This window comes from Actinosynnema sp. ALI-1.44 (assembly GCF_001984155.1).
Taxonomy (GTDB): domain Bacteria; phylum Actinomycetota; class Actinomycetes; order Mycobacteriales; family Pseudonocardiaceae; genus Kibdelosporangium.
Window position 1 is genome coordinate 1 of record NZ_MTQO01000025.1, and the last position, 55,149, is coordinate 55,149.

59 protein-coding genes, 1 tRNA gene and 3 pseudogenes (1 of these 63 only partly in view) are annotated in these 55,149 nt (G+C 66.7%); 28 read left to right on the forward strand and 35 right to left on the reverse strand.

The features are described from left to right. Window positions 1–278: hypothetical protein (locus ALI144C_RS57175; RefSeq protein ID WP_237773925.1), on the forward strand; the 278-nt coding region annotated here is incomplete at its 5' end. Here ALI144C_RS57175 and ALI144C_RS02485 read toward each other — a convergent pair. Then, window positions 265–717: a DNA methyltransferase gene (locus ALI144C_RS02485; protein WP_076985350.1), complete on the reverse strand. Its 453-nt coding sequence runs from the start codon at window positions 715–717 to the stop codon at window positions 265–267. The two genes, ALI144C_RS57175 and ALI144C_RS02485, sit on opposite strands and share 14 nt — an antisense overlap. Further along, entirely contained in the window at window positions 714–1,478 is a 765-nt protein-coding gene (locus ALI144C_RS02490; RefSeq protein WP_076985351.1) for an RNA polymerase sigma factor, read from the reverse strand. Before ALI144C_RS02490 ends, ALI144C_RS02485 begins: the two co-directional genes overlap by 4 nt. Window positions 1,479–2,007: 529 nt before the next feature. On the opposite strand from ALI144C_RS02490, the gene ALI144C_RS58850 reads away from it, so the two are divergent. Continuing rightward, complete coding sequence (locus tag ALI144C_RS58850; RefSeq protein ID WP_441297525.1) at window positions 2,008–2,190, forward strand: hypothetical protein; 183 nt, start codon at window positions 2,008–2,010, stop codon at window positions 2,188–2,190. On the opposite strand, the pseudogene ALI144C_RS56555 reads toward ALI144C_RS58850, so the two are convergent. The 4 genes and pseudogenes from ALI144C_RS56555 to ALI144C_RS02505 form a co-directional block, all read right to left on the reverse strand. Then, a pseudogene (locus tag ALI144C_RS56555) lies at window positions 2,148–2,384 on the reverse strand (AbfB domain-containing protein); the annotation flags it as partial. The gene ALI144C_RS58850 and the pseudogene ALI144C_RS56555 sit on opposite strands and share 43 nt — an antisense overlap. Window positions 2,385–2,396: 12 nt before the next feature. Further along, window positions 2,397–2,570, reverse strand: a complete 174-nt coding sequence (locus ALI144C_RS56560; protein ID WP_202818831.1) for a hypothetical protein — start codon at window positions 2,568–2,570, stop codon at window positions 2,397–2,399. Window positions 2,571–2,760: 190 nt separating this feature from the next. Further along, a complete protein-coding gene (locus ALI144C_RS58855; protein ID WP_143230349.1) occupies window positions 2,761–3,462 on the reverse strand; it encodes a DUF3558 domain-containing protein in 702 nt (233 codons plus the stop codon). A 652-nt stretch (window positions 3,463–4,114) separates the two neighbouring features. Beyond that, a complete protein-coding gene (locus tag ALI144C_RS02505; protein WP_076985354.1) occupies window positions 4,115–5,914 on the reverse strand; it encodes a site-specific integrase in 1,800 nt (599 codons plus the stop codon). On the opposite strand from ALI144C_RS02505, the gene ALI144C_RS54010 reads away from it, so the two are divergent. The 4 genes from ALI144C_RS54010 to ALI144C_RS02525 all read left to right on the forward strand — a co-directional run bounded on the left by ALI144C_RS54010 (window position 5,907) and on the right by ALI144C_RS02525 (window position 8,548). Beyond that, a complete protein-coding gene (locus ALI144C_RS54010; RefSeq protein ID WP_143230350.1) occupies window positions 5,907–6,335 on the forward strand; it encodes a hypothetical protein in 429 nt (142 codons plus the stop codon). The genes ALI144C_RS02505 and ALI144C_RS54010 overlap by 8 nt on opposite strands. Continuing rightward, on the forward strand, window positions 6,332–6,871 hold the full coding sequence (locus ALI144C_RS02515; RefSeq protein ID WP_076985356.1) for a hypothetical protein: 540 nt from the start codon (window positions 6,332–6,334) through the stop codon (window positions 6,869–6,871). Before ALI144C_RS54010 ends, ALI144C_RS02515 begins: the two co-directional genes overlap by 4 nt. A gap of 246 nt (window positions 6,872–7,117) precedes the next feature. Continuing rightward, on the forward strand, window positions 7,118–7,879 hold the full coding sequence (locus ALI144C_RS02520) for a hypothetical protein (protein ID WP_202818832.1): 762 nt from the start codon (window positions 7,118–7,120) through the stop codon (window positions 7,877–7,879). A gap of 444 nt (window positions 7,880–8,323) precedes the next feature. Beyond that, window positions 8,324–8,548, forward strand: a complete 225-nt coding sequence (locus tag ALI144C_RS02525) for a DUF397 domain-containing protein (RefSeq protein ID WP_076985357.1) — start codon at window positions 8,324–8,326, stop codon at window positions 8,546–8,548. Window positions 8,549–9,108: 560 nt separating this feature from the next. Here ALI144C_RS02525 and ALI144C_RS02530 read toward each other — a convergent pair. Beyond that, window positions 9,109–9,312 (reverse strand): hypothetical protein, encoded by a 204-nt coding sequence (locus tag ALI144C_RS02530; protein ID WP_076985358.1) that lies wholly within the window; start codon window positions 9,310–9,312, stop codon window positions 9,109–9,111. Window positions 9,313–9,807: 495 nt separating this feature from the next. Between ALI144C_RS02530 and ALI144C_RS02535 the strand changes: the two genes are divergently transcribed. The 6 genes from ALI144C_RS02535 (at window position 9,808) to ALI144C_RS02555 (ending at window position 14,286) form a co-directional block, all read left to right on the forward strand. Continuing rightward, entirely contained in the window at window positions 9,808–10,743 is a 936-nt protein-coding gene (locus ALI144C_RS02535; RefSeq protein WP_076985359.1) for a hypothetical protein, read from the forward strand. Window positions 10,744–10,830: 87 nt separating this feature from the next. After that, on the forward strand, window positions 10,831–11,418 hold the full coding sequence (locus ALI144C_RS57180) for an RGCVC family protein (RefSeq protein WP_237773927.1): 588 nt from the start codon (window positions 10,831–10,833) through the stop codon (window positions 11,416–11,418). A gap of 355 nt (window positions 11,419–11,773) precedes the next feature. Beyond that, on the forward strand, window positions 11,774–12,655 hold the full coding sequence (locus tag ALI144C_RS02545; protein WP_143230353.1) for an acyl-CoA desaturase: 882 nt from the start codon (window positions 11,774–11,776) through the stop codon (window positions 12,653–12,655). Continuing rightward, complete coding sequence (locus ALI144C_RS58315) at window positions 12,652–12,786, forward strand: hypothetical protein (RefSeq protein WP_269086648.1); 135 nt, start codon at window positions 12,652–12,654, stop codon at window positions 12,784–12,786. The genes ALI144C_RS02545 and ALI144C_RS58315 overlap by 4 nt, the downstream gene beginning before the upstream one ends. A gap of 4 nt (window positions 12,787–12,790) precedes the next feature. Next, window positions 12,791–13,495, forward strand: coding sequence for an ANTAR domain-containing protein (locus ALI144C_RS02550; RefSeq protein WP_076985361.1), 705 nt, complete (start codon window positions 12,791–12,793; stop codon window positions 13,493–13,495). A gap of 29 nt (window positions 13,496–13,524) precedes the next feature. After that, on the forward strand, window positions 13,525–14,286 hold the full coding sequence (locus ALI144C_RS02555; protein ID WP_076985362.1) for a GAF and ANTAR domain-containing protein: 762 nt from the start codon (window positions 13,525–13,527) through the stop codon (window positions 14,284–14,286). A gap of 158 nt (window positions 14,287–14,444) precedes the next feature. On the opposite strand, the gene ALI144C_RS02560 is transcribed toward ALI144C_RS02555, so the two are convergent. The 6 genes from ALI144C_RS02560 to ALI144C_RS02585 all read right to left on the reverse strand — a co-directional run bounded on the left by ALI144C_RS02560 (window position 14,445) and on the right by ALI144C_RS02585 (window position 18,183). Beyond that, window positions 14,445–14,669, reverse strand: coding sequence for a hypothetical protein (locus tag ALI144C_RS02560; RefSeq protein WP_143230354.1), 225 nt, complete (start codon window positions 14,667–14,669; stop codon window positions 14,445–14,447). 11 nt (window positions 14,670–14,680) lie between these two features. Continuing rightward, window positions 14,681–15,796 (reverse strand): AI-2E family transporter, encoded by a 1,116-nt coding sequence (locus ALI144C_RS02565; RefSeq protein ID WP_083752645.1) that lies wholly within the window; start codon window positions 15,794–15,796, stop codon window positions 14,681–14,683. A gap of 216 nt (window positions 15,797–16,012) precedes the next feature. Further along, window positions 16,013–16,318: a hypothetical protein gene (locus ALI144C_RS02570; RefSeq protein ID WP_076985364.1), complete on the reverse strand. Its 306-nt coding sequence runs from the start codon at window positions 16,316–16,318 to the stop codon at window positions 16,013–16,015. 389 nt (window positions 16,319–16,707) lie between these two features. Continuing rightward, window positions 16,708–16,914, reverse strand: coding sequence for a hypothetical protein (locus ALI144C_RS55220; RefSeq protein WP_076985365.1), 207 nt, complete (start codon window positions 16,912–16,914; stop codon window positions 16,708–16,710). Next, window positions 16,911–17,276 carry a VOC family protein gene (locus tag ALI144C_RS55225; RefSeq protein ID WP_237773928.1) on the reverse strand — a complete coding sequence of 122 codons (366 nt, stop codon included), beginning with the start codon at window positions 17,274–17,276 and terminating at the stop codon, window positions 16,911–16,913. The genes ALI144C_RS55220 and ALI144C_RS55225 overlap by 4 nt, the downstream gene beginning before the upstream one ends. A 121-nt stretch (window positions 17,277–17,397) precedes the next feature. After that, entirely contained in the window at window positions 17,398–18,183 is a 786-nt protein-coding gene (locus ALI144C_RS02585) for a helix-turn-helix transcriptional regulator (RefSeq protein WP_076985366.1), read from the reverse strand. Between the two features lie 319 nt (window positions 18,184–18,502). Between ALI144C_RS02585 and ALI144C_RS02590 the strand changes: the two genes are divergently transcribed. Further along, window positions 18,503–18,991 (forward strand): nuclear transport factor 2 family protein, encoded by a 489-nt coding sequence (locus ALI144C_RS02590; protein WP_076985367.1) that lies wholly within the window; start codon window positions 18,503–18,505, stop codon window positions 18,989–18,991. A 528-nt stretch (window positions 18,992–19,519) separates the two neighbouring features. On the opposite strand, the gene ALI144C_RS02595 is transcribed toward ALI144C_RS02590, so the two are convergent. Beyond that, window positions 19,520–20,734: an NAD(P)/FAD-dependent oxidoreductase gene (locus tag ALI144C_RS02595; RefSeq protein WP_076985368.1), complete on the reverse strand. Its 1,215-nt coding sequence runs from the start codon at window positions 20,732–20,734 to the stop codon at window positions 19,520–19,522. An 806-nt stretch (window positions 20,735–21,540) separates the two neighbouring features. Here ALI144C_RS02595 and ALI144C_RS55230 point away from each other — a divergent pair. Next, entirely contained in the window at window positions 21,541–22,137 is a 597-nt protein-coding gene (locus ALI144C_RS55230; RefSeq protein ID WP_076985370.1) for a hypothetical protein, read from the forward strand. 321 nt (window positions 22,138–22,458) lie between these two features. On the opposite strand, the gene ALI144C_RS02610 is transcribed toward ALI144C_RS55230, so the two are convergent. Beyond that, a complete protein-coding gene (locus ALI144C_RS02610; RefSeq protein ID WP_143230357.1) occupies window positions 22,459–22,956 on the reverse strand; it encodes a hypothetical protein in 498 nt (165 codons plus the stop codon). 250 nt (window positions 22,957–23,206) lie between these two features. Between ALI144C_RS02610 and ALI144C_RS56570 the strand changes: the two genes are divergently transcribed. Continuing rightward, a complete protein-coding gene (locus ALI144C_RS56570; RefSeq protein WP_202818833.1) occupies window positions 23,207–23,347 on the forward strand; it encodes a hypothetical protein in 141 nt (46 codons plus the stop codon). Window positions 23,348–24,980: 1,633 nt separating this feature from the next. Here ALI144C_RS56570 and ALI144C_RS02615 read toward each other — a convergent pair. Continuing rightward, window positions 24,981–25,053, reverse strand: a tRNA-Arg gene (locus ALI144C_RS02615). Window positions 25,054–25,233: 180 nt separating this feature from the next. Then, window positions 25,234–28,458: a penicillin acylase family protein gene (locus tag ALI144C_RS02620; protein ID WP_076985372.1), complete on the reverse strand. Its 3,225-nt coding sequence runs from the start codon at window positions 28,456–28,458 to the stop codon at window positions 25,234–25,236. 226 nt (window positions 28,459–28,684) lie between these two features. Between ALI144C_RS02620 and ALI144C_RS02625 the strand changes: the two genes are divergently transcribed. Then, complete coding sequence (locus ALI144C_RS02625; protein WP_054288402.1) at window positions 28,685–29,332, forward strand: response regulator; 648 nt, start codon at window positions 28,685–28,687, stop codon at window positions 29,330–29,332. Here ALI144C_RS02625 and ALI144C_RS02630 read toward each other — a convergent pair. From ALI144C_RS02630 to rpmB, 4 genes are all read right to left on the reverse strand, one after another. After that, window positions 29,308–30,792 carry a GGDEF domain-containing protein gene (locus tag ALI144C_RS02630; RefSeq protein WP_076985373.1) on the reverse strand — a complete coding sequence of 495 codons (1,485 nt, stop codon included), beginning with the start codon at window positions 30,790–30,792 and terminating at the stop codon, window positions 29,308–29,310. The genes ALI144C_RS02625 and ALI144C_RS02630 overlap by 25 nt on opposite strands. Window positions 30,793–30,907: 115 nt before the next feature. Next, complete coding sequence (gene rpsR, locus ALI144C_RS02635) at window positions 30,908–31,144, reverse strand: 30S ribosomal protein S18 (protein WP_076985374.1); 237 nt, start codon at window positions 31,142–31,144, stop codon at window positions 30,908–30,910. Window positions 31,145–31,147: 3 nt separating this feature from the next. Further along, window positions 31,148–31,312: a 50S ribosomal protein L33 gene (gene rpmG / locus ALI144C_RS02640; protein ID WP_076985375.1), complete on the reverse strand. Its 165-nt coding sequence runs from the start codon at window positions 31,310–31,312 to the stop codon at window positions 31,148–31,150. After that, window positions 31,312–31,548, reverse strand: coding sequence for a 50S ribosomal protein L28 (gene rpmB, locus ALI144C_RS02645; protein WP_076985376.1), 237 nt, complete (start codon window positions 31,546–31,548; stop codon window positions 31,312–31,314). Before rpmB ends, rpmG begins: the two co-directional genes overlap by 1 nt. Window positions 31,549–31,613: 65 nt before the next feature. On the opposite strand from rpmB, the gene mrf reads away from it, so the two are divergent. Beyond that, window positions 31,614–32,753: a ribosome hibernation factor-recruiting GTPase MRF gene (gene mrf, locus ALI144C_RS02650; protein WP_076985377.1), complete on the forward strand. Its 1,140-nt coding sequence runs from the start codon at window positions 31,614–31,616 to the stop codon at window positions 32,751–32,753. Here mrf and ALI144C_RS02655 read toward each other — a convergent pair. Together ALI144C_RS02655 and ALI144C_RS02660 are read right to left on the reverse strand one after the other, a co-directional pair. Then, window positions 32,743–33,387, reverse strand: a complete 645-nt coding sequence (locus tag ALI144C_RS02655; RefSeq protein ID WP_076985378.1) for a histidine phosphatase family protein — start codon at window positions 33,385–33,387, stop codon at window positions 32,743–32,745. The two genes, mrf and ALI144C_RS02655, sit on opposite strands and share 11 nt — an antisense overlap. A 15-nt stretch (window positions 33,388–33,402) precedes the next feature. Further along, window positions 33,403–34,374, reverse strand: coding sequence for an SGNH/GDSL hydrolase family protein (locus ALI144C_RS02660; RefSeq protein ID WP_237773929.1), 972 nt, complete (start codon window positions 34,372–34,374; stop codon window positions 33,403–33,405). Window positions 34,375–34,449: 75 nt separating this feature from the next. On the opposite strand from ALI144C_RS02660, the gene ALI144C_RS02665 reads away from it, so the two are divergent. The 4 genes from ALI144C_RS02665 to ALI144C_RS02680 are packed head-to-tail and all read left to right on the forward strand — an operon-like array spanning window position 34,450 to window position 38,848. After that, a complete protein-coding gene (locus tag ALI144C_RS02665; RefSeq protein ID WP_076985380.1) occupies window positions 34,450–35,061 on the forward strand; it encodes a trimeric intracellular cation channel family protein in 612 nt (203 codons plus the stop codon). A gap of 49 nt (window positions 35,062–35,110) precedes the next feature. After that, window positions 35,111–35,809: a response regulator transcription factor gene (locus tag ALI144C_RS02670; protein WP_076985381.1), complete on the forward strand. Its 699-nt coding sequence runs from the start codon at window positions 35,111–35,113 to the stop codon at window positions 35,807–35,809. After that, complete coding sequence (locus ALI144C_RS02675) at window positions 35,809–37,215, forward strand: ATP-binding protein (protein ID WP_441297526.1); 1,407 nt, start codon at window positions 35,809–35,811, stop codon at window positions 37,213–37,215. Before ALI144C_RS02670 ends, ALI144C_RS02675 begins: the two co-directional genes overlap by 1 nt. A 19-nt stretch (window positions 37,216–37,234) precedes the next feature. Beyond that, window positions 37,235–38,848: a hypothetical protein gene (locus tag ALI144C_RS02680; protein WP_076985383.1), complete on the forward strand. Its 1,614-nt coding sequence runs from the start codon at window positions 37,235–37,237 to the stop codon at window positions 38,846–38,848. A 64-nt stretch (window positions 38,849–38,912) separates the two neighbouring features. On the opposite strand, the gene ALI144C_RS02685 is transcribed toward ALI144C_RS02680, so the two are convergent. Then, on the reverse strand, window positions 38,913–39,677 hold the full coding sequence (locus tag ALI144C_RS02685; protein ID WP_076985384.1) for a dioxygenase family protein: 765 nt from the start codon (window positions 39,675–39,677) through the stop codon (window positions 38,913–38,915). Between the two features lie 166 nt (window positions 39,678–39,843). Next, window positions 39,844–40,302 carry an Lrp/AsnC family transcriptional regulator gene (locus ALI144C_RS02690; protein ID WP_076985385.1) on the reverse strand — a complete coding sequence of 153 codons (459 nt, stop codon included), beginning with the start codon at window positions 40,300–40,302 and terminating at the stop codon, window positions 39,844–39,846. 63 nt (window positions 40,303–40,365) lie between these two features. On the opposite strand from ALI144C_RS02690, the gene ALI144C_RS02695 reads away from it, so the two are divergent. Further along, window positions 40,366–41,523, forward strand: a complete 1,158-nt coding sequence (locus ALI144C_RS02695; protein WP_076985386.1) for a M20 family metallopeptidase — start codon at window positions 40,366–40,368, stop codon at window positions 41,521–41,523. 130 nt (window positions 41,524–41,653) lie between these two features. After that, window positions 41,654–42,550, forward strand: coding sequence for a hypothetical protein (locus tag ALI144C_RS02700; protein ID WP_143230358.1), 897 nt, complete (start codon window positions 41,654–41,656; stop codon window positions 42,548–42,550). Here ALI144C_RS02700 and ALI144C_RS02705 read toward each other — a convergent pair. From ALI144C_RS02705 to ALI144C_RS02720, 4 genes are read right to left on the reverse strand one after another with little or no spacing between them, the layout of a single operon-like run. Further along, window positions 42,535–43,857 carry a glycoside hydrolase family 36 protein gene (locus tag ALI144C_RS02705; protein ID WP_202818834.1) on the reverse strand — a complete coding sequence of 441 codons (1,323 nt, stop codon included), beginning with the start codon at window positions 43,855–43,857 and terminating at the stop codon, window positions 42,535–42,537. The two genes, ALI144C_RS02700 and ALI144C_RS02705, sit on opposite strands and share 16 nt — an antisense overlap. 5 nt (window positions 43,858–43,862) lie before the next feature. Further along, window positions 43,863–44,786, reverse strand: coding sequence for a carbohydrate ABC transporter permease (locus ALI144C_RS02710; RefSeq protein ID WP_083752647.1), 924 nt, complete (start codon window positions 44,784–44,786; stop codon window positions 43,863–43,865). After that, window positions 44,783–45,736: a carbohydrate ABC transporter permease gene (locus ALI144C_RS02715; RefSeq protein ID WP_076985425.1), complete on the reverse strand. Its 954-nt coding sequence runs from the start codon at window positions 45,734–45,736 to the stop codon at window positions 44,783–44,785. Before ALI144C_RS02715 ends, ALI144C_RS02710 begins: the two co-directional genes overlap by 4 nt. Next, complete coding sequence (locus ALI144C_RS02720) at window positions 45,736–47,037, reverse strand: ABC transporter substrate-binding protein (protein WP_076985388.1); 1,302 nt, start codon at window positions 47,035–47,037, stop codon at window positions 45,736–45,738. The genes ALI144C_RS02715 and ALI144C_RS02720 overlap by 1 nt, the downstream gene beginning before the upstream one ends. A 256-nt stretch (window positions 47,038–47,293) precedes the next feature. Between ALI144C_RS02720 and ALI144C_RS02725 the strand changes: the two genes are divergently transcribed. The 3 genes from ALI144C_RS02725 (at window position 47,294) to ALI144C_RS02735 (ending at window position 50,602) form a co-directional block, all read left to right on the forward strand. Further along, complete coding sequence (locus ALI144C_RS02725) at window positions 47,294–48,106, forward strand: DeoR/GlpR family DNA-binding transcription regulator (protein WP_143230359.1); 813 nt, start codon at window positions 47,294–47,296, stop codon at window positions 48,104–48,106. Continuing rightward, window positions 48,103–49,191, forward strand: a complete 1,089-nt coding sequence (galT, locus tag ALI144C_RS02730; RefSeq protein WP_076985389.1) for a galactose-1-phosphate uridylyltransferase — start codon at window positions 48,103–48,105, stop codon at window positions 49,189–49,191. Before ALI144C_RS02725 ends, galT begins: the two co-directional genes overlap by 4 nt. Before the next feature lie 67 nt (window positions 49,192–49,258). Further along, window positions 49,259–50,602 carry a S1C family serine protease gene (locus ALI144C_RS02735; protein WP_076985390.1) on the forward strand — a complete coding sequence of 448 codons (1,344 nt, stop codon included), beginning with the start codon at window positions 49,259–49,261 and terminating at the stop codon, window positions 50,600–50,602. A 261-nt stretch (window positions 50,603–50,863) separates the two neighbouring features. Here ALI144C_RS02735 and ALI144C_RS02740 read toward each other — a convergent pair whose 3' ends face one another. The 6 genes and pseudogenes from ALI144C_RS02740 to ALI144C_RS02760 form a co-directional block, all read right to left on the reverse strand. After that, complete coding sequence (locus ALI144C_RS02740; RefSeq protein WP_076985391.1) at window positions 50,864–51,256, reverse strand: hypothetical protein; 393 nt, start codon at window positions 51,254–51,256, stop codon at window positions 50,864–50,866. A gap of 13 nt (window positions 51,257–51,269) precedes the next feature. Further along, window positions 51,270–51,776, reverse strand: a pseudogene (locus ALI144C_RS57185) (molybdopterin-dependent oxidoreductase); the annotation flags it as partial. Further along, window positions 51,773–52,147 (reverse strand): hypothetical protein, encoded by a 375-nt coding sequence (locus tag ALI144C_RS58860; protein WP_441297527.1) that lies wholly within the window; start codon window positions 52,145–52,147, stop codon window positions 51,773–51,775. The pseudogene ALI144C_RS57185 and the gene ALI144C_RS58860, both read right to left, overlap by 4 nt. A gap of 31 nt (window positions 52,148–52,178) precedes the next feature. Next, window positions 52,179–52,262, reverse strand: a pseudogene (locus ALI144C_RS58865) (SAM-dependent methyltransferase); the annotation flags it as partial. 110 nt (window positions 52,263–52,372) lie between these two features. Beyond that, entirely contained in the window at window positions 52,373–53,005 is a 633-nt protein-coding gene (locus ALI144C_RS02755; RefSeq protein WP_076985392.1) for a TIGR04282 family arsenosugar biosynthesis glycosyltransferase, read from the reverse strand. Beyond that, complete coding sequence (locus ALI144C_RS02760) at window positions 53,002–53,652, reverse strand: glycosyltransferase family 2 protein (protein ID WP_076985393.1); 651 nt, start codon at window positions 53,650–53,652, stop codon at window positions 53,002–53,004. Before ALI144C_RS02760 ends, ALI144C_RS02755 begins: the two co-directional genes overlap by 4 nt. A gap of 144 nt (window positions 53,653–53,796) precedes the next feature. Between ALI144C_RS02760 and ALI144C_RS02765 the strand changes: the two genes are divergently transcribed. Both ALI144C_RS02765 and ALI144C_RS02770 read left to right on the forward strand, forming a co-directional pair. Next, a complete protein-coding gene (locus tag ALI144C_RS02765; protein WP_237773930.1) occupies window positions 53,797–55,074 on the forward strand; it encodes a hypothetical protein in 1,278 nt (425 codons plus the stop codon). A 5-nt stretch (window positions 55,075–55,079) separates the two neighbouring features. Beyond that, on the forward strand, window positions 55,080–55,149 hold the beginning of the coding sequence (locus ALI144C_RS02770; protein WP_076985429.1) for a response regulator transcription factor. It continues 623 nt past the right edge of the window; only the first 70 of its 693 coding nucleotides appear in the window; its start codon is at window positions 55,080–55,082; the stop codon falls past the right edge of the window.

Below are 55,149 nucleotides of genomic sequence, written 5' to 3' on the forward strand. Positions count from 1 at the left end.
GAGCGGCACTGTACGGCCCACTGCCGTACAGCCCCGTCCCGGTGACATCGAGCAATCCGTCCAACTGCTTGAGTCCCGTCGGGACGCACACCATGAGTGGTCTCGATGCTGGCGTGCTGGAGCACCGCATGGAAGAACATGGCCGCAGCAGTGGCGCTGATGTGCAGAGATGGGCTGTTCTGAAGCGCTCTTTCGTTCGCGGGATTGGCCGGATCGACCGCCCGGATCACAAAGGACTGCATGGTCAGGGCGGCGACCGGGAGACTATCGCCAGTTGAGAACTCCGGTGGAGTGGACAATCTGACAATCTAGACGCGCTAGTGCTTGTGGGACGCTGAGTTCGAGCCAGAGGGCCGCCTTGCAGACCTCGATCGCGACAGTGTCCTCGTCCTCGCCGTAGATCATTTGAGAGAGTACGTCCGGCATGACCCTTGCGACGTTCTCCTTGGTGGCCTCGCCGAAACGGCGCCGTGCGTACCAGACGGTGATGTGGCGCGCCGCCGCTATGAGGAACTCACCCGTCCCGCAAGCGGGATCGACGACTCGGAGCTCAAGTATCTTGTCGGGCTCCGGGTCGCTGAATGCCTCTGAGAGCAGTGGATCAAGAGCTCCCTGCACCACGATCTCCGCCAGCTCGCTGGGTGTGGCGTGGGCCGGGGTGTGGTCACGCAGACGCCGATACACGGATGCGACGTTGACCGTGCTCCAGAGGCTCATTCTGACGTCCGCCAGGCATTGGTGCGCGGCGTCCAAATGTGCCGACGGCGGCAAGTCGGGTAGGTCCGACCACGTGGACCTGGGAACCTGTGGAACACGGCCAGTCGATGTATCACCATCCGCATGATGACCTGGCTGGCATGGGGATGGTTGGCGAGCATGGCCCGGGCTCGGAGAATCGCCTCGACGGGATCCTGAACATCGATGCGGTAGAACGCCAGCCGCGGGCTGTCGCGCAGAGTCAGAATGGCTGTGTTGATCAGCTGGTAGATGCCAGAGCGGCTCCTGGCCAGCAGGCGTGCGACCTCCACGACGGACAAGCCTGCGACATAGTGCAGGAGAAGCACTTTGCGTTGGACCGGGCTCAACTCGGACAACGCCCGATCCAGGTCGATGGCCGCTGCGCTGTTGGACTCCGGATCCCGTCCGGCGCGTTGTATCAACACCGTCTGCTCTCGCTCCGCGATCAGATCACCGTCGGCGCAGACCTCTACCGCATTGCGACGAGCTATCCAGTCCTTGAGCCGCCGATCAGCGATGACGAGCAAGATCGCCACCGGCGTATTGGCGGCTCGGTTTCTGGCCCACCGCTGCAAAAACCCTATCCAAGCTTGGGAGCAGATGTCGTCCACGACCGTCATCGACGGGTCAAGCTGGTAGACCCTGCGCTGCACGAAACGCCGCAACTCGGTCCGGTGCGCTAGGTAAAACGCCTCGGGTGACAGAGAATTCGGTTCCGAGTGTGCTCGAGAATAATTCATGGCTGCCCAGCCTCCGCGCTGCCGACGCGGATCGTCCACTCAGTGCCGTCTGGCTCACGCGCTGACACGCTGGCTGCTCGCCCACCCGCTACCAGCGTGGCGGCCAGCGTAGTCATGATCGACGTCCGTTCTCTGGCCGCGGTTACCTGGGCATGAGACTGCACCATCATCCCGACCAGCCCGGTCAACGATCCAGGCGGGGCGTAACCCACACGGCGGGTGGGCGCGGTGACAACGACAGGCCGTGTCGTCATGGTCCTCTCTCACTGTGACGTGCTGTCACCTACTACGTCTCCACGGCCGCTCGATCTGTCCAAGCGGCTTGTCACAGCGGATTCGGCGGTCGCCCTGCAACACGATCGGGTGAATGATCCTGTCCTGCTGGGTGATGGGGCCGGATTCTGTCGGTGGCCGTCTTGAGCTTGTCTGGCGTGACAGCGATTGGATACCGTTTGGGTACCGCGAGCGTGGCACAGCTGAACGGGACTCGGAGGTCTTGTTGGCGTTGGTCGCGTCTGCGCTGGTGCGTATGCAGGCGTGGAAGGGTGTGATCGATCGCGCTCGCCCGTATCACCGTGATCTACAACTGGCGATGGACCGGTTGATTGAGGCGTGTGCGAGAGCCGGACGCACTGATGGGCCAGGGCACGTCGGTGAACTGGTGTGGGACTGGTTGGCCAGCCGCAGCTCCGCGTTGGTGTGCCGGAGGTAGCGGCCGGGCACGTTCTTGGACTCCAACGACACGCCCGTACCCGCCAAACCTGGCTTGGCACACCAGGTCGCGTCGTTGTTGAACACCTCGCTGCCGTTGCTGGCGTGCAACCGCACGCGGTAATCCTGATGGGGCAAGTAGCTGCCGACGTGCGTGGTGGACTCGGACGAGAAACAGTTCTGGTCGGCCAGGCCCGGGACGACCTTTCAGGTCGCATCGCCCAGCGGAGCGTCCGAGACAGTGCCGCTCTGAGTGCCTGGGGTGATCCAGGCGTCCCCGCCACCGGACCGCACGTACCAGCCCTTGGCCGCCGTCTCCGGCGTCGTGGCCATCAGCGACTGGGTCAGCGTTGCGTACTGCGTCTCGACCAGGAAGCGCACGATGTCGGCATACGTGCCGGGGGTGACTGGGAAGATCTCATGCCAGTGCGGACGATGTATCAGCCTAGATAGCGCTACGAACCAGAGTCGGTCTGCACCAGGAGGTGTTGTTCTTCGGCTGGGTGGCGGCCGGTAGGTGCGTCGGCGAAGCTGGGCCTTGCGGCACAATCGCGGGCGTGCCGCAGGGGTCCTATCTTTCCAGGTTGTGGAGGAGATACTCAGCAGCTCTGGTCGCTTTATCGCACCAGTCGACAGTTTCTGAACCTGCTCCTATGATCTCGAAGCCTTGCTCGTTCCCGGTCGCGACTGTGATCCAGCATGTGGTCGACGGCGCGGCGCTCCGCCTCTTCAGCGCAGGGAACCCGCTCATTTGGAAAGGCTCGAACACCTTCGCTAGACCGTTGTTGGCCTGCTTGTAGGGTTCATGCAGGGGATTGACGTTCGTGTACGTCCCAACGTCGAAGATCATGTGCCCCTGGGACCAACGGCACAGGTAGTGACGGGGCTGGCTTTGGAATGACGACAGGCCCAGGAACGCGAGTTGCTCCTGGGTAAGCGATTCACACATACGCCCGGTGTATCTAGCAACGTCAAGCGTTCGTGCGGGCGGTGGCGGCGCGATGGTCGGCCTCAGCGAACCGCTAGCGGTAGGCGTCCCGCCTGATCCCGCGGTCGAGGGCGCCGTGGTGATTGGCGGAGGGGTAGGCGCGGGTTGCCCGGGTGCACTACAAGCAGTGGCCAGAAGGGCCAGTGCGGCCACGGATTTGCGGGTCACGTCCACTCCAGGGGGCTGGATCCGGTCATGGCGTCGGCCTGGTCGGTCCGGGGCGGTACTGTGTTGCGCTCGAGGGTGGTGGCTGGCGTTGTCGCACGTTTCGGTGGTCAGTTTCATGACGATATCGGGTATCGGTATCTCCGTCACGTCGGTACTTGCGACTGATCGATGCCTGTGTAAGGCGAGTACTTGATGTCATGAACGCTTGCGGTGGCTGCGTGAGTTTGTTCGTATCCGTTCCCCGTGCGAACACGGCGACCGGTGGACCTTGCCGCGCACCTGCTGCACCCAGATTGGTGACTGCGGCGATCGATCGGTTTGGCTATGTCGTGGTCTGCCTGACATGTCGAAGCAGTCGCAGTGCACCATGGCGTGCTCGGCAGCCGTGGAGGCTCACTGCGATTGCTCGTGCATGGGCGCTCTCCGCAGGACGAACTCTCACAGCCGGTTTGAGCACGTCGAGGCGGTGATGGCGCCGGTCGCGGCGAGTTCAAGCGGCTGCCTTGGGTCAGGTGGACGCCCGCAGCAGCCGCGCCATGCGCAGTACCGAGAACCGCTTGTCCGTTGACGAAGTGGTGGTCGGGGCCGGTGTCGGGCTGATCGTTGCCCGAGCTCGCTGAAAGCAGCGAGCACATCGGCGTCATCTATCGTCGAGTGTCCTATTCAGACGCGGCTTAATAGCAACAGCAACGACATCGCCAACGCCGGCTCTGTTGACGAACCGTCCATTAGCGGGACTGTAACGCGAAGGTGTTTCCGGCCGTTGTTGTCAGTAGGCTTCAGCGGCTGGCCTGTGGTAGCTGAAGGTGATCGAGGACGCGGTCAAAGCTGGCTTCCGCCGTCTCGTCCGCCTCGCCTGCTCGGCCTTGTTCCCTTTCAGGTTCGGACTTCTGGTAGCCAGGTACGGAATCAGCTTGCCGAGGTCATCGGCATGTGGCTTGCGCGGCTCGCGCATGGCGATGTCGTCGGGGATCAGCAAGAGCGGGCGTCGCCTTGCAGGCGACGTGTGCGAGGCGTGGTCGGGGTGTGAGTGACTGGGCGACCGTACCCGGAGTGGTCTGTGTGCGAGCGTAGCGTCGACGTTGAGGAAGTTCTCGCTGATTGATTCGCGATCAGATAACGGGATGTTAGATAGTCCATAATAGATCATCTGTGTCGTTTCTGTTTTCGGGTGTGTCCTTTGTGGGGGTGGCCGGCGATGTGGCGAGGTGGTCGGCGTGAGGGTGGTGTGTGGCGGGGGAGTGGTTGGCGGGTAGGTGTTTGGGTGGGTGTGTGGGTTGGTGTGAGTTGGGGGATGGGTGTTGGTGGTGGTGGGTGGGTTGTTGGTGATGGTGGTGGGGTGTCCGGGTGTGGTGTGGATGAGGTTGTCGTGGGTGAGTTGGGTGATGGCGCGGTGGGCGGTGCTGGGGGCGACGTGGTAGTGGGCGGCGAGGGTGTGGAGGTTGGGTAGATGGGTTCCGGGTGGGTAGGTGCCGTTGGTGATGGCGGTGCGTAGGTCGTGGGCGATTGCCTGGTATGGGCTGGTGGGTGGGGGTGGTTGTGGCGCGACGGTGAGGCGCAGTGGCAGGCGGTTGGCGAGAAGGGCGCTGGCGCGTTGGTCGGCTTCGTTGATCCAGGCGGTGTAGGAGTTGAGGGTCATGGCGGCGTCGGAGTGGCCGAGTCGTCCGGCGACGGTGCGGAGGTTGACGCCGGCGAGGATGAGTTCGGTGGCGTTGTAGTGGCGGAGTTTGTGCAGTGTGGTGCGGATTCCCAGGCGGGTGGTGAGTCGGCGGAAGCGTTGGCTGAGAGTGTTCGGCGCGATGCAGGTTGATCCGTCAGGTGCGGAGGAGAACAGAAAAGCGTTGGGGACGAGGGTGATCCCGTGGGCTGCGGCGTGGTGACGGCGGTGGTTGAGGTAGGCCGCGATGAGGGTGGTAGTGTCGGGGTCGAGGCTGACGCGGCGGTGTTGGTGCAGCTTGGTGTCTTTTTCGATGAGGTTGGGGCCGTCGTGGGCGATGCTGGTGTGGATGTGCAGGACCTGGCGGTGGGTGTCGAAGTCGTTCTCGCGTAGGGCGGAGAGTTCGCCGCGGCGGGGGCCGGTGGTGATGGCGGTCCAGGTGAGGACGCCGAGGAGTGGGTCGGGTTCGGTCCAGAGGTGAGTGAGGATGCGGGTGAGCTCGGTGGGGCGGGGTGGTTGTGGGTGGGGGCGTGGTTTGGAGGGTGGGTTGGCCAGGGCTGTGGGGTTGGTGGTGATCCACTGCCAGCGTCGGGCGGTTCGGTAGGCGCCGCTGATGAGGTAGTGGACTTTGCGGATGCTCGCGGCGGCCAGTGGTCGGCAGGTGTGTCTTGGATCGTGAGGTTTCTGCGGGCTATGTGCTGTGGCGTGGGGTGAGTGTGGGGTGCAGTGATGGCGGCAGCGGGCGAGGGTGGCGTAGAGCGCGTCGAGTGTCTCTGGGGTGATCGCGTCGATGGTGCGGTCACCGATTAGCGGCCCGATTTGGAGTCTTGGGTATCGATCATCTGGGTGGATGGGGTTACGTTGATTGTTGTAACCCCAGACCTCGGTGCGTGATGTGCCCGCGATGATCACGGACGCGGATCATGAGCCGAGGTCTTTTGCGTTGATGCATCGTACGCGGCCGCCCGCGTTGATCGGTTTGGCATGCGCGGCCATCGTGTTGTCCCTTCTGTCGGGGTGCCGCGCCGAGTCGGTCCATCGCTATTGTGTTTCAGGAAATGAAGGCGTTATGCGACGCATCCACGCCATTGTCCAAGGCCTGTTCGCGACCACCATCGCCGCCGGAGGGCTGATCGCTCTCGCTCCGGCGGCCCAGGCCATCACGATTCCGGTGGCGTGTGGTGAGAACGCGTTGGTCGCGGCGGTGAATCTGGCCAACTCCACTCCCATCTCCGACACCCTCGTTCTGGCCGGGGGATGTACGTACGGCATGACCACCGCTCATGGTGGCACCGCGAGCGCGTTGCAGGGATCACGACTCCGATTGAGATGATCGGCCCGGCGACCGTCGCCAATGCCTCACTGCTGGGTTTGGGACTGTTCCGGATCGCTGAGGTCAGCCCGACTGGCAACCTCACGCTCACCACCGGGGTGGCGTTCACCCGCGTCAACGTCCTCGGTCATGGCGGCGGCATCCTCAACCGCGGTGCGGTCACTCTCACCGGGAGCACCCTGACCGCGAACACCGCCTCGGGCAACGGTGGCGGTCTGGCCAATCTGGACACCCCGTCGGGCACCGCGCCCGCGGCGACGTTCACCAACAGCCCGCTGTCGGGCAACCTCACCTTGCTCGGTGACGGTGACGCTGTCTACAACGGACTGCGCGGCACGCTCACGGTCACCGGGGTGACCGGTAGTCCGTTGTTCATCACCGGTAACAGCGCGGGCCGGGGTGGCGGGATCTCCGCGGTGAACTCCACCGCGACGACCATCACCCAGACCGTGCTCCTGCTGACCACACCGATCCGGTGTCTGCGCTATGGAGTGGGTTGTTGCGTCGAAGATGTGACCTCGACGCAACAACCGTAACCGGCGGACCAGAACGACCAAGGTCAATCGGGGATCAGCCATGCTGGAAATAAACCTAAAGACGGGGTTTATATCTCACAGGCCGAGGTTCATGCGATAGTCATGGGTGAAAGGTGTTGGCCTGGCTATTCCCAGAGCGCTGGTGTAGCGTTCTAGTTGGTTGTTCCTGACCGCCGGTGACCGCTCCTGCGGGACGTTTGAGTTTCTCTCTCAACCACCATCGGTCTTAGCTCCATGAAAGTCATCATGCGACACAATCGCACCATTCTTGCCCTTACCGGGGTCGCCATTCTGACCACCGGCACGGCTCTCCTTCTCCCCACGACAGCCCACGCCCAGAACGCGTCCGTCCCGTGCGACGAGACAGCACTGGTCACCGCGGTCACCTCGGCCAACGCGGCCGGTGGCGGAACAGTGACCCTGACCCCAGGCTGCACGTACACCCTCACCGCCAGCCACGGCGACGACGGTGTCAACGGCCCCGCCGGGCTGCCGATCATCACCACCCCCATCACCCTTGAGGGCAACGCCAACACCATCGCCCGCGCCGCTACAGCGCCCGCGTTCCGCATCGTGCAAGTTGACCCCACCGGCGGAATCACCCTCAAGGCGGTCACCTTCAGCGGCGGCCAGGCCGTCACGACCGGCCACGACGACGGCGGCGGCATCCTGAACTTCGGCGCGGTCACATTGACCGGCAGTGAGCTGTCCGGCAACACTGCGGGCGGCCGCGGTGGCGCCCTCCACAGCACGGGCACCCCGGCCGCGGCGACGTTCACCAGCAGCACCGTCAAGGGCAACACCGCCAACCAAGGCGCCGGTATCGCCAGCGTCAACGGCACACTCACCCTCACCAGCAGCGTGGTCAACACCAACACCGCGACCGTGAACCCAGGTGGGATCTACTACGTGGCCGGCTCGGCATCACTCAACACCACCACGGTGACAGCGAACACGCCGACCAACTGCGTCAACAGCCCTTCCCCCATTCCGGGATGCATCGGATAACAAAACCGCTCCACCACAACAAACATGCCGGGCCACCCTGCACGAGGTGGCCCGGCTACCGTCCTGTGCGCCTTATCCCAATCGGCGTTATCCACAGAGATGGGCTTCCGCGTCGGCAAGAGATAACTGTCGCGCAGTGAGGTTTCCCTCGATGGTGGACAGGTCGTTAAGCAGCTTTCGCGCCAGTGTGCGGAACCGGCCAGGCCGCGACCCAGTGAACGGCACGAACCACTCCAGCCCGGGACGCCGAGACCACCTGCAACCGAATATGATCAACCACACTCACCACAGCGGATCCTCGGATCATCCGCCATCCCTTTGGGGTGAACTCAGGTCGATGGCGGTATGCCGGATCGGGTCCGCGTGCGTAGGCTTTAGGTACTTTGCTGCCCCGGCCCCTGGCAGGCGTTGTGTTCGCACCATCGGGGTGGAGGTAGAGCGACCATGAGGACCTGGCATAGCGTGCTGAGTGGTTGGCGCACCAGCAGTTACAGCCATTACGAGGAGAACGCCTGCGTCGATGTCGGCGCTGGTTACGGTCTGGTCGGTGTCCGTGACACGAAACAGACCGCGCTCGAGGTGCGCGCTCGGCCTGTGCTGGTGTTCGTCCGGCCTGCGTTCACCGTGTTCCTCGACCGGCTCAAAGTTGGCGACACTGGTGTCCGCTGATCGCACGAGCGCGTGTACATGGCACTGTCGTGAACCTCATGGAGGTGGACGGTGTCGGGTCATTGTGACCGCCCGGCGTTGTGGTGCAGGAGAATTAGCGAACTTACTGATGCGGCCGCGATCTCGCCCGCATGGTTTCGGCATGATTCGTAGCCAACGGGTGCTCGGCCAGTAGACCGCGAGTTCGGTCACTCCGTGTGGTGAACGTTGGCCCAAGCGGTCCGGAGACGGGTGATGCGGCAGATCAGCTGTCAGGCGGCAGGGCCAAACCTACGCAGTCGGCCGCCCTTCCATCGGGTGCAGTGTCACAAACCTGTACTTATTGAACGCGTGGATCACCTCTCGCACTTAGCCGTCGGTGGTGGCGAACATGACCGCAGTGTCACCCGCGCTGTGGCACTGTATCGAAGCCAGCGCAGTTCAAGCGTGCTTCGTCGGTGGACCGAAAAGGTCCACAGCAGACCTGGCGTTGTGTCGGTTAGACACCTGGACCGTCAACCGCCAACGTTCATGTTGTGTCGAGATTGTGGGGACCCATGGTGCGGTGCGGGTCGGCGCTCTCATCCCGCGTGCGCGGGGCCCGACGGCTTTGCCCTGTCCGTCATCCTGGTGCTCAGCGCGCGGACCCTGTCGATCAGGAGACCGGCCTCGGCCTCGGTGAACAGGCCCTGCTCGGCGGCGCGCGTGATAGTCGCGACGCAGCTCTGGTGGGCTTCGGCGATATCCTCGAACGGCCCTGACGAGGTCAACTTGAGGTGTGCCACGGGAATCCCTTGATCGGCTGAGGATGATCCCGCCAGGGTCCGGGGCAGTGGCGTTGACACTACGCCATCACGACGGGGCTGAGCAGCGGTACCGTATCGGTCCGGTCGGCGGTACCGTCGCGTATACGTTCTCGTTCGCGCCCGGTCCTCGCGCGGTCACAACGCGGATCCCCTGCGGTCGTTCTGGTGCATCAAGGTGAACCTGACGGCGTCCGGTCGTCGGCTCGGCACGGAAGGAACATGAGCATGGTCCAGAACCTGCGGGTCGTCCGGCTCGTGACCCTCGACGCGGCCTGAAAGCTCTTGTTGGCCGGCGACACCGAGAAGCCGAGTTCGGACAACGATGCCCCATCCCGCTCCGGTCCCTGGCGGGCCCCTCCATCTTTATTGTTGCCAAGGAGGTCGGCCATGGCCCTACGCCACCATGATGACGATCCAGCGCCATCGGTGCCCGAGGTCCCGATGTCAGTTCCCGAGCGTGTCGGGGCATCAGATGTGGCACGGATCGAGGCAGCGACGCGGGTCTTGCGGGCCTGGGACTACCAGTGCGGCGGAGGTGCGTGCTACGACGCCGTTGTCACCTACGTGACCTGGGCACAGCGCCTGCTCGGCGCCGCCACAACAGAGCCGGTCGGCGACCGGCTTCGCACCAGTGTGGCGGATCTGCACTGTCTGGCCGGATGGACCGCCTTCGACATCGACCGGGTCGACCAGGCTCGTCGCCACTTCGACGACGCCGCCAGGCTGGCCCAGTTCGCTCGCAACGACGCACTGGTGGCCGGTATCAGGTATCGCAGAGGCCGGGTCCATCTGCACCACAACGCGTTGGACGCGGCGCGGGTGGATTTCCAACTCGGTCAGCACGCGGCTCAAGCCTGCGCGTCAGCACTGCCTGCCGCGATTCTGCACGCGAACCAAGCTTGGGTGGCCGCGAAGATGGGCCTCGCCGACGACGCACTCGCGTCGCTGGGCAAGGGCCTGGACGACTTCACTCGATCAGATCCGGCCGACGCGCCGGGGTGGGCGGCTTTCTTCGACATCAACGATTTGCTGGCCATGTCTGGTGTCATCTACGCGGATCTCGCGCGGTCCGTGGATCCGTTCTACGCACGTGCGGCGATACCCGCCCTGACCAACGCGGCAGACGGGTACAGCCAGATGGCCCGTAGCAGGTCGTTCAGCCTGGTCGCGCTGGCGGCGAGTCATCTCATCGAACACGACGCGGACCGCGCGGCCGCGGTGGGTGCCGAGGCCATCGCCGTAGCTTTGACGGTGAGGTCGTCGCGGGTCCGGGATCGGCTGCTGTCTCTGAAGAACATGGCGGATCAGCACCGTGACAACGCCGATGCCCGCGAATTGTCCGAACGGATCGCCGTGTTCGCCGCAGTGTCACCAGCCCACAGCCGGGTCGCCAGCCAACGAAGTCGCTGAAGACCCGCACACTGAGTTCGGGCAGTGCCCGGGGGTGCCAAGGGCGAGGTTTGTTGCGGGGTCTCAGCGTAGCCCTCAGCGGGCAGCATGTCTCACCCAGACAGTTCATTCCCCTGCCGCAGGCACGGGCAGTCACTCCGGTTGCGCCTCAAGCCCAGCGAATCGACCGTCGGGTACGTCGACGGCGCCTGGTGGCCACGGTCACGGGATCTGGCAGCGGAATTACCAGCGCTGGTCAAGGTGCTCGCCGTCCGGCTCGGCCCGGTGTGGCGAGTAGTGTTCGCCTACACCTCGTGGGGCGACGCGCCGCGCAGGATCCAACTCGACGGTCACTCCGTCCGGCTGGATGGATTCCGGTCGCAGGACGAGAACGTCATCAGCGTCGTCTCGATGGACCGCCAACGCATCCACCTGCTTGTCATCCCACCGGATGCCGACAAAGCAGCCAGCCACGAGGCGATGATGACGGCCGCTGGACGCGCCCAACAACTGCTGAGAACCACTCGTCCAGCTTCCGAACCAAAGCCGGACGCCGACGAACAGAGCGCCGCGACCTGCGCGTCATGCCCGCACCCTTGGGACAGCCACGATCAGATCGCGGTCCGCTACTGCACCGCGAAAGCCGTCGGCGGGAACAGCCCGGGTTGCGTCTGCACAAACAAGAAGACTTCATGACCACCACCGGCCAACACACATGACCGCCTGCGGCCCCATGGGCCGAGCTCGTCAAGGAGACCCGGGAAGTGCGCTGATCGATTTCCGAAGGTGCTGTCAGCGGGCGACATGCCCCCGGCAAGTACGGGGGGTTGTGCCTGGTCACTGTTCGATTGGAATCGGTGTGCGAACGGCTACAATTGAAAGAGCGCGTGACCGATGACGTGGACAGCGCGCTGATCGTGTTGATCGCCCCAGACTCCGGCGGTTGAGTTCCCTTGCCGACGCCTGGAGGCGATTTCCTGTGACTATCGCGGTTCGAACTTCTCCCCACCTGCCCGTGGCGGCGGACATCCTGGCGGGTGAGAAGACTCCGATGCAGATGATGTTGGTCAAGCTGTTCGCGGTTGTCCCGTTACTCGCGTTGACCGCGGCTGTCCCGGTCGCGTGGGGGTGGGGCCTGGACTGGGTCGATATCGGCCTTGTCGCGTTCTTCTACACCCTGACCTGCCTGGGCGTGACCGTCGGATTCCACCGGTACTTCACCCACGGTGCGTTCACCGCCACTCGTGGCCTGCGGATCGCGCTCGCGACGGTCGGCAGCATGGCGATGCAAGGACCGATCATCGGCTGGGTCGCCGACCACCGCCGCCACCACGCCTTCGCCGACCGGGAAGGTGACCCGCATTCGCCGTGGCTGTTCGGGACTTCGGCGACCGCACTGGCTCGGGGGTTCTGGCACGCTCACATGGGATGGATGTTCCAGCGCGAGCAGACCAATGCCGCGAGGTTCGCTCCCGACCTGCTCGCCGACCGCGACATCCTGCGGGTGAATCGGATGTTCCCGCTGCTGACGGTGGTCACGTTGCTGGCACCGGCACTGGCCGGTGGGGTGATCACCTGGAGTTGGTGGGGCGCGGTGACCGCGTTCTTCTGGGCCAGTCTGGTGCGTGTCGCCGTGCTGCACCACGTGACCTGGTCGGTGAACTCGATCTGCCACATGATCGGCGCCCGTCCCTACACCGCGAGGGACAAGTCGGCGAACTTCTGGCCGCTGGCCATCGCTTCGATGGGTGAGTCCTGGCACAACTCGCACCATGCTGATCCCACCTGTGCGCGCCACGGTGTCGGTCGCGGCCAGATCGACGTCTCCGCCCGCGTGATCTGGATCTTCGAGAGGTTCGGCTGGGCCACCAGGGTCCGCTGGCCCAGGGCAGAACGCTTCGCTCGCAAACTGAGGGAAACGGTGATCGCATGACCGCGACTCGGCGACCGTCGCCGAACCAGCCGGACGACGCGGAAGATCGCTGGTGCGACGACGGCGGCTGGGTTTCGGCGTCTGGCCCCGCCGAGGACACGGATGCGGCGCTCGCCCGTATAGACCGGTGATGCTGTGACTGAGAACCGCCGAGAGCGAATGCGTGCGCTGGTGACGGCCAACGACGACGGCCTGCCCCCGGCGTTGACGCGGATCTGCGGGCTGGCGGTGTCGGAGTTGGTGGTCACTGGTGCCGGGGTCACGTTGATGCACCGGCCTGGGACTCCTGACGCGCAGCAGCGCTTGGCGCGCGCTACCGACGCGGTCGCCGTCGGGTTGGAGGACTTGCAGCTCACGGTAGGCGAGGGGCCCGGGTTGTCCGCGGTCACCGCGGGTGCGCCGGTGCTGGTGCCTGATCTGGCTGTGGCCGGGGCGCGGTGGCCCGCGTTCACCCCAGGCGCCTTGGCCTTGGGGGTGGCCGCGGTGTTCGCGTTCCCTTTGCAGCTGGGGGTGATCGGGTTGGGGTCGCTGGACTGTCACCGGGCCGCCACCGGTTCGCTGAGCCCGCCGCAGGCGGTCGACGGCCTGGTGCTGGCTGAGCTGGCCTTTGAGTCGGTGCTGGACGAGATCGCGGGGCGTCCTCCGGAGGACCTTGGCTGGATCTCCGACATCCACGCCGAGGTCCACCAGGCGTCCGGGATGGTGAGCAACCAGTTGGGCATCAGCATGCGGGAGGCGTTGCTGCGGATCCGTGCCCACGCCTACGCCCACGATCTACCGCTGGCAACAGTGGCCCGTCAGATCGTAGATCGCCAGCTGTTGCTCGGCGCGCAAGAATGATGTGGACAGGTCACAGGAAGCAGGCACCGATGAACCACAGTCATGAACAGCGACTGGCGCGGGTGTTCGTCGAACTGGCGGACACCTTGATCGACCAGTTCGACATCATCGAGTTCCTGAACATGCTCGTCGAGCGATGTGTGGAGCTGCTGGACGTCGCCGCGGCCGGAGTGGTGCTCTCGGACCAGCGGGGCGGGTTGCGCATGGCCGCCGCGTCCTCCGAGCAGGCCAGGCTGGTCGAGTTGTTCGCCGTCCAGGCCGACGACGGGCCATGTCTGGACTGTGTGAGAACTGGGCTGCCGGTGTCCAGTGCGAACCTGGCGGACGAGAACGCTCGGTGGCCCCGGTTCGCTGTGGCCGCCCGTGAGGCAGGGTTCCGTGCCGCGCACGCGGTGCCGATGCGGTTACGCCAAACTGTGATCGGCGCGTTGAACCTGCTCAACACCGAGTCCGACGGGGTGGACGAGACCAGCGTGTCCCTGGGCCAGGCGTTGGCCGACGTGGCCACGATCGGCATGCTGCAGCACCGCGCGATCGACGACAGCGCGATCCTGACCAGGCAGCTGCAGACCGCCCTGAACTCCCGGGTCGTCATCGAACAGGCCAAGGGTGTGCTGTCCGCACACGCAGGCGTCGACATGCAGGCCGCGTTCGTCGCGCTGCGCGCCTACAGCCGGTCGAACAACCTGCGTCTGTCCGACATCGCGCGCGAGGTCGCCGAGGGCACCGCCGACCTCGACGCCATCGCGGCGGGCGGACAGGTGTCCCCACCCAGGCAGGAGCGGCACTGAACCAGTCGACAGGGCGATCAGGTGTCGTTCTGTCGGCTGTGGACTGTTCGTTGAACCGGGCCGGGCCGTCGGTGAATTGGAGCTGTCGAAGGCCTCCAGTATGGACAGCACTTCCCGGTCGATCTGTCCGTGGGTGAGAACATCGTGCCGGTTGGTCGTTACCTCGTCGGCCACTTGCTCACACCGATGATCGCCTCCGTCGCCTGGTAGGCGTCCTTGACCAACGCCACGGCCACGTTGCCCGGCAATTGGGAGGACGCGGCAGTACCCGTCCCGGTCGGGTGGGTGGCTTTCCACGCCACGTCGACCTGTTCAAGCGCCGCGACCAAGTCTCGCCACACGGCCGACTGGTTGGTGCTCTTCTCGGAATAGTTCGATGTCACCGGTATCAACCTCACTTCTGGTGAACATCGATGGGCTTGGCGTATTCGTCTTCGCCGCCGCGCAGGGAGCGAACGCCTGCGTTGAGTACAGCCAGCAAGGGGACCGCCAGTAGTGCCCCGGCGATGCCGGCCGCGACCAGTCCGATCGCGATGGCGAGCACCACGGCAAGCGGGTGGAGGTTGACGGCTCGGCCGAGCAGGAGGGGCTGCAGTACATGGGCTTCCAGTTGCTGGACGCCGATGACGATGCCCAGGAGTACCAGTGCCGTTATCGGTCCGTTGGCGACCAGGGCGATCAGCACCGCGATCCCGCCGGCGACGACGCCGCCGATGATGGGGATGAACGCGCCGATGAAGACCAGTGTGGCCAGGGGGATCGCGAGCGGGACGCCGAGGATGACCATCCCGATCCCGGCGCCGACGGCGTCCACTGTGGCCACCGCGATCGTCGCGCGCACGTAGCTGACCAGAGCGGACAGGCCGCGGCGGCCTGCGACGTCCACCCGGGGGCGGATCCGATCGGGTGCGGCGCGCAGCAGGAACGTCCAGATGCCGCGGCCGTCGTAGAGCAGGTAGATCAGCACGAACAGGATCAACAGCATCTGAGCCAGGATCTCACCGATGGTCGCCGCGGTGGTCAGTGCGCCGGACGTGATGCCGGTTTGCGTGTTGGTCAAGGTTGTGACGAGAGTGTCGAAGAAGCTTCGCACTTGCTCGTCGCTCAGGTGCAGCGGGCCGGTGGTGAGCCAGTTACCGATGGCGTCGATGCTGTGGGAGAGCTGGATCCGCAGCGCTGGCAGACCGTTGATGAAGGTGATGATCACGAACGTGAGCAGTCCGCCGAGCACCGCCAAGCCGCCGACGAGGACCATGACGGCTGCCAGCCAGCGGGGTACCTTGCGCTTGACCAGGTATCCGACAGCGGGCGCCAGCAATGCGGCCAGCAACAAGGCGATCGCAACCGGAACAACGACCGCCGCGAGGTAGCCGACGATGATACCGATCACGGCCAGGGCGGCGGCGACCACCAGCAGTCGCCAGCCCAGCGCGGCGCTCACCTGAAGGGATTGCGGCACGATTGGACGTTCGGAACGGCCGTGCAGCGGGGTGGTGTCTGAAGTGTCCATAGTGGTACCTCTCGACCGGGGACGTGATGGGCACGCACACATGCCGCCAGGGTCTGGAGCGGTCCAACAGGATGCACACCGATTCTAGGCCTGTCGGCGGGTGACAGCCGCGTAGTGCGCGACAGCGACCGCTCCGCCGATGGCCAGGCAGGACCAGATCCCATGCCGAGCGTGGAGCATCCAGTGTGCGCGCCGCGATGCCGACGACGCTGAGGCTCAGGCCGGCGCTGAATGCCAGCACCGGTGCGGCCCAGACGCGATCGTGGCTGTGACCCCGATACTGAACGCGAGTAGCGACTGGACCAGGAACAACGGCAGACGCCGCAGGGCCGCGGCAGCGAAGAGAAACCTTACCAAGTCCGTGCCCAGACCGAGGAAGTAGATCGGCTGACGCCGAAGCGCGACCAGACCAAGGGACGTACCGCCGTACAGTCCGGCGCGGCGGACACCGAGGGATTGCAGGATCGAGCCGCTGCCTGACGCCAGCGCCGCGAGCACAGCGAAGACGTATCCGAGAGCCATCCGTCAAGTGTGGCAGCCAGGCGCCCCACACTGGGTCGTTGGTTCTCGGTTCGGCCACCGCCGTGCGCGGTGGGGGCGTCGGTGCGGATTTCGGTGCGGTCGTGGGCGGGCACGGCGCGGCGGATCAAGTCGGGTAGTTCGTGTTCGTGGGATTCGCCAGCGTGGAGGGTGGTGGCTATCACGGCGCGAATCGCGTCGACTTCGCTGTGAATCTCCTTGCGCAACGCGAGGCATCGATGATGTGCGCGGCCTGAGGCCAGTCGGTCGCAGCGCCTGGCGCTTGGTCTCGATCGGACGTTTGCCGTCTCGACACTCTCCTTGCTGCGCAAGGAAATGGCGTCACTGAATCGATTATCCAAACAGGCACTTACTCGGTTTGCGGCGTCACGTCATTCGTCGAGGGCGTGGCCATCCACCGTCACCTGGCGGCCCCCGACGCTTCGTTCGCCGCCTGTTTTGGCGTCCACGAACAGTGAACCCATGTGGATGGCCCGGTCGAACGTCGCCTTCGGCAGCCCCGTCAGCGCACGGCCGGGTTCGGTGTGCCGGGCGGTCGCTGTCTGTAGCGCGGCGTTCCTGCGGCTCGACAGGGTCACAGGTTGTGTGCGATGGGGTGCAGTGGTTGGTACAGGGGCAGTTCGGACCCGCTTGGCATCCGTACCGCGGTGAGTCGACCCCATCGTGCCTCGGTTACCGGTCGGCTGGTTTCGACGCCGGCTGTGGCCAGGGTGGTCAGGACCGTGTCCAGGTCGTCGCACATCAGGTAGAACTCGTGCTGTGGTGCGTCGTCGGTCGGGTGAATGGCGACCTCGGCCGGGGGCAGTTTGAAGATCAGCCACCCGTGTCCGGCATCCACGTGAGGGAACCCGAGGACGTCGGCGACGAAGGCGCGGTCCGCCTCGGCGTTCTGGCTGTAGAGGATCACGTGCGCGCCGCTGAACATGGCCAACAGTGCCACGCGAAGACGTTGCCACGCAAGCCGGAGCCCTCCGACGGCCGACTATCAGTTCGGAGCCGACACGCAGAACGTCTTCTATGCCGAGATGCGGACATCGGGTAGCGGACAGCTGGTGGGCGTGTTATTGGCCGTGGTGGGCTGCGTCGTGCTCGTGAAGCAGGAGTTGGGGACTGAGGGCGGCCAGGGCTGTGGGGGTGAGTCCGAACATACCGCGGAAGGTGCCGGTGAGATGCGATGGCGAGGCGAATCCCGCGTCGGCGGCGGCACGGGTGAAGTCGTGGCCGTGTGCGAAGGCCGCGGCCACGCGCAGTATCCGTGCCCACTGCACATAGCGACGGAAACTGGTGCCCGTCTGGTCGGAGAACTTCCGCAGGAAGTGTGACCTGGACAGGCCCGCCTCGCGTGCAGCGGTCTCGGCGCGCTGCGGGCACGCCGGGTCGGCCCGGATTCGGGCCGCCGCGTCGGCGATCCGCGCATCGCCGGGTCCCAGCACGGGGATGCTGGCTGCTGCCAGCAATTGCTCGAAGTCCACCTCGTCCCGGGTGGCCAGGTCGATCAGGTCCGCCTCGTGGCGGTGGCCGGTGCGAAACGCGCCGGTGACACGCCGCATACCGCCCAGGCATCGGGACATCCGCGCCGAGGTCGGGTCGAAGTAGCAGAACAGCATCCGGCCTGCCCCATCGCGGATCTCATGCCGGACCCTGGCGCGGAACAGGAAGCTGCGGACGGTTAGGTCCGGCACCCCGTCGGCCCGGACGGTGAAGGGCGCGTCGAGGCCGACGCCCAGACAGGCAATCGCCGAGGAGTGAGGGCCAAGGCGCAGCAGAGGGCCAAGGTAGACGGCGTGCCCGAGCCGAAGCCACAACCGTACGGGGGCGCACGTTTGTGGAAGTGCCGGAGCGGTCATGCGATCAAGAATACGTGCCGCGCGACGGGGCACCGCCCCTTGTGGAGGAGGACAGCATGGCTGACGACCGATCCCCGCATCGACGAGATCCGCCCGGCGGCGACCATGATGGCCGACCCCGGGCCATGCTGAGCACGCTATGGCGCGAGCGCACGCCCCGGCAAGGCGGGCAATGACCTTCCCCTGGCAGATGAGGCGGTCGCCGACGCGACATGGCTCCCGCGCACCGCATCTCTCTGGTCACGTCGCAACAGTTCTTGCCACCTCTCGCGCATCAAGCCTGACAACCAGGACCAGGCCGCACGGAAGAGACATCCACATGCAAGAGTCCGAGCAGTTCGTCGCGAAGTTCATCGACTTCTGGAACGACCCGTCTCCCCAGCGGATGCCAGAGATCTTGCATCCGGACATCGTGTTGACCCAGCCATTGGCCGCGCCGATGCGGGGGATAGCGGCCGCACAGGAGGAGTTCCGGCGGATCTGGCGCTTTTTGCCCGACCTGCGCGCACAGGTGGACCGGTGGCGTGGTGACCCGGATCTGCTGTTCATCGAAGTCCGGCTGCACGTTCACGTCAGGGGTGACCTGATCGAATGGCCGAACATCGACCGGTTCGTACTGCGCGACGGCAAAGCGATCGAGCGCATGAACTACTTCGATCCTCTGCCGCTGCTGTCGGCGATACTCAAACGTCCCTCGCTATGGCGACGCTGGTGGACGTCGGGAGCGGCGCGGCCATGGCGCACCGGGCATCGAATAGCCGACTACGGCGGTCGGGCCAACACGACCCGTACCACCAGTCCTAAGTAACCGATGAGCGGAGGTCAGGTGAAGCGAGGTCGTGTTCGGGTTTCAGATCCGTGGTGCCTTGTCGGTGCTGTCGGTGGCCGGTGGATACCAGCCGGGGGTGGTATTTCATCCGATTGGTGGTAGCGATGGCCAGCTGAGAAAACCCGCCAGACTCCACCCAGATCGGGCTGCCGCTGGAGCGACTCGTCGGCAACTCCTGAGTGTTGTAGGCGTGCAGAACGGCCGCGATCGGCCGCGTCGTCGAGGCTCCGGCACCCATCCCGCCCGGGAGGGCGTCGTGATGAACACGACGCGGGCCACGTGGTGTCCCGGTCGCTGACTCGCACCTCGTCGCCGGTGTTGTTCTCGATGGGTGCTCGCTCGGGAATCTCGTACTCGGCCGTGGCCACAATGGACTTGAACAACAACGTTCTCTGACATCCGTCGGCGGTCGGCCATGCCCTCGTATGGCCGACCGCCGTCCTCGCGCCGGTCACGTCACGTCCTGTGTGGCCGGAGAGTCAGGTCTCGCAGCCCCGTCGTGGATTGTCAGGTCCAGTCGTATTCGGCCAGTGCTTCATGGATCTGCCGCTGGTTGGTGAACCGGCCGCCGAAGCGGTCTGGACGCCAGGCATCCACCTGTGCTGACTCGCTGGGCCCGCCGGTGATCCGCTTCGTCAGCGCACGGGCATAGCCGGGACCGTAGGTGATGCCCGCTTCGTTGTCTCCGGACAGCACATAGGCTCCCGCGACGCCGGGTACCTCGCCGACCACGGCCCGCATGTCCGGGGTGTAGCAGGGAGCACCGTGTTTCACGTGCAGTCGGGTGCGTGCCGCCAGCGCCGGGCTAACCGCCGCGCCACGCTCGGCGATCCGCAGAATCTCCAGGACGCCGTCGATCGGCAGGTCGTCCAGCCGGTCCGGCACGGGTGCATCGACGAGGACGTTCCGTGGGAAGACGTCATAGGTGCCACCCCACAGCAGACCGTCGTCGTGCCCGCGGACCCACAGCATCGTGCCTCCGCCCGGTTCGTCGGGAGCGAGACCGCTCAGGAACAGGGTGGGCAGAGTGTCCGGCACGCCACGGGAGCCGGTGATGATCCGCGAAGTCACCTGGGCCACAACAGGCAGGAAGAACCCGAGCGAGGCCACCAGTTCGCTGTTCCACGCACCCGCGGCGAGCACGACCGCCTCGCAATCCACCCGGCCACGCGCCGTCTCCACGGCCCGTACACGTCCACTCCGGACAGTGAGCCCGGTGACCGGCCGTCGGGTGTCGATCACACCGCCGGCGGCGCGGACCCGCTCGGCGAGCACGGCCACCACCTTCGGTGCGTGGACCTGCGCGCCGCTCTCGTCCAGCAACCCACCGAACACGCGTTCGGCGCGCACGACCCCCGCAGTCCGCGCCTCCACCTCAGCCGGACCCACGATTGTTGCCGCTCCCTGCTCGTCCGCGTTCAGGGTCTCCCACGCGGCCGCGCTCGCCGCGACATACAGCATCGCGTTCGCCTTGAAGTCGATATCGTGCCCGTCCCGGTGCAGACCCGCGTAGAAATCGCGGCCATATCGAGACGCCTCGAGCTCGTTCTCATAGGGCGCCCAGTGCCCGAGGAAACCTCCACCAGCCGCCGTGGTCCCCTGCCCGACATCGTCCCGCTCCACCACCCGGACGTCACGCACTCCCGCTTGCAGCAGGTGCAGCGCCACCGCGCAGCCCAACACCCCAGCACCGATCACGACGACCTCGGCACGGTCGACCATATTCCACTCCCTTCGAAAATGGGCAGCGAGTACCGCCACACGAACTATTCCCCTCGTGTGCGAGATCTCCGCTTTTCCCTGCGCCCTCGGCCGAGGCTAGCCGAAGCGATCGCCTATTCGCATATAGAAATTTTCAGCGCGAGGCCGGAGGGGCAATACCTGCTGACGGATGAGTGCTGGACAGCGAGTGAACTCGTCCTGGCGGACAGGTGTGGTGAACGGACAAAATTGGTGTGGGCTGGGCTGGGTGACGCCGAGGGTCCGTGGTGCCGAACGAGCCCGATTGACAGCCTGGCGCGGGATCGTGGGGGTGTGGGCCCATGAATTGTTGCCAGTGAGCACGCGGTTTCGTCGAGGTGCGTGATCGCAAGGAGATTGCGCGGCTCGCCCACAGTGTTGTCATGACCGTTGCCGGGGGCGACTGCGTCATCAGTCCAACCGGTCCGCCGGACCACGCCCCCGGCCTGGATCCACGAACGCCAGATCAGCAGGCCTCAGCGTGAAGAACCGGAACAACTCGTCCCGGCCGATGTCCGGCAAGCCTGCAGACGCTCTACCAGCGATACGGGCAAATCGCCCATCAGATCGAGTGGGGACGCGCGCGAGGCGGGTGCATCGACCACACGCCGAGATAGCGGAAGCGTTGATCGCGTGCGTGCGCAGCTGTGGAAAGACGCGCGGCCGCCCTCGAGGTTGCTGAGAAGTTCCCTTATTTTTCCCTGTCAACCGGGAGCAAATGGCCGGTGCCCGGCGCGTCTTCAGTGCGAACAGCGAACAGGCAGAAGAGCTGCAGGGGGATATTTCAGATGCTGAGGCCCGTTCTTTTCGGTGCGATCAGCGTCGGTGTTGTCGGTCTTTTCATGGCGGGACCCGTGGCGCATGCCGACAGTGGCGACGCGAAGCTCTACTTCAGCAAGCACGCGGTACCCGGTGGAGCGGTCGAGCTGAGCGGTATCTGTCATGCGGACAAGGCGATGGCCTATTCCAACGAGCTTGAGCCGCACGCCATCACTCTTGTCCGCAGGAACAACATGGGCGACATCAGTGCCAATGCCAAGGTCGGGAAGAATGTCAAGCCGGGCATTTACCAGGTTAGGTTCGATTGCGGCGACACCAAGCAGCACGTTCAGATCGAGATCGAGCCCGTTCAGCAGCAGCCGTCGAAGCCGACAACCGGCAAGCCCGCTCCGGCCAAGCCGGAGGCCGGTCAGGTGGCGGTGAAGCCGAAGGGTGCGGCGAACACAGGTGAGGTGACGTGGACACCGCTGCTCCGGTGCGGGAGCAGGGTCCGAACACGGGGTTGTTCGTACTGGGTGGAGCCGGTGTGCTGGCCGCTGGTGGGGCGGGTGCGTTCATGCTTCGCCGTCGTTCACGCACGCAGGGCTGACGATCGATCGCACTGAAGGGGTGGCTTGCCTCGGGGGAAGGCAAGCCACCCTTTCGCTGTGTACAACGGTTTGTGGACCCGTAAGCGGGTCAGGTGGTGCCGCAGTCGGTGCGCGCCGGGCGCGGGCGGCCGCCGGTCTCGTTCTGGTAGGGCTACAGCTGACATATTTGTCAGCCTATGGCTGACATCTGAGCGGCGTAGTCCGCGAACCCGGCTGGGCGGGTTGCGGGATAACGTCGACCTACGCTGGCCGGTGCGGCGGCGTCGGGGTGCTCGTGCTGCTGGTGCTCGCGTTGTGCACGGCGTGGGGCCAGGCCGCGATACCGCGCAGCCAGGCCTACGAGACGTTCGCCGGGGGCAGGGCGGGCTGCGGCTGAGACGCCTCAGCGAGGCGACGAAGGATCGAGGCTGGCTGCTCCAGCAGTCGTGGATTGCGTTCGAGGTAACGCAGTTCCTCCTGGGTGAGGTTCCGGACCACCGGGACGCCGTCGGCTTTGATCAGCAGCAATGAGCCGATCTGGATCAGCGCGGTCGGCTCGTCCTTCAGTGCGGTCAGCAGCTTCGCGACGGCATCGCCTTGCAGAGCGTCGACATCGGCCTGCGCCTTGCCCACCAGTTGAAGTTCGATGCCACGCTCGATCTTCAGCAGCCGTTCGGTGATCTGGTCGGAGGTCAGGGCCTTGCGCAGACGGAACTGCGTCTTCTGGAAAACCGATCCGAGGACGTGCGGTCCGCGGGAGTTGACGTCGAAGCCGAAGGCGTCCAGCAATTTCTCCAGCGCGGCCTGGACTTCCTTGTGATGGCTGCCGTCGGCCAGGTAGGTCACCGTGGGCACTGGGGGTATCGGCTGGTGGCGTTGGGTTCGGCGACTGTCCGGTATCTCGTCGAACGGATCCTTCGACGGTCGCGGAGGCTCGTAATCCGGGTCCGACGTTGAGTCCACCGCTGCCTCGGGTGAAGCGTCCTGGGGGAATGGCTTCACCATGGGTGGCAGGTCGTTGCGATCGCCGCTGCCGACTGGGCCTTCCCAGTTTGCAGTCGTCATGCCGCTCCCCCACGGTTCCCGTGCCAGTGAGGTGTGCGGGATGTACATCGAGGACCTCGACCTGCGCCTGGACGAGGAACACGCCCGCGTGCGGCAAAGGCGGCTCGGTGCGCACCGTGCTGTGGTCGGCCACTCCAGCAGCGTCTGCAACTGGCGCAAGGCCTCGGTGGCCTTGGGATAGCCGGGGACGTCAGGTGGGGCGAAAGTGTGAGGAATCCGCGCTGACACCGGCCAGCCATCGCTTGAGTGCGGATGTCGACACTGGACATCCGTCCGGCCCGGCCAAAGGCCAGCGCAGGCTCGAGATGGTGGAAGAACACCCAGCAGGTGTCGATGCTGCCGGAGAGCCGGACGGCGAAGCCGTGAACGACGATGTGGTGGTCAGTGCGCCGTTCGCGCGGAAGCTCCTCGACATCATGGACGTGGTGGTAGTTCGGCAGCTCGTAGTCGTCGCAGTCGCACTCCGCGCGCCCGCCGCGCGCAGGTCGTTGCAGGATCTGCTGCGAGGTCGAAATGGAAGGCGCGGCTGTGTCGCGGGAGTTCGCACCGTCGAAGCGGTCGAGCGCGTCCTGGATGTTGCGCACGAGGTCCGGATCGCTGCCGCGGCGGCCCACAACGTGCCGCAGGTACACCTCAGCGCCCTGCCGGAGGCCAGCGTCGGGAAAACTGCACACCATCGCGACCTGCGTGCCGAAGCTTTCCACGTGATCCCAGGAGTCGTAGCACTTGTTGCCGGTCGTACATCGGGTGCAGGCGAGCGTTCCGACCATTGTCGGGCGACGGCGTACCCATTCCGCGTCTTTGGGGACAGTCGAATCCGGGAACGTACCGGTACGGTTTCGTTCTCACGAAACGTGTGGGGTGTGCCGGGTACTGACGGGACAGGCTCGACCCCGTCCAGGACGAGACGTCATCCCACCACCTGGGGGCGCGTGTGGTTACCGTCCGCAGTAACCGGCTGTGGTGGTGACGCTGGCGTGCAGGCTGGCGATGTGTTGGTTGATTAGCTGGTTGAGGGTGATGTTGGGCTGGGGGCGCCGTTGTTGATCGATGTGGTCGATTAGTCGCTGCAACCCGCTGTGCTTCGCGCTCGGCGGAGGGGCCTGCTGGGATGGTTTCTGATAGGTAGTGGGGACGGTGGGTGATCGGGTCGGTACCGGCTTGGACTCGTACTCGGAGGGATCCGCTGGGCAACATGCCGATGTGGCCGCGACGACGCGACTTGCTGGTACGCGGCCGAGTAGTTGCTTTCACAGGGCATTCCTCTCGGTTGTTGGGGAATCGCCGAGTTGTTGATTGAAAGGAGCGTGCCGCGAGCAGTTCAGACAGATATGCCACATCTACTGTGGACTCAACGCGGGTGCTGAAGTTGGATCTTCCCCTGGCGTTCGAGGGGTGACAACATTTCTTCGACGACGCGTGACGTGGGCTGTCGCCGCCGCGTTCGGTCGGCGCGATGAACATTCGTGCTGGTGTATGGCCTGCAGGAGGCGTTCGGCCGCGAGCTGGGTGAGGGATCGGGCGCTCGTCACGTCGTGCCACGCCTGGAGCGGGTTCCTGTGGGGCGGACACCGCCTGGCCAGGTTGTTTCGCCTGGTGCAGGTCGTTGTGTATGTCAACTGATCATTGCTGTACTCGGTCACGCAGTTCAGGCCTCTCGTGTGAGGGGCGCTGGCGAGACCACTCCAGATCGCGTGGATGCCACATTCCATGTCACGCGTGACTGGCAAGATCGACTACTGATTCACTTGGGCATACGGTCCTTGACCTGTTTGCGCAGGTCAAGGACCGTATCTCGCCCGGTGAAAGACGAGTGCCCCCGGCAGGAATCGAACCTGCGACACACGGTTTAGGAAACCGATGCTCTATCCCCTGAGCTACGAGGGCTTGCTCTTCAGCGTAGCGGCCATTTGACCGCGAGCTTCGGCGGGGTGGGACCGCCTGCCTGCGCCGGATCCGGCGCAGGTCTGATCATACGGGTGGTCGCCATCGAGTTGGCGCACATCCCCGTCTGCGCGGGGTGGCGCCCCCGGGGCTGGGGGTTCCTGGGGGCGCCTGGTGGGGTTGTCAGTGGGCGTAGAGCTGCAGCTCGTAGATGCTGTAGCCCCACTTCGTTCTCCGTTGGATTCCGACGAATCGTATATATCGGGCTTGGGTTGGGGGCCAGACCGCTGTGTCCAGGCCGCCGTCTCCTGTGGTTGTCGCGTGGACCGGTTGCCAGGTGCTTCCGTCCGTTGACGCTTCCAGGCGGTAGGCCTTTCCGTACGCCGCCTCCCAGTGGATCACCGCGCGGGCCACCTGCTGCGTTGTACCCAGGTCCACTGTGAGGGACTGGTTGTCGCTCCAGTCGCTTGCCCAGCGGGTTGCCTGGTTTCCGTCGACCGCGTTGCGAGCTGGGGACGGGTATGCGCCGGTTTCCGCGCTTGTCGCCGTCGCTGCTCTGGCGAGGGCGAGGTTGGCGATGTTCTGGCCCCTTCGGGCCGGGAATTCCACTACTTGCTGGAATGTCGGGCGGTTCTGCCAGGTGATCTTGTCGTGGGTTATTCCGCCCAGCGGGTTTTGGATCACTGTGTCCGCGCACCACTGGTCACCCGCTGCGCAGTTGCCGTCGCCTGGGTACACCTGGTTCAGCGGGGCCGCTACCGCTTGGGTCAGCGTTGTCGTCAGCACTTGCCTGCATCCGGCCACTGTTCCGCCGCCGCAGTACTTCTGCGCCAACGGGCCTGCCACCTGGTCTTCCAGCACCGCTCGGAGGTCTTTCTGGACGTAGCCCCACCAGCCCGACTGGAACGACGACCCCTTGTGCGGCTGGCCGGAGTGGAAGTCTGGTTGTCCATTTTGGAATCCGGAGGGGGACTCGTTGATTCCTATGGTGGACACCAGCGCGTTGTACGCCGAGTCGCCGAGGCCTGGTTGGAACTGGGCGCGCACCAGCAGCGGCCACCATGCGTCGAGGATCTTTATCGCGTCCGCGTTCGCGTACTTGTGGCTGCTCTGCGCGGTTTCCTTGCGCAGCGAGCCACTGTTCATCCAGGTCTTCAACGACGCCACCGCGTTGGCGAGGCCGGGGTCGGTGATGGGCTGGCTTTCCAGGACCCGTAGCAGGTATGGCAACACGCGTTCGGCGCGCAGGTCGGCCAGGGCGGCGTCCGCCATGGCCTGTGTCAGGTTGACGCGGGTGACCTTCTTCCCGCCGGAGATCAGCGCGCGGACTCGGCTGTCCAGGAGGTCGCCGCGGTGCACCGCGCTCTTTTCGTAGCCTGCGTTGGCGTAGTCCTTTGCTTGTCCGTTGTTCCAGGAGATGAAGTAGTCCTGGTTCACGGCTTGTGGGTGTTGTTCGTACGGGGTGTAGGTCGCGCTGTTCGTCGCTGGGACCCAGCCGTTCCACTCGTAGGCCGGTGTCGCCCATACCGGCATGTTCGGGTCCACATTGGCTTTACGGGACGGGTTCGCGCCGGAGTTGAAGTACGCCGTGTCCTTCGAGTCCACGTAGAACCAGTTGAACGTGTAGTTCACGTGCGCCGCCGCGCGCTGGAAGTCCTGCGCCGAGGTGATCGCGCCCGGGTCGTTGAACTCCTGGAAACCGATGATCGACTCGATCTCGTGCTGGTACGTCGACCGCAGGCTCGTGTACGCCACCGGCTTGCCGCCGACGGTCGCGCGGTGCGTGATGGGGCCGTACGCCGTGCGGAACGCGACCAGGCGGTACGACCCTTCCGGCGTGCCGTCGGCGACCGTCGGTTTCCACGCGTTCTTGCGCTCGATCGTCTCGATCGGCGTGCACTGACCGCGGAACATGTAGTGCGTCGAGTCCTTGGTCGGCGGCTTCCCGGTCGGGTCGCACAGTTCCACCGCGTACGTGTCGATGATGTCCTGCGCCGAGGTCGTCGCACTCCACGAGTAGTCCTGGCCACGCCCGAGCAGCACGTAGAAGCTGATGCCGGCGAACGACGCGCCGCGTGCGCTGATGCCCGGCCCCTGCAGCTCCTGCAGGACCAGCAGTTGCGGGGCGAAGTAGCCGGTTTGCGGGCCGAACACCGCGACCGGGTTGCCGCTCGCGGTGTGCTGGCCGGACACCACCAGCGCGTTGGACATGCCGTGCTTCTCGCTCACCAGGTTGCCTGGCAGAACACCGTCATCGAACACGCCACGCGCCGGTTCCAGCTGCTCGGGTGCCGCGACCTTCACCGGCGCCGCCGACGCGGTGGCGGCCGAGCCAGTGGGGTCGAACACCAGCTGCTGCGATGTCACCGAACCCTTGTCGGGCATGGCCACGCCCGCGGGGTTCGCGGGTGACTGGGCGTACGGGAAGCTCTGGCCGTTGTGCAGCGTGTTGACCGTCTCCGGGTCGTTCTGCGACCGGAACGCCTGCCAGGCCTTTTCGCCGTCGGCCACGCCGTACCGCTCGTGGAACGCCATCCGCGTGATCGCCGACCGCACTTCGCCGCCACCGCCGCCACCGAACTGAGCGCCGACCACGGACGCGAGGATGACCAGGTCAGGCAGGCTGAACGGGTCGATCCTGCCCGCGTTGGTGATCGCGTCGACGTGTCCGGTCAGCACGTATTCGCCGGGGAAGTAGCGGCCGCTGTGCGACTGCTGGATGTAGAGGTTGATGCCGTCGAGGTACGCGCGCGCGTCCGCCAGCGCCTGCGCGCCCTTTGGACTGGACGCGGCTGCCCGGTCAACCTGGGCCTGAAGCTCGGCCTCGTTGTACGGGGCCGAGCGGAAGAAGCCCTGTTCCAGTTCACGGTTGGCCGCGGCGCCACCCGCGAACGGGGTCAGTTGGCCACGTCCCACCCGGCGGAACAGGTCCATCAGCCAGAGCCGGTCCTGCGCCGCGGCGTACCCGGCGCCGAACATCGTGCCCGCCCTGGTCGTGCCGGTGACGTGGGGCAGGCCCAGCTGCTTGTCACGCACGATCGTCACGTCCGCGCGCGGCTTGGTGGTGCTCTCCACCTGACCCGCCGGGACGCCGAATGAGGCGTCGTTGAAGAACTGTCCGATTTTCTCGGTCGTGAGCGTGCTGTAACCGGACGCGAGGGTGTCGTACTTGGCCAATTGGTCGGACGAATGCGCTGGTCTGGTGCCGAGCACCTTGTGCGCGAGGATGTCGGCCAGCGTGGCGTTGCCGTTGGCTCCCGGTGGCAGAACGTCACCGCACTGGCCAAGGCAGAAGTCGATGGGGGCCGCCTCCACCTGGGGTTCCGCGTTTCCGGACGGCGCGGCGGCGACGAGTCCGGCGACGGTGGCGATGGCGGACAAGGCGGCGAGTAGGCGTCCACGCGTCATTGCAGGGGGCTCCTCTCAATGCGTGACGCAGGCCACGTTACCCCCGAGTAGGTCTATTGCGAAAGAGCTTCACTTTTAACCGTCTGCTACCAGCTACGATCACTCAGTAGACAAATGTGACACGTTAGGGATTGACCTTCAGCCTATTGGGTGAGAAAAAGGGCCATTGGACTCCGGCGCCGTCGCCTGAACCGGCTGCGCAGGACCCGACCGGGGAGGCTCCAAGGTGATCAAGGTGATGCTCGCGGACGACGAGGACCTCGTCCGTTCGGGACTTCGAACGATCCTGACCAGCGCGGGGGACATCGAGGTGGTCGCCGAGACCGATGACGGTCTGCACGTGGCCGACCTCGCCAGACAGCACCGGCCGCACGTGGCCCTGCTGGACATCCGGATGCGCTCCGCGGACGGTCTGTTCGCGCTGCGCAGGCTGCGTGCCCTGCCGGAACCCCCGAAGGTCGCCATGCTCACCACGTTCGACGTGGACGAGTACGTCACGGAAGCGCTGCGCATCGGCGCGAGCGGCTTCCTGCTCAAGGACACCGAACCGGCTGTGCTGGTTCGCGCGGTCCGTGATCTGGCGGCAGGCGGCGCTGTGCTCGACCCGGGCGTCGCGGCCCGGGTGCTCTCACAGGTCGCGGACGGCGAACGCGCCGCGGAACCGGCCAGGCGTCTGCTGGCATCGCTCTCGGAACGGGAACGGGAGGTCGTCGGCCTGATCGGCCAGGGCCTGTCCAACGCCGAGATCGGCAGCGCACTGCACCTGTCCGAGGCAACCGTCAAGGGGTACGTCTCCGCCGTGCTGGGCAAGATCGGCGCGGTCAACCGCGTTCAGGCAGCGCTGGTCGCCTACCGCGGCGGGCTCATCGCCTGATCGAGGTCCGGCCACTCGACCCGGTTGCGACCGTTTCGTTTGGCCAGGTAGAGGGCTGTGTCCGCGGCGGCGAAGAGGTGCTCGAGGCTGCCGCGGCCACTGGCCACGCCGATGCTCACGGTGGGGCGCCGTGCCGCGCCGAGCCGTGAGCGCCAGTCGTGGCTGTCCACGGCCGCCCTGATCCGCTCGGCCACGGCCAGCCCCAGCTGACCCTCCCCGACGAGCAGGATGATGAACTCGTCGCCCGCCCACCGCGCCACCAGATCGCCTGTCCGGCACTCGCCGCGCAGCAACTCCGCGATCTCCCGCAGCGCGCTGTCGCCGACGGCGTGCCCGGCGTCGTCGTTGATCTCCTTGAACCAGTCGACGTCGATCACGATGAGCCACGGCGTGGCGCCTGCCGCCGCCGCGTTGGCGAGCACTTCGGGGGCTTTGCGTTCCAGACCGAGGCGGTTGGTCAGACCGGTCAGCGGGTCCCGGACGGCCGCTTCCTGCGCCACCGTGGCGAGGCGTTGGGACTGGATGGCGAACCGCCGCTGCTCCAACGCCAGGCCGAGGCCTTCCTGCATGATGGACATCGCGGTGGTACGGGCCCGCACGTTGCGCCGCAGCGCCGTCGCCTCGCCCGCGAAGTCGTTGAGCTGCGCGCAGATGTCCGCCAGGTCGGCGGAGAACCGTTGCACCAACGGCACGTCGTTGATCATCTCGATTTGCCGGAGCGCGTTGCTGGCGTACGTCCGCGCTTCGACGAGATCGCCCTGCAGCCTGCGCACGATGGACAGCACCCAGTTGCCGACCGCGATACACCAGCGGTCGCCCGCGGCCCGTCCCACTTCGACCGTCTCGAACGCGGCCTTCTCACCTGCCGCGAACTCCCCGCAGCCCACCAGGGCCGAGCTGTACGCGCCGAGCAGCGACCGGCTGGTCTGCGGGGAGATCCTGTCCAGCGCCAGGCCTTCGGCGAGCAGGGCTCGTCCCTCGGTGAACATCGGCATCGCCTGTGCGGGCGGCAGGTTCATCGCCCACAACGTGAGCCCTCCGCCGAGACGCTGCAACGCCACACCCAGTTCGACAACGTTGTCGCTGGTTCGCGCGGTACTCAGGGCCGCGCGCAGCATCGGCTCGGCGGCGCGGAGGTGTCCGATGCTGTTGAGCAGGTAGCCGAGTTGACCCATCGCGTTCGCCGCGCGGGCGCCGGACGGCGGCTCGCTGTCGATGTCCGCCCAGCCCTCCGCGGCCAGTTCGAGAGCGAGCGGGATCCGGCCGAGCCGCCACGCGATGACCGCGCGCCCGGTCAGGATCGCGGCTCGTGACCAGGTGTCCGCTTCGGCGGGCATGGCCTCGAGCGACTTGTCGAACCGGGTCGCGGCCTCGGCGAGCTGGTCGGTGCCCAGCAAGACGTAGATCTCCCGGTCTTCCCGGAGGATTTCGCCAGCCTCGTCCTGCTCGTTGTGGTCCAAACCCGGCCTCGGCAACCTGTGTAGCCCCTCGTATCCCCGAGGCCGAGATTACCCGCGATTGCCACTGGACTGGCACAACGAGCAGATAACGCGTTTGATCTATAACTCTTTCGGACTAACGCCGACTGGGTGACGGGTAGGGCAACAAGGCCATCTCCCGCGCGTTCTTGATTGCCGTGGCAACTTCACGTTGCTGGCAGGGGGTCAGTCCCGTGACCCGGCGTGACCTGATCTTGCCTCGGTCGGAGATGAACTCGCGCAGCAGGGCCGCGTCCTTCCAATCTACTGTGGACAAGCCCTCGCGGAGCAGGATGTTCTCCCTGCGGCGGTCATTCCTACGCGTGTGTCGCAAAAGTCAGCGCTCCTCGCGGAAGTCGACGTGCCGCCGGGCGACCGGGTCGTACTTGCGCAGCACCATCCGATCGGGATCGTTGCGGCGGTTCTTGCGGGTCACATATGTGTACCCGGTACCCGCCGTGGACCTGAGCTTGACGATCGGCCTGATGTCGTTGCGGGCCATCAGACGCGCACCCCTGCCCGGCGCAGCCGCGCCACGACCGCCTCGATTCCCTTGCGGTCGATGGTTTTGATGCCCTTCGACGACACCGTCAGCGTGATCCGCCGCCCTTCCGACGGCAGCCAGTAGTGACGCCGTTGCACGTTCGGGTCCCAGCGCCGTTTCGTGCGCTTGTGCGAGTGCGAGACCTGGTTGCCGAACCCGGGTTTGCGCCCGGTGACCTGGCAGATCGCGGACATCAGCCCTCCTGAAAATGACAGTCGTTTTCAATTACGATAGCATGGCGACCGTCGAAAGGAGTGGCATGTCACGGGTTGGACTGGTGGTCGTGGCTGGTCTGCCGCGGCGGCAAGCGGCGGCGGTGGCGGCGAGGCTGATGCATTCTGAGGCCGGGAGCGTTGTCGTGCACCACGATCTGCGCGACATCGCCAGGGGTTTCGTTGTGCGCAGGCAGAAGTCGGCCGAAAGTGAGCGCGTCGACCGGCTGGAGCTCGCACACGGTTGCGTCTCCTGCACTCTGCGCGAGGACTTGGTGCCGTTGCTGGCGAAACTGGCCGAATCGGACGGTGTGCGCCGGATCGTGCTGCACCTCGACCCGACCATCGAGCCGGAACCGGTCTGCTGGGCGCTGCGATCGATCCCGGTCCAAGTGGTCGGCGTGGTCACCGTCGTCGACCAGGCCACTTGGCTGGCCGATGCGACGGGAGACGAGGAACTGGCGGAACGTGGATTCGGCGTAGCGGAAGGGGATGACCGGACTGTCGCGCAGGTCGCCGTCGGCCAGGCCGAGTTCGCCGACGCGATCGTGCTCGCCGGTGCGGACACGGAAACATGGACCGACGCGTGGACCACGGCCCGTACTTCCGCCGTGCTGACCAGGATCGCGCCACGCGCGAAGCGGGTTTCCTTCGCCAACGCCGTGCACGCGCTGTGCGACCTGCCGCGGGGAGCGCGGCGCGGCAGGGTCGACCGCTGGTTCGACCCACTCCTTTATGGACAGCCGCCGCTGGAGTCCGACTGCGGCGTGTCGTTGACGGTGTTCGCGGACCGGCGGCCGTTCCACCCGCACCGCCTGCACGAAGCGATCGGTGTGCTGCTCGAGGGTGTCGTACGGGTCCGCGGCCGGTTCTGGCTGGCCAGTCAGCCGGATGTGGCGCTGTGGTTCGAGTCGGCCGGTGGCGCGCTGCGGATCGGCCACGGCGGGCCGTGGCTGGCCACAATGGACGACTGGCGAGCTGAGTGTCCGCAACGGACGGTGAAGGCCTCGCTGGAGTGGCACCCGAGGTTCGGCGACCGCGCGCAGGAGTTGACGATCGTCGCCCACCAGGCGCTCCCGGACGAGCTCACCGCCGCGCTGGAGGCGGCGCTGCTGACCGACGAGGAACTGGCCGAGGGAGAGAAAGCCTGGCTTCGGTACCCGGATCCCTTGGTGGCTATTGAGTAGTGCCGTCGGGCGACGGGCGCCATTGCGGGAACGGCCGGTCAAGGCTCCACTTCCCGTGCGCCAGCGTGAGGATCCGCGGGTCGACCTGGTTCGGATTGGACAGTGACTCGAACAGGTCGATGCTCCACGAGAACGCCCGCCTGCACAGCAGTCGCATCGTCAGCCCGTGCGTCACCAGCAGGACGGTGTCCGGGTGGTCGTGGTCCTCCTTCATCCGGTCCTTGAGCTCGGCGAGGAACGCGGCCACCCGGTCGTCCACGTCCGCGCCCGACTCGCCGTGCTCGAGCCGGTAGAAGAAGTGCCCGAACTCGTGCCGTTTGAGCTTCTGGATCTCCTGCTCAACCGGGTCCTGCAGGTTTCCCCAGTCCTGTTCGCGCAGCCGCGGCTCGGCGACGGTCCTGGTAACCATGTCGTCGAGGTCCAGCAGTTGCAACGTGCGCTGCGTTCGCACGTACGGGCTGACATAGACCGCCACCGGACCGGGCCCGAGCAGCTCGCGCACGACCGGGCCGGCGGCGCGAGCCTGCTCCTCGCCTTTCGTGGTCAGCGGCAAGGCGTGGTCGGGGATACGGCAGTACGCCAGCTCGTCGACGTTGCCCAGGCTCTCGGCGTGCCGCAGGAGAATGATCCGCACCTCTTCATCGTGCCGTCACCGGCCATGACCCGACCGAGTGAGGAGGGTCACGGTCGACGCGTCACCCACGACGGCCTTGTCCACCGAACGTGGGACCGCGCGCTCGTGCGCCCCGCCGCGTACGCCGAGCACCTTGCTGATCTGGTTGGCCACACCGACCATTCCGGACTTGAACGGGTGGTACTGGATGGCCGTGAACAGGTTGTTGTCCTTGCCCTGGATCCACGCGGCGCGGCCGGCGCAGGCGTCGTGGCCCAGCGACGCCGGGTACATGTCGACGAATGTCGTTCGCCCGTCGTCGGCGGCCGCCTTGGCCAGCGCCGAGTTGAGCGCCTGCTCGACGTCGTCGAGCCAGCGCAGGTCGCCGTCGGCGATCGGGAGCACGCTCGGGCAGTTTCCTCGCGGCGGCGCGATCCTGGGGTAGCCGACCAGCAGCACCTTCGCCGAAGGGGAGCGTTCGTGCACGCCCGCGAGCACCGCGCGGACCCGGTCGCCGGTCATGGCCACCTTCTGCTTCATCGTGTCCACGCCGTCCACCACGTGGAACGAGCGGCACGGCGACCCGCCCGGGTCGGTCGGCCGCAGCTCGGGGCATTTGCTGGTGAGCTGGCCGAACACGCCGAAGTCGTTGCCGCCTATGCCGATCGTGACCAGGTCGGTGTCCGGGCGCAGGAAGCTGAACTGCGCCGGGTGCGTGCCGAACGGCAACGGCGGGGTCTGCGGGGTGAGCATGTTCGTGGTGTCCGCGCCGCCGCAGCTGCCGTCGGTGTACGACCGCAGCCCGAGGTTGTCGGCCAGCAGCGCGGGGTAGTTGTTCGTCGAGGTGTAGCACGCGAGCCGGTCCAGCCGTGGCCACAGGATGCCGGGACCGGAGGTGTAGGAGTCGCCGAGTGCGACGTATCGGTGGTAGCGGGGTGTGGCATTGGCGACCGGCGTCACCAGCAGGAACGCGAGTAGGGTCACCATGATCACGCGCAGTGTTTTCACGGTCACACTCCATCACCGGCTCGGCCTGTTTGTCCAGGTCAGTCGCCCGGTCGGAGCTATTTAGACTGACTTGCCATGCTCTTGGTAGTTCTCGACTTGCTGGGGATCGCGGTGTTCGCCACATCGGGTGCCCTCGCCGGGGTGCGGGCCAGGCTGGACACCTTCGGCGTCGTCGTGCTCGGCATCACCACCGCGCTCGGCGGCGGGATCATCCGGGACGTGCTGCTGGGCATCCACCCGCCGGCGACCCTGCGGGACTGGCGGTACCTGCTCGTGCCGGTTGTCACGTCGCTCGTGGTGTTCTGGCTGCACCCGCAGTTCGCGAAGCTGCGGCGGGGCGTGCTGCTCGCCGACGCCGTCGGGTTGGGTTTGTTCACGGTGTCGGGTACGGCGACCGCGCTCGCGCACGGCGTGCCGTCGTACACCGCGTGCCTGATCGGGATGACCACCGGAATCGGTGGCGGCGCCTTGCGTGACGTGCTGCTCAGGGAGATCCCGATGGTGCTGCGCAAGGAGATCTACGCGCTCGCCGCGTTGGCCGGTGGAGTGGTGGTCGTGCTCGGCGCCCGGTTCGGATTCCCGGCCGCGCCGACCGCCATCGTGGGCGCTGCCCTAATCGTGACCATTCGCTTGATCGCGCTCTGGCGCAGGTGGAACGCGCCCGTGGCACGCGGTCTGAGCACCTGATCAGCGCTTTTCTCAGGCATATCTCAGTCCGACCAGACACACTGACCGCATGCGCATACTCGTGGTGGACGACGACAGGGCTGTTCGTGAGTCCCTTCGGCGGTCGCTGCAGTTCAACGGATACCAGGTGGAAACGGCGAGCGACGGCCAGCAGGCCCTGGACACGATCAAGAGCGGTGGCCGGCCGGACGCGATGGTGCTCGACGTGATGATGCCGAGGCTGGACGGGCTCGAGGTGTGCCGCCAGCTCCGCAGCACCGGTGATGACCTGCCGATTCTCGTGCTGACCGCACGGGATTTGGTCTCCGACCGGGTAGCCGGTCTCGACGCGGGGGCGGACGACTACCTGCCGAAGCCCTTCGCACTGGAGGAACTGCTGGCCCGGCTGCGTGCCCTGCTGCGGCGCACCGCGGCCGACGCGGTCGCGGCCGAGAAGCAGGAGCCGTCGCTGAAGTTCGCCGATCTGGAACTGGACCCCGGCACCAGGGAGGTCCGCCGCGGCGAGCGGTCGATGAGCCTGACCCGCACCGAGTTCTCCCTGCTCGAACTGCTGCTGACGCACCCGAAGCAGGTGCTCACCCGCAGCCGCATCCTCGAGGAGGTCTGGGGATACGACTTCCCGACGTCCGGCAACGCGCTGGAGGTCTACATCGGTTACCTGCGGCGCAAGACCGAGGCCGCCGGTGAACCGAGGCTGATCCACACCGTGCGGGGCGTCGGCTATGTGCTGCGGGAGACCCCGCCGTGATCTTCGCGCCGCACGACCATGGGCGCAGGCAACGCGTATCGCTGAGAAGTCGAGTCACCCTCCTGGCCGCGATCTGCGTGGCCGGTGCGGTGGCGCTCGTCTCGCTCGGGGCGTATCTGACTGTCCAGCAGAACCTGTACGCCCAGGTGGACGACAACTTGAAGGCCCGCGCCAGCAACGCGTTGAACGGACGCCCCGGCCTTGACGTGCGCAACAACAACCAGACCACGATCAGCGACCTGGCGCTGGCGTTGAGCGACGTGAAGTTCACGATCATCGACGAGGACGGCACCCAACTGATCCCGCAGGCGGGGATGGCGAGGTTCCCCATCGGTGACGAGGAACGCGAGGTCGCCGAGGGGGTGCGCCTCGACGGGTTCCACACGGACCAGAAGACCGACTACCGGATCTACTCGCTGCGGATCAAGGTGCAGGACGAGCCCGGCGCACTGGTCGTGGCGCAGCGCCTCGGCCCGACCAAGCAACTGCTCAATGACCTGGCGCTGGTGCTGGTGCTGATCAGCGGCGCCGGTGTCGTGGTCGCCGCGCTGGCCGGGACCGCGGTCGCGCGCACCGGTCTGCGACCGGTGGAGCGGCTGACGCGGGCGACCGAGCGCGTGGCCAGAACCGGTGACCTGCGGCCGATCCAGGTGAGCGGTGACGACGAGCTGGCGCGGTTGTCGCACAGCTTCAACACGATGCTCGGCGCGGTGTCCGACGCCCGCGACCGGCAGCGCAGCCTGGTCGCCGATGCCGGTCACGAGCTGCGGACGCCGCTGACTTCGTTGCGCACCAACCTGGAACTGCTGATGGCCTCCGAGGCGCCCGGCGCCCCGAAACTGTCCGATGAGGACAAGGCGGAGATCCAGGACGACCTGCGCGGTCAGCTGGACGAGCTGACCACGCTGATCGGCGACCTGGTCGAGCTGGCACGCGAGGAGGGCACGCAGGCGGCGTGGGAGCCGGTCGAGCTGGTCGAGGTCGTCGAGCAGGCGCTCGACCGGGCCCGCCGCCGCGCCGGCGACATCGAGTTCGACGTGTCGCTGACGCCGTGGCGGCTGATCGGCGACGCGGGCACGTTGGAGCGCGCGGTGCTGAACCTGCTGGACAACGCGGTGAAGTTCAGCCCACCGGACGGGACGGTCCGGGTGCGGCTGGGGTCCGCGGGCGACGGGTTCGCCGTGCTCGAAGTGGCCGACCAGGGCATCGGGATCGCCGACGAGGACCTGCCGCGCGTGTTCGACCGGTTCTACCGTTCGCAGGAAGCCCGAACGCTGCCCGGTTCCGGGCTTGGCCTCGCGATCGTGCAGCAGGCGGCGTTGCGGCACGGCGGCGAGGTGCTCGCGGGCCGGTCGCCGGAGGGTGGCGCGCTGTTCAGCTTGCGGCTGCCGGGTATGCCGGGGTGACGGACTATCGTTGCCCGGCATGGCGGTTGACGCGATCGAAAGCAAACTCGACGAGATCCAGCAGTGGGCGGCGGGACGGCCGGTCGACCGCGACGAGCTGAGACTGGTGCTGGAGCTCGCCCGCGACCACCTCGGGCACGAGCAGCCCGGTGCGTTCACCGAGGGCGACATCGACGAGCTGCTGCTGGAGGTCTACCCGAGCCGGGTGCTCATCCCGAGCGAGGCCGACGCCGTGCACATCGTCGAGACGGTCCGCGATCTGGTCGACTTCCTCGACGAGACCACCGAGTCCTACGACGAGATGCAGACCGAGTTCGCGGACGCCGTGCCGGAGTTCTTCGAGGTTGTCCGGGAGAACCTGCCGGCGACCAACGGCCTCGTCGACCTGCTGGAGGAACTCGGCCTGCCCGCCGACCAGCTGCCCGGTGTCCGGTTGCCCGGCGAGGACGAGCTGCTGGCCGCCGCGCGGCGCAGCGAGCTGCTCGCCAAGGCGTACGAACTGGCCGAGTGGAGCGGGGACGGCAAACCGATCGACCCGGAGGCCGAACTGCTCACCGAGCAGGCCGCTGCCGACGCGGCGGCCGTGCTCGGCATCGACGACCGGCTCGATCTCGTGGTGCTGCAGGACTTGGCGGAGTTCACCGGGTTCGCGTCGATCGAGTCCGGGTCGTTCGCCCGCGGTGTGCGGTTCGAGCAGTGGCCGGACGGCGACGAGGTCGACGAGATCTGGCAGAGCGGGTTCGTCTCGATGCTCGGGTTCGTGCTCGACCGCGCCGCGGACGTGTACGGGTACGAGATCGATTTCAGTGACGTCGCACCGAATCTGCTGATCATGCTGTTCCTGGCGCGGGACATCGGTGTGCCGCGCGAGGAGATCAGCGACGTGATCCACGAGCTGACCGAGCCGGAGTGGCACGGTTACGTCGACGCGCATGGCGACCCAGCGGACCTGCTGGTGCGTGTCCTGACCGGGCTGGGCGCGGTCGAGGTGGTCGGTGAGAACGTCCGTTACACGCCGTTGGCGCTGAACGCCGTGCGGGAGCAGATGATCGCGAACGGAGTCGACGTCCCGCTGCTGCCCCCGGTCGAGGAGATGACCGCCGAGGACCTGGCGTCGCTGGCGGTGGTGTTGCAGAACGCGGAGATGCGGTCGGAGGTGTCCGCGTGGCTGGCGGTCCGCGAAGTCGTGCCTGCCGCGCGTGAGCTGCTTGCCGTCGCGGCAACCGGTTCCGGGCGGGTGCGGGTGTGGGCGACCAACGCCGTGACCGAGCTGGGCGACGACGTCAAGCAGGTCTGGCGGGAGGCGCTGGACGACGAAGTGCTGCGGCCGTATGCGAAGTACGTGCTGGCCGAGGCGGACCTCGAGGTCGCCGAGCTCGGCTGGATCACGATCGACTCGCTGTCGTTGTTCGTGGAGGCCGCCGAGCAGGGCGTGCTCGACGAGACGCACCTGTTGGCGCAGTTGCTGCCCGCCGGTCGCGAGGAGGAGCTGCTCGACGCGATGTGGCGGCTGCCGCACCCGGAGGTGGTCGAGGTGCTGCACCTGGTCGGCACGCACCACCCGGACAAGAAGGTCGCCAAGTACGCCCGCAAGGTGGCGCACAAGGCGACGACGTTCCACACGAACAGCTGAACGCACTGGTGATCGGCGCCGCCGCGGGACAGCGGTGCCGATCGCCAGTGCTGGTGTTCAGTTGTCAGTCCGGCTGGCCGACCTGCGTGTTGGTCAGGTCGAGACCGATCGCGAAGTCCGCGCTGTAGCCGCTCCCGCTGGCCACCGGGTTCAGCACCATCTGGGCACCACCGCGCAGGTAGATGGAGTCCCTGTTGTTGGTGGTGTCCGCGGGGCCCTTGCGTGCGTACGGCTGGGTCCGCAGGTAGGCCGCGCCGAACTGGGTTGTGAAGTACAGCTGGGAAGTGAACTCGTACGGACGGCCGTTGGCCCCGGTCGTCCGGATCTTGATGTGGATGTGCAGGGTCCTGCCGGTGTACCAACCGGGCAGGATGGTGATGAACTGAGCCTTCCCCTCTGTGTTGGTGTTCTGGTAGCCGCGCAGGAAACGGCGACCGGAACTTCCCTGTGAAGGGATGTCCGAGTAGAGCCCGAACGCGTCGCACTGCCAGATGTCCACCATGGCGTTGGGCAGCGGCGTGCACTGCCCAGGGCGGACCGACTGGACGGTGAAGTTGAGCGTCAGGGCTGTGCCCTCCGAAGGCCGACCAGTGGACGGGTCGGTCCGGATGTCGGACCTGTTGAGCCTCCTGTCGACGAAGTAAGGACCTTCCATCTGCTCCGGCTTGACCACGCAGTCCAGTGCGCAGACCTCGGGGCCGCCGGAGGTGTCGGTGGCGCTCGCCACGGGAGATCCCGCGACCGTGAGCGTCGCACCTGCGGCGCCGAGCAGGATCAGCGCCTCCCGTCGGCCGATGATCCTGCCTACCGGCTCGTCGTCGTCGTGCATGGAGTTTCCTTTCGCGCATGTGGTGGGAATGCGCGGTGAGCGGGGCTCGGGTGCAGGGGAACCACGCACCACGGACTGTCCAAGATCCGTCGCTCGCTGTCGAGGCGGATTCACCCGGGTGCAGTCATTGCGAAACGCTATTCGCCGAACTGATAGCTCGGGTGTTTCAGTCGCTGACCTTGATCTTCTTCATGGTCAGGTGGGAGATCACCCGCGCGACGCCGGGGATGCCGATGATCTTCTCGGTCTGGAAGTGCTCATAGGCCTCGTGGTCGGCGACGAGCACGCGCATGTGGTAGTCGGGTGTGCCGAAGAGCCTGCGGAACTCGATCACCTCTTCGTAGCCCGCGATGGTGGTTTCGAGGTCGGCCAGCGTCTTCTTGTCGCTGATGGCCACCTCGATCGAGACGATCACCTCCAGCGGCCTGCCGGTGGCCGCCGGGTTGATCCGCGCCCGGTAGCCCGTGATCACGCCCTGCTCCTCCAGCCGCTTGACGCGGCGCAGGCAGGGCGGCGGGGTGAGGCCGACCCGTTCGGCCAGTTCGACGTTGCTCAACCGGCCGTCACGTTCGAGGTGGAACAATATTTCACGATCAATGGCATCGAGTACATATTTATTGCCCACCCGGGGACGCTAGCACAATAATTCGACATCGGGTGCGGCTCGCGGCGTCCTAGCATTGCTTGCATGACTGAAGTGGACGCGTGGCTGGAACACCGGGCTGACGAGATGGCCGATCTGCTCGTCCGGCTGATCGCTGTCGATTCCGAGAACCCGCCGGGACGAGCGCTTGGCCGGTGCGCTCGGCTGTTGAGCGAGGCCATGGACGGGCTCGGCCTCGCTCCGGAGATCATCCCGCTCGACGCCGAGCGGGACCTCGATGAGCCGAGCATCGTGCGTGGCACAGTCGGCAGCGGCGAGAGAATCCTGTACTTCCACGGGCATTTCGACGTGGTGCCCGCGCAGCGCCGTGCGCAGTTCACCGCGCGGCGTAGCGACGGCAGGATCATCGGCCGGGGGAGCGCGGACATGAAAGGCGGCATCGTCAGCATGCTGTACGGTGCCGCCGCTGTGCGGGAATCGTTGGCGGACGGGCGGATCGTGATCCACCTGGTCTGCGACGAGGAGACCGGCAGCGTCACAGGCGCTGGACATCTCCGGCGGAGCGGCATGATCGACCCCCGCGCCCTCGCGATGGTCACAGCGGAACCCAGCGGCGGCCGCATCTGGAACGCCGCGCGTGGTGCGTTGTCGTTGAAGGTCGCCGTACGGGGCAAGGAAGCCCATGTGGGACAAGCGGACCGTGGCGTCAACGCGTTCCATCACATGCTGCACATCGCCCGGCCTGTGGAGGCATACGCCCGTGAGATGGCCGTGGAACAGTCCATGGTCGTGCCCGGTGGCCTGTTCGGCGGTGGTTCGAACTTCAACGTCGTGCCCGGCGACGCGTACTTCACCATCGACGGCCGTTACCACCCGCGGGTGGATCTCGACCGGGAACTCGAGCGGCTGACCGGAATCATCGGCCAAGCCGCCGACGAGATCGGTGCGGACGTCTCGATCGAGGTGACACAGCAACAACCTCCGGCCCACACTGACCCCACCCACCCCGCGGCCGTCGCGTTGGCCGAAGCGGTCGGGGATGTCGAAGGTGCTCCCGCTGCTTTCGAACTGTGCGAGGGGATCCTGGAGACCCGGTGGTACGACCAGGTCGGCATACCGGCGTTCGGGTACGGCGCTGGGCTGCTGGACGTCTCCCACGGCCCCGACGAGTACGTCGACGAGGCCGCCATGCGCCGGTGTGCTGCCGTGTACGCGCGATACGCCGACCTGATGCTGGGGTGACCCGTTCATCGGTAGCGTGCTGGATACGGACGAACGCGGCGCGTGGACCGATCGCCTCGCGCAAGGCCCGAGACTGAATCGACAGGTTGTTCTCATCCAAATCCCAGCCGGGATCCCTAGGTTCGCTCCTGTGTCCCCCTTGGGTCGAAGAGCCGTCCTCGGTGGCTACCTGGTGGCCGCGATCGTGCTCGTAGCGCCAACCCCGGCGAAGTCGGCCGCCCCGTCCGACCCCGCAACCGCCGTGGCAGTGGCACCACCGGTGCCGGTCGCGCCCTCCCCCGAACCAGTGGAACCATCCGAGGAACCGCTCACGCAACCACCACCGGCGACCAATTACGCCGCTGTGATGGTTGACGCGGCCCGCGCGGCCGTGCCCAAGGGGGTCACCTACGGCATCTCGGTGCTGGACCTGCGGACCGGCCAGTTGGCGGTCGCGGGCGTCGAACAGTTCTATTCGGCGTCGTTGAGCAAGCTCATGCTCGTCGTGGACATGCTCGACCGGGACGTCGAGCTCACGCCGACCGTGCGCACGCTGATCGATCGCGCGCTCGGGCCGAGCGACGACGACGCGATGAACTCCTTATGGGTCAGGTTCGACGGGCCCGAAGCGATGTCCCGCGTAGCCGCCACGCTCGGAATGGTCGCCACCGAGGCGTCCGACGACCCCAGCCAGTGGGGCGAGGTGAAGGTCTCGCCTGCGGGCTATACCCGGTTGTACCACCACATCCTGACCGAGATGAGTCCCGATGACCGGGACATCATCGTGTCCGCGTTGTCGGCCGCGCCGCCTGTCGCGGCCGACGGGTTCACCCAGTACTTCGGTCTGCTGGGCGGCCCGCTCGACGCGTACGCCAAACAGGGCTGGATGTACTACGGCAACAAGCTTTACCTGCATAGTGCCGGGGTCGTTGGCCATTTCGTCGTCGGGCTCATGTCGAGCCAGACGCCGTCGGCCGGGGTGGCCCGCGCCAACCTCTCGTCGATCGCCGCTGCCATGTCCACTGTGGTCGATCAGGGGACGAAGTAGCGCGGCACGGGTTCGCTCAGCAACCGCCGTGTCGTTTCCAGGCCCCAGTCGTCGAGCTGGTCGATGGCGTCCGACGAACCACGCAGCCCGCCGAACCGCGACACGTGCTCAGCCCACTCCTCGCGGCGCTCGATCCCCGGCCTGGCAACGAGGCAGTCCGGGTCGTTGACCCAGAACCGCCCGTGCTGGAACGCCCGCGACTCGCCGTTGAGCACCGCACCCCACTGGCCAGGCATGGAGATGTCACCGTCGACGGGCATGTACGTCGGTGCGATGTCCGGGCTGACGCGCATCGCGTCCACCAGGCCGATCGACGGCAGTTGCGGCGCGCCGCAGCCCAGCAGGTACGCGTCGGGCCCGATGGCGTCCCTGATCAGCCGCACCGCGTCCCGGTACGCCTGGATGGGCGGCACGTCGGCGTAACGCCTGCCGGGCAACGCTCCCGCGTAGGTGAAGTCGATCTTGTGGAAGTCGATGCCCCACTCGCGGAACGTCCGGAACACCGTGCTCAGGTACTCCGCCGCTCCCGGGTGCGTGCTGTCCAGCGCGTACAGGTCCTGGTCCCAGTTGTGGCCCGCGTTCACCGGTGAGTCGTCGTGGTCGCGTACCAGCCAGTCCGGGTGTTCGTCCGCGACGCGAGACCGTGCGCCGACGAGGAACGGCGCCGTCCAGATACCCGCGCGGCGGCCTGAATCCGTGATCCGCCTGAACAGTCCCGGCACGTCGGCGAAGTCGCCGTGCGGCACCAGCCAGTCACCGAGTTCCGCCTGGTAGCCGTCGTCGACCTGGACGACGTCGACCGGCAGCCGATCCATCACGGCCAGGTTCGTGTCCACATTGGCCTCGGTGACCTTGGTGAAGTACTGGTACCAGGAGCACCAGATCGTCGGCGCCTGCCGGGGCGCGGGCAGCCCGAGCGAGGCCACGACCGAGTCCGCCCAGCGGGCCAGCGCCTCCTGGACGGACCCGTCGTGCGTCTGGACGACGACGTCCTCCGCCGCGGTCACGACAGCTCGACCGTCCACGATCGACACGTCGATGGCCGGGACCGAGTTCACCGGATCGGCCGACGCGATCACGTGCACCGGGCCGTCGCCCGGGTCCACGGCGACGAGTCCCTCGCCGCGGTAGACGTCCGGCGCGGGCAGGGATTCCGCGCGCCACGCGCCGATCCGCCGGTTGTCCCCCGACGGCCGGTGCGGCGGTGTGCCGGGCCGGTACGACGTGGACGGCGACCAGGACTGCCAGCCCTGTTCGTGGACGACGGCACGAGTGGGGTCGATGGGGATCTCGGCCACCGGTCGCACAGGTATCAGCCTTTCGTCGATCCGAGGGTCAAACCGCCGACGAACTGCCGCTGCAGCGCGAAGAACACCACCAGGCACGGCAGCGCGACCAGCAGCGACCCCGCGGCGAGCAGGTTGTAGTCGGTGAAGAACTGGCCTCTGAGGTTGGACAGCGCCGACGTGATCGGCATCTTGTCCCCGGTCTGGATCAGCACGATCGCCCAGAAGAAGTCGTTGTAGATCCAGGTGAACTCCAGCGTCGCCAGCGCGCCGAGCGCCGGGCGGCACAGCGGCAGGATGACCTGCCAGTACTGCCGGAACACGCCCGCGCCGTCCACCCGCGCGGCCTCGGTCAGCTCGGTCGGGATCGTCTTCATGTAGTTGCTCAGCACGAACGTGCAGAACCCGACCTGGAACGCGATGTGGATCAGGATCAGCCCGAGCTGGGTGTCCAGCAGGGTTTCCTTGTAGTTGAGCCACTCCGGCACCGGGATCAACCGGAACAACCGGTACAGCGGCGTGATGATCACCTGCTGCGGCAACAGGTTGCCCGCGGTGAACAGCATCAGCAGCGCCAGGTTGAACTTGAAGGTGAACCTGGTCACGCCGAACGCCACGAACGAGCTGAACAGCAGGGTGATCAGCAGCGCCGGGATGGTGATCAGCAGCGTGTTCCAGAAGTAGTTCGGCAGGTCCGCGGTCTGCCACGCCTTGCCGAAGTTGCTCAGCGTCAGCTCGCTCGGCAGCGAGAAGTAGCCGTTGGCCGCGGTGTCCTCGTACGTGCGCAGCGACGCGAACACCGTCCACAGCAGCGGCGCCAGCCACACCAGGCACACCACGATCAGGAACGTGTGCAGCGCGATCCGGCTGGCCCGCAGCCGCGCGTTCTTCTTGTCCCGCTCCCCACCGCTCGTCTTCCTCACGGGTGGCCGGTCCAGCGTCGTGGTCACGAGCGTTCCTCCCGACGGAAGACCTGCACCAGATACGTGATGATGAAGCCGAGCGAGATCACCAGCAGGATCACCGCGAGCGCCGAGCCCCAGCCGATCCGGCTGGACTCACCGATGATGTTGTCGGTGATCAGCACGGAGACCAGTTCCAGCCCGTTTCGGCCGCGGTTGATCGCGTACACGATGTCGAACGCCCGCAGGCCCTCGATCACGGTGATCACCAGCACGATCACGTTGATCGGCTTGAGTACGGGGAAAGTGACCTGCCAGAAGGTCTGCCAGCCGGTGGCGCCGTCGAGCGCCGCGGCTTCCTTCAGCGACGGGTCGAACGACTTCAACCCGGCCAAGTACAGCAGCATCACGTACCCGGTGTGCTTCCAGCCCGCGGCGATCAGCACCGCGTAGATGTTGATGTCCGAGTCACCGAGCCAGTCGACCGGGTTGGACTGGGAGATCCCCAGCAGGTTGTTGACCAGGCCGAGGTTCGGCTCGTACATCAGCTGCCAGATGAAGCCGACCATCGCCAGCGCCAGCACCACCGGCAGGTACAGGATCGACTGGTAGATCCTGGTGAACCTGAGCTTGCGGTCCAGCAGCACGGCCAGCAGCAGGCCGAAGCTGGTCGGCAGCACGATCAGGAACGCCAGCCAGACCAGGTTGTGCTGCACCGCGGGCCAGAACCGCGGGTACGCGGTGAAGATGTCGACGTAGTTGCGCGTGCCGACGAACTCGATCTGGTCGAGGTCGCCGATGCCGTCCCACGAGGTGAACGACAGCAGCACGGAGGACAACGTCGGCACCCACACCAGCGCCACGTGCACCAGCGTGGGGATGCCGACCATGAGCAGCAGCACGATCCGATCGGCCCCGGACAGCGCCGTGGCCCGGCGCCGCCCCTTTCTGCGAGGCGGCGTCGGGTCGACGCGTGGCGTGTTCTCGAGAACAGTCATCACTTCTGGAAGTACTGCTTGGCCTGCGAGGCGATCTTCTTGACCAGGCCGTCGACGTCGCCCGGGTTCTTGATGAAGTCGTTCACGCTGTTGATCGCGACCTCGCTGGCGAAGCCGGGGTCGGTGTCGCGGTCGAGGAACTGCGTGATGTGCTTGGCCTCGTTGACGAACTTCACGCACTTCTGCTGGAGCTTGTTGTACGCGGCCGAGTCCGCCTTGCTGCTGGCCGCGATGCTCGTCGGGTCCGACTTCAGGTACGTCTGCTGGGCCTGCGCGGTCGAGAAGTAGGTCAGCAGCTTGTCCGCGTCCGCCTTGCTGCGCGGCTTGACCGCCTGGCAGAAGCCGTCGATCGGGGCCTCGATGGTGTCCTGGCCGTGCGCCGGGTTGATCTCGGGGAAGGCGAAGAAGTCGAGGTCGTCGAGCTTGCCGCCCGCGCTGAACTGCTGGCCGATCTGCTGCGAGCCGACCACCATCATCCCGGCCTCGCCCTTGAGCACCGACTGCGCGGCCTCCTGCCAGTCCCGGCCGAGCGAGTTGGGCTGGTAGAACTCCATCAGCCGCTTCCAGTTGTCGAAGGTGTCGCGCACCTTCTGGCCCGCCCAGTCCTCCTTGCCCGCCATCAGGTCGACGTGGAACTGGTAGCCGTTGGTCCGGAAGTTGATCTGGTCGAACGTGCCCAGCTGCGGCCAGCCGTTCTTCTGCCCGGCGGCCATCGGGGCGATGTTGTCGCCCTTCATCTTCGTGGCGAGCGCGATCAGCTCGTCGAACGTCTTGGGGACCGCGTAGCCCTTCTGCTGGAAGACGCTCGGCCGGTAGAACACGGCCCACGGGTAGGAGTAGAACGGCACGAAGTACTGCTTGCCGTCGTTGCCGGTCGAAGCTTCCTTCTGCGCGGGCGTGTAGTTGCCCTCCAGGGTCTTCCACAGCTCGGAGATGTCGCCGACGAGCTGCTTCTGCGCGAAGAACCGCAGCCGGAAGCCCGCGAACCACGACCACACGTCGTCCGCGCCGGACTGCAGGTACGAGTTGATCTGCTGCTGGAACGCCTCGTGGTCCTTGGTGTTGGTGTTCACCTTGATGCCCTGCGCCTGGGTGAAGGCCTTGAGCACCTCCTCGAGCGCACTCTTGGGCACCGCGTCGGAGTAGTTCGAGCCGAGGCTGACGGTGCCCGTGCCGCCACCGCCGCCGGAGGACCCGGAGTCACCGCAGGCGCCAAGGCCGGGGACGGCCGCGAGACCCATGGTGGCGAACAGACCCTTGATGGCCGTTCTGCGTCCGATCGTCGCATCGATGCGGTTCATACTGTCGCTCCAAACCCACGGACTCAAACAAGAGTGCTCACAATCTTGTATTGGTCCGACGTCCTGTCAAGCCCCGTTACGGACCTGTTAACCCCGTTGGACCGGCATTGTGCAGGTAGAATCGTTTCTGTACCGGTGATCGGGCGCCACCTTGCCCGACCGAAGATCCAACATCTTCGGTCGGGTCGGATGTTTGAGTATGTTGTGTTGTCGCCTATGCTCTCGGTGACCGGCATGGGGCTGGAAGGGGTGTGCGGTGCTCGCGCGGCAGCGGCAGGCGATGATCCTCGAAGAGGTCAAGAAGACAGGGGCGGTCCGCGTCAGCGACCTGGTCGACCGGCTGGGCGTGTCGGACATGACCGTGCGTCGGGACCTCGAGGTGCTGTCCCGTCGCGGCCTGGTGGAGAAGGTGTACGGCGGCGCGACCGCGGTCGTCGGCCGCAGCACCGACGAGCCCGGCTTCGAGGCCAAGTCGGTCCGGCAGCTGCCGCAGAAGGAAGCCATCTCCGCGCTGGCCGCGACCCTGGCCAAACCGGGCACCGCGATCGGCCTTTCGGCGGGCACCACCACGTGGACGCTCGCCAGGTACCTCGACGACGTGCCCGACCTGACCGTGGTCACCAACTCCATCCGCGTCGCCGACGTCCTGCAACGCACCGGGCGTTCGGACAGGACAGTCGTGCTGACCGGGGGCGTGCGCACACCGTCGGACGCGTTGGTCGGTCCGGTTGCGGTGCACACGCTGAGGTCGTTGCATTTGGACATGGTGTTCCTCGGTGTGCACGGGATGGCGGCGGGACCTGGTCTCACGACGCCGAACCTCAACGAGAGCGAGACCAACCGCGCGCTCGTCGAAGCCGGCGGACGGCTGGTCGTGCTCGCCGACCACACCAAATGGGGGACCGTCGGGATCTCCACCATCGCCGACCTCGAGGACGCCGATGTGCTGGTCACCGACGACGGGTTGAGCCAGGAAGGCAGGGAGTTCCTGGCCGAGCGCGTCGGCGAGCTGATGATCGCCGAAGTCGACGAGGACGGGATGTCCGACACCGGAGGGGAAACCGCGTGAGGCGCACCGCGACCCGGCTGGCCGACGGCCGGGAGATCGTGTATTTCGACGACACACCGGACGCGCCGGACCGCACCGCGACCGACACCAGAGACCTGCCCCCGTTCCACCCGGCATCGGAGATCCGCCGCGACCCGCTGACCGACGAGTGGGTGGCGATGGCCGCGCACCGCCAGACCCGGACGTACAAGCCGCCGGTCGAGACGTGCCCGCTGTGCCCGAGCGCGCCGGGCAGGCCGACCGAGATCCCCGAGTCCAGCTACGACGTCGTGGTCTTCGAGAACCGCTTTCCGTCGTTCTCGCACATGGCCAACGGTTCCGAGCCGTCCACTGTGGAAGGGGCGGACCTGGTGCCGCGCGCGCCGGGCAACGGCCGCTGCGAGGTGGTCTGCTTCACCTCCGACCACAACAGCTCGTTCGGCGAGCTCAGCGTGCCGCGGATCCGTACGGTCGTCGACGTGTGGGCGGACCGGACCGAGGCGATGTCGGCGCTGCCGTACGTGGCCCAGGTCTTCCCGTTCGAGAACCGCGGCGAGGAGATCGGGGTGACGCTGAGCCACCCGCACGGCCAGATCTACGGCTACCCCTTCATCACCCCGCGCACCGAGCGGATGCTCGAGGTCGCGTCGTCCTACCTGGACAAACACGGCCGCCCGGTGATGGCCGACGTGCTCGCCGCCGAACGCGCGGCCGGGACGAGGGTGATCGAGTCGTCCGAGCACTGGACGGCGTTCGTGCCCGCTGCCGCGCGCTGGCCGGTCGAGGTGCACGTCGTACCGCACCGGCAGGTCCCCGACCTGCCCGCGTTGACCGGTGCCGAGCGAGACGACTTCGCCAGCCTGTACGCCCGTGTGCTCAAGCACCTGGACTCGCTGTACGAGCGCCCGTTGCCCTACATATCGGCGTGGCACCAGGCGCCGGTGCGGGAAGGCCGTGACCTGGCCTGGCTGCACCTCGAGGTGTTCTCGGTGCTGCGGACCAAGGACAAGCTGAAGTACCTCGCCGGGTCCGAGTCCGGGATGGCCGTGTGGATCAACGACGCGACCCCGGAAGCGGTGGCCGAACGGCTCAGAAGCGCCTCTTGAGAGAAAGTGCGGACAAGTCCAAGGTTCGTCTCAGGCGGTTCTCAGGAGTGGACGGCAAGCTGGGTGCATGACCGAGAACACCCCCGGCCCGCAGGAGCCGCGGCAGGATCCCCAGGACGCCTACTGGCGGCCCCAGGACCATGCCCAGCAGCAGCCGGCTCAGCCGGAGCAGGCCCAGCCGGAGGCTGGCTCCGGGCAGTGGGCCGCCCACCAGACGGCTCAGTTGCCGGGGCAGGAACAGTCGCAGGTGCTGTTCGGGTCCGCGGTGTCCGGTCAGGGCCAGCCAGGCGTGTACGTCCCGCCGACGACAACGCAGACGTATCCCACGCCGCCGCACCCGCCACGACGTGCGGGTGGCCTGGTGGCCGGGGTCGCTGTGCTCGCACTGCTCGTGGGTGGTGGCGCGGGAGCCTTCGGCGGTTACCTCGTCGCGGACCACAACGCGTCGACCGCGCCCTCCTCCCTGGACGCGCCGAAGCCCACCGCGCAGGCCACGGCCAACGCGCCGGACGGCACGATCGAGGCCGTCGCGAACAAGCTGCTTCCCAGCGTGGTCCAGCTGCGTACGCAGAGCGGCGAGGGGTCGGGCTTCGTGATCCGCCAGGATGGCCTGGTCGTCACGAACAACCACGTGATCGAACAAGCGGTCAGCGGTGGTTCGCTCAAGGTCGTGTACCAGGACGGCCAGATAGCGGACGCCACGGTGATCGGCCGTGACCCGTCCTCCGACCTGGCGGTCGTCCAGTCCAAGGGCGTGTCCGGCAAGACACCGGTCACCCTCGGCAGCTCGGAGAACCTGAAGGTCGGGCAGGCCGTGGTGGCGATCGGCTCGCCGTTCGAGCTGTCCGGCACGGTCACGTCCGGGATCGTCAGCTCGCTGCACCGGCCGACGAGGGCGGGCGGCGACAACGGCTCGGAGGCGACGGTGATGGACGCGATCCAGACCGACGCCGCGATCAACCCGGGCAACTCGGGCGGGCCGCTGGTGAACATGGCCGGCCAGGTCGTCGGCATCAACTCGGCGATCTACAGCCCCGGCAGCTCGGGCCGCCAGCAGGGCGGATCGGTGGGGATCGGGTTCGCGATCCCGATCGACCAGGCCCGCCGGACGGCGGACGAGATCGTGAAGTCCGGCAAGGCGACCCAGACCGTGCTCGGCGTGAAGGTGCAGACCGACCAGAACGGCGGGGCGAAGGTCAGCGAGGTCTCGCCCGGTGGCGCGGCCCAGGCGGCGGGAGTCGCGGCGGGCGACGTGGTCACCAAGCTCGACGACCGGCGGATCGACACGTCGGACGCCCTGGTGGCAGCGGTCCGCTCGAAGGCACCTGGCGACAAGGTCACGCTGACCATCGGCAACGGAACCCGGACGGTGACCGTGACACTCGGCGGTCAGCCAGTCCCAACGAACTGACAGAAGAACGCTCGGCCGTTGCAGGCGGCCGAGACCAGCTCTCCTCCGCTGGAGCCCGGCTTGATGCAGGGCAAGCCAGGGCCCCGCGAGGAGACACCGGTGGTCACGACCGGCGTACGGCAGGGAACCTCCCGGTCGTGACCCCATCAACTTCCGGCCAGTCGGGTAGGCCGGAAACCACCGATTTCTCGGGGAGATCGGTTCCCGGCTCTCTGCCCCAGAGCCGGACAGATGCTTGAGCCGCACGAGACGGGTACCCCCTCATCCGTCGCCGTGCGGCTCAGGCATTTCCGCCGCGCGGTGCTTCCAGGCCATGCTCGTCAGCACCGCGGCCCACACCACGCCCAAGCTGATCGCGAGGCCGAGCCAGTAGTCCCGGTCGTGCAAGCCCGGATTGACGGGTACTCGAGGTTGCCACAGCAGGGGAATCGCGATCAGCACCAGGATCCCGGAGACCACCGCACCTGTCTTGACCGGCCCTTTCACCGCCAGACCGAGCAGCCCCACGACCGGGGCGAGCAACAGGTCGTGCAGGATCGGCCCGGCCAGGAACCACGCGCCGAACTCGACGATCCGCGGGACCCGCAAAGCCGGCGACGCGCCCCAGGCCATCAGTGCCAATCCGGCCGCGCCGAGCAGAAGCCGTGTCTTCACAGCACCTCCAGCCGCGTGACGGATCAGGCAGCGGATCACGGTGCAGGGCACGGCGGATGACTGGCAGCTTCACCGCGATGTGCACCAGGATCGACCCCACGGCGACCCAGGCGACCGCGTAGTGCGCGTCGGGGAAGTAGAAGCTCCACAGGTAGTTCTGGCCGACGTTGAGGATCCCGGTCACCAGCTCGAAGAACGCCGCGCCGGACAGCACCAGGACGGAACCCCGTTCCAGCGCGTGCGGCAACGACTTCACCAAGGGGCGCTCGAACAGCTTCGGGTACACCGACCACAGTTTGGCCAGCAGCAACGGAATCGCCGCGACACCCGAGATCACGTGCACGCCCTGCGTGATCCGGTACAGGTTCACCGGGCGCGACGGCCAGAAGAACCACGGCGGCGGGTGCTGGATCGCATGGCTGATCAGCCCGGTGACGAAGCAGGTCAGGAACGCGATCCCCAACCACAGGCCGATCCGGGACGTGGCTTTCTCGTGGTGTGCCGCGCTGCGGAACCTCATCGCGGCACCAGTTCCGTGAACCAGCGGTCGCCGCCCTCGGCGATCCACCTCGTCGCGAACCCGGCCTTGGCCGCGGTCGACGCCACCGCGTCCGCGCCGACCCACGCCCACGGGAACCACGTACCCGAGCCGTTCACGCGGACGGGTTCGTGCCGCAGGCCGGTACCCGGCGGTTCCAGTTCAGCCAGGACCTTGCCCGAGCCGGAGACCAGCCGTCGGACCCGGCGCAGCAGCGCGACCGGGTCGCCGCCGATCCCGATGTTCCCGTCCGCCAGCAGCACGCTGTGCCAGCGCCCTTCGCCGGGCAGCGCGTCGAAAACGTTCCTCCGCAACGCGACCGCGCCGCGCGCGAGGGTCAGCGCGACAGCCACGGGGGGAGACGTCGACGCCGAGCACTGGTAGCCCCCGGGCGGTCAATGCGCTGGTCAGGCGGCCTGGGCCGCAGCCGACGTCCAGCGTGGGGCCCGCGCAGTGGGCGAGCAGCATCTCGTCGCTCGGTTGCGTGGCACGCCATCGCTGCACCGGCAACGTCACTCGGTCGCCGTTGGGCAGCTCCAGCCAGCACTCGGTGCCCTTCAACGCCACGTCGAAATCGCTCACCGCGCTGCCACCGCCGCGGCGAACCGGCCACTCGTCTGGCCGGCCACCCTGGTCGCGTCCGCCATCGTGTCCACGTCCGACAGCACAGGCAGATGGCCGATCCGAAGGTGGCTCAGCGCAAGCCAAGTACGCCTTCCGGTGTCTGGCTGGGACATCGGGACGTCTCGCAACGCCGCTGCCTCATGGGGATCTCGCAACCCGAGCGCCCACCAGCCACCGTCGGACGCGTGCCCGAGCACGCCGTCCAACTCCTCAAGACGTTCGATCGCGCCTGTCAGCAGCGTCGGCGTCACCTGGGGCGTGTCCATTCCGATCTGCAGCACCGGCCCGAGCGCGGCGACGTCAGCGTGCGCGTTGGCCAGACGATCGGCGAAAGTGTTGCCGCGTTGCGGGATCACTGTCGTACGGGCAAGAGCGTCGGTCAGCTCCTGTCGTCTGGCCGCGCGCCGGAGGTCGCCGGTGAACGCCACGACCGGTGTCACGTCAGGCACAGCAAGGACGGCGTCCAGGGTGTCGAGCAACGCCGCCGCTGCGATGTCGGCGGCCTCGTCGGGAGTGGCGGGTGGGCAGAGCCTGGTCTTGGCCAAGCCAGACACCGGAGCCTTGGCGATCACGAGCAGGCACGTCATCGCAGCACTCCCGCCATGTCACGAACAGCGCGCAGGGTTCCCTTGACCGAGCCGGACACCTTGGACTTCGTCCCGGCGGCGCGCGCTCTGTACGCCACGTCGTGCTCCACTACGCGCCATCCGCTCCTGTTGGCTCGTACCAACAGTTCCAGCGGATAGCCGAAGGCGCGGTCCTCGACGCCGAGGGCGAGCAGGCTGGCACGATCGGCCGCGCGCATCGGCGCGATGTCCCTGACCGGCAGGCCACGGCTCCTCAGCAGCGCCGAGAGCAGGGTGTTGCCCGCTTTGGCGTGCCACGGCCAGACTTCGCGGCTCACCGGAACCCGCCGGGCGACCGCGAGATCGGCGCCGGTGCGGACGCTGTCCACCAGGCGCGGCAGGTCGCGTGGATCGAGCGAGGCGTCCGCGTCCATGAAGCACACCAACTCCGACGTGGCGCACTCCAGTCCTGTGTGGACAGCGGCGCCGTATCCCTTGCGCGGCTCGTGGACCACCTTGGCGCCCAGTGCCGCGGCGATTTCCGGTGAGCCGTCGGCCGACCCGTTGTCCACGACGATCGCCCGGTACCCATCGGGCATCGCGCCAAGGACCTCGGGGAGCGCCGCTGCCTCGTCGAGGCACGGCAGCACGACATCGATCACGTCCATGACTCGGAAGTAAAGTCTATGATGGATGGTGATGAACCCGTTGTGGCGCTTACCGAATTGTGACGCCTGCGGACATCTTACGGAGTTGTGACGGCACGCGGATCCGTGTGGCAGGCCGGTTCGGCTCCCACTACGGTTCGGCCTGTGTCCCGCGCTGTCAGAATTCGCGGCGATGTGGTCGCGCTCGCCCTGTTGCTCACCGCCATCGCTGTCGGTTTCGGTTTCGGCATCCGGTTGTCCGGAAGCGAACACTTCCCCGGAGCGCCGGACACCTTCGGCGAGTGGCCCGTCCTCGGTGAGTGGATGCCCCACGTCGGCATCGGCACGCCCCTGTCGATCATGGTCGCGATCGCGGTCGTGGCATGGGGTCCTGGTCTGGCGACAGGGCTGCGCTGGCGCACAGCCCTGTCGCTGGGCTACGCGACCAGCGTCGGTTGGATTCTGTCGTTGGCGTTGATCGACGGCTGGCAACGCGGCGTCGCCGGGCAGCTCACCAGCCAGGACGAGTACCTGAGCGCGGTGCCCGGGATCAGCGACACCGGAGACTTCCTGCGGACGTTCACCGGGCGGATACTGGATTTCCAGCCGGATTCGCTGATCACGCACGTCGCGGGTCACCCGCCCGGTGTCACTCTCGTGTTCGTCTGGCTGGACCGGCTCGGCCTGTCCGGTGGCGGCTGGGCCGCGATCCTGTGCGTCCTCGTCGGCGCGCTCACGGCGGTCGCCGTGCCGGTTGCCGTTGCCGCGCTCGGAAAACCCGAACTGGCACGGGCCACGCTTCCGTTCATCGTGCTGTTCCCGGGCGCGGTGTGGCTGGGTGTCTCGGCGGACGCGCTTTTCGCCGGGGTCACGGCGTGCGGGATAGCGCTGCTCGCACTGCGGACCGAGGTGTCCGCCCTGGTCGGCGGGGTGCTGTTGGGCTTCGGCGCGTTTTTGTCGTACGGGCTTGCTTTAATCGCCGTGGTGGCGTTGGTGGTGTGCGTCTCGACCCGGAGCTGGCGGACTCTCGGGCTCGGGGTGCTCGCGGCCTGCGCTGTCGTGGCGGTCTTCGCGTGGGCGGGGTTCTGGTGGTTCGACGGCTATCACCTGGTCGTCGAGCGGTACTACCAGGGCATCGCGAACGACCGGCCGTACTGGTACTGGGTGTGGGCGAACCTGGCGAGCCTCACGCTGGTCATCGGGCCCGCGGTGGCTGCGGGGCTGCCGCGTGCCTGGCGGTTGCCGTTGGTCGCGGCCGCGATCGCGGTGCTCGTGCTGGCGGACGTCTCCGGGCTGTCCAAATCGGAGGTCGAACGGATCTGGCTGCCGTTCGCCGTCTGGCTGGTGCCCGCGGCCGGGTTCCTGCCACACCCGCGGCGGTGGCTGGTCGCGCAGGCGGCGACGGCCCTTATGGTGAATCACTTGCTGCTGACGAACTGGTGAGGACGATGAGCGAACAGGGCCACGTGCTGGTGGTCGACGACGACGAGACGGTCCGCGACGTCGTCCGGCGGTACC

Coding starts and splice junctions, on each gene's coding strand:
- ALI144C_RS57180 (WP_237773927.1), top strand. CDS start 10,831: ATGTCTCACCCAGACAGTTCATTCCCCTGCCGCAGGCACGGGCAGTCA.
- ALI144C_RS02585 (WP_076985366.1), bottom strand. CDS start 18,183: ATGACCGCTCCGGCACTTCCACAAACGTGCGCCCCCGTACGGTTGTGG.
- ALI144C_RS55230 (WP_076985370.1), top strand. CDS start 21,541: ATGCTGAGGCCCGTTCTTTTCGGTGCGATCAGCGTCGGTGTTGTCGGT.
- ALI144C_RS02590 (WP_076985367.1), top strand. CDS start 18,503: ATGCAAGAGTCCGAGCAGTTCGTCGCGAAGTTCATCGACTTCTGGAAC.
- ALI144C_RS02735 (WP_076985390.1), top strand. CDS start 49,259: ATGACCGAGAACACCCCCGGCCCGCAGGAGCCGCGGCAGGATCCCCAG.
- ALI144C_RS02515 (WP_076985356.1), top strand. CDS start 6,332: ATGATCGGCCCGGCGACCGTCGCCAATGCCTCACTGCTGGGTTTGGGA.
- ALI144C_RS02760 (WP_076985393.1), bottom strand. CDS start 53,652: ATGGACGTGATCGATGTCGTGCTGCCGTGCCTCGACGAGGCAGCGGCG.
- ALI144C_RS02715 (WP_076985425.1), bottom strand. CDS start 45,736: ATGACTGTTCTCGAGAACACGCCACGCGTCGACCCGACGCCGCCTCGC.
- ALI144C_RS02545 (WP_143230353.1), top strand. CDS start 11,774: ATGCAGATGATGTTGGTCAAGCTGTTCGCGGTTGTCCCGTTACTCGCG.
- ALI144C_RS58850 (WP_441297525.1), top strand. CDS start 2,008: ATGCAGGCGTGGAAGGGTGTGATCGATCGCGCTCGCCCGTATCACCGT.
- ALI144C_RS02695 (WP_076985386.1), top strand. CDS start 40,366: ATGACTGAAGTGGACGCGTGGCTGGAACACCGGGCTGACGAGATGGCC.
- mrf (WP_076985377.1), top strand. CDS start 31,614: ATGTCACGGGTTGGACTGGTGGTCGTGGCTGGTCTGCCGCGGCGGCAA.
- ALI144C_RS02555 (WP_076985362.1), top strand. CDS start 13,525: ATGAACCACAGTCATGAACAGCGACTGGCGCGGGTGTTCGTCGAACTG.
- ALI144C_RS02485 (WP_076985350.1), bottom strand. CDS start 717: ATGAGCCTCTGGAGCACGGTCAACGTCGCATCCGTGTATCGGCGTCTG.
- ALI144C_RS02525 (WP_076985357.1), top strand. CDS start 8,324: ATGAGGACCTGGCATAGCGTGCTGAGTGGTTGGCGCACCAGCAGTTAC.
- ALI144C_RS58315 (WP_269086648.1), top strand. CDS start 12,652: ATGACCGCGACTCGGCGACCGTCGCCGAACCAGCCGGACGACGCGGAA.
- ALI144C_RS54010 (WP_143230350.1), top strand. CDS start 5,907: ATGATCACGGACGCGGATCATGAGCCGAGGTCTTTTGCGTTGATGCAT.
- ALI144C_RS56570 (WP_202818833.1), top strand. CDS start 23,207: ATGTACATCGAGGACCTCGACCTGCGCCTGGACGAGGAACACGCCCGC.
- ALI144C_RS02620 (WP_076985372.1), bottom strand. CDS start 28,458: ATGACGCGTGGACGCCTACTCGCCGCCTTGTCCGCCATCGCCACCGTC.
- ALI144C_RS02755 (WP_076985392.1), bottom strand. CDS start 53,005: ATGACGTGCCTGCTCGTGATCGCCAAGGCTCCGGTGTCTGGCTTGGCC.
- ALI144C_RS02490 (WP_076985351.1), bottom strand. CDS start 1,478: ATGAATTATTCTCGAGCACACTCGGAACCGAATTCTCTGTCACCCGAG.
- ALI144C_RS02720 (WP_076985388.1), bottom strand. CDS start 47,037: ATGAACCGCATCGATGCGACGATCGGACGCAGAACGGCCATCAAGGGT.
- ALI144C_RS02665 (WP_076985380.1), top strand. CDS start 34,450: ATGCTCTTGGTAGTTCTCGACTTGCTGGGGATCGCGGTGTTCGCCACA.
- ALI144C_RS58855 (WP_143230349.1), bottom strand. CDS start 3,462: ATGAAACTGACCACCGAAACGTGCGACAACGCCAGCCACCACCCTCGA.
- ALI144C_RS02520 (WP_202818832.1), top strand. CDS start 7,118: ATGCGACACAATCGCACCATTCTTGCCCTTACCGGGGTCGCCATTCTG.
- rpmG (WP_076985375.1), bottom strand. CDS start 31,312: ATGGCCCGCAACGACATCAGGCCGATCGTCAAGCTCAGGTCCACGGCG.
- ALI144C_RS02670 (WP_076985381.1), top strand. CDS start 35,111: ATGCGCATACTCGTGGTGGACGACGACAGGGCTGTTCGTGAGTCCCTT.
- rpmB (WP_076985376.1), bottom strand. CDS start 31,548: ATGTCCGCGATCTGCCAGGTCACCGGGCGCAAACCCGGGTTCGGCAAC.
- ALI144C_RS02680 (WP_076985383.1), top strand. CDS start 37,235: ATGGCGGTTGACGCGATCGAAAGCAAACTCGACGAGATCCAGCAGTGG.
- ALI144C_RS02565 (WP_083752645.1), bottom strand. CDS start 15,796: ATGGACACTTCAGACACCACCCCGCTGCACGGCCGTTCCGAACGTCCA.
- ALI144C_RS02595 (WP_076985368.1), bottom strand. CDS start 20,734: ATGGTCGACCGTGCCGAGGTCGTCGTGATCGGTGCTGGGGTGTTGGGC.
- ALI144C_RS02685 (WP_076985384.1), bottom strand. CDS start 39,677: ATGCACGACGACGACGAGCCGGTAGGCAGGATCATCGGCCGACGGGAG.
- ALI144C_RS02570 (WP_076985364.1), bottom strand. CDS start 16,318: ATGGCTCTCGGATACGTCTTCGCTGTGCTCGCGGCGCTGGCGTCAGGC.